The 55,924-nt window shown below is 66.4% G+C and carries 58 protein-coding genes (2 of these 58 only partly in view); 26 read left to right on the top strand and 32 right to left on the bottom strand.

All coding sequences use genetic code 11. The features are described from left to right. The 7 genes in view from RMCN_RS22780 to echA20 are tightly spaced (at most 57 nt apart) and all read right to left on the bottom strand, a layout consistent with a single transcriptional unit that may run on beyond the window. A protein-coding gene (locus RMCN_RS22780) for an NDMA-dependent alcohol dehydrogenase (RefSeq protein ID WP_067393935.1) crosses the window boundary here: on the bottom strand, window positions 1-820 show its 5' portion. 296 nt of this gene lie to the left of the window's left edge; 820 of the gene's 1,116 nt are visible here — the first part of the coding sequence; its start codon is at window positions 818-820; its stop codon lies beyond the left edge, outside the window. Window positions 821-877: 57 nt separating this feature from the next. Next, window positions 878-1,603 (bottom strand): hypothetical protein, encoded by a 726-nt coding sequence (locus RMCN_RS22775; protein WP_067393934.1) that lies wholly within the window; start codon window positions 1,601-1,603, stop codon window positions 878-880. After that, window positions 1,600-2,253 carry a SatD family protein gene (locus RMCN_RS22770; protein ID WP_110765916.1) on the bottom strand — a complete coding sequence of 218 codons (654 nt, stop codon included), beginning with the start codon at window positions 2,251-2,253 and terminating at the stop codon, window positions 1,600-1,602. The genes RMCN_RS22775 and RMCN_RS22770 overlap by 4 nt, the downstream gene beginning before the upstream one ends. Window positions 2,254-2,296: 43 nt before the next feature. Next, the gene (gene ipdC, locus RMCN_RS22765; protein WP_234787753.1) at window positions 2,297-3,373 is read right to left on the bottom strand and encodes a (3aS,4S,5R,7aS)-5-hydroxy-7a-methyl-1-oxo-octahydro-1H-indene-4-carboxyl-CoA dehydrogenase; all 1,077 of its coding nucleotides are present in this window, start codon (window positions 3,371-3,373) and stop codon (window positions 2,297-2,299) included. Beyond that, window positions 3,370-4,116 (bottom strand): cholesterol ring-cleaving hydrolase subunit IpdB, encoded by a 747-nt coding sequence (gene ipdB / locus RMCN_RS22760; RefSeq protein WP_067393932.1) that lies wholly within the window; start codon window positions 4,114-4,116, stop codon window positions 3,370-3,372. Before ipdB ends, ipdC begins: the two co-directional genes overlap by 4 nt. Next, a complete protein-coding gene (gene ipdA, locus RMCN_RS22755) occupies window positions 4,113-4,988 on the bottom strand; it encodes a cholesterol ring-cleaving hydrolase subunit IpdA (protein WP_067393929.1) in 876 nt (291 codons plus the stop codon). Before ipdA ends, ipdB begins: the two co-directional genes overlap by 4 nt. Beyond that, window positions 4,985-5,746, bottom strand: coding sequence for a (7aS)-7a-methyl-1,5-dioxo-2,3,5,6,7,7a-hexahydro-1H-indene-carboxyl-CoA hydrolase (gene echA20, locus RMCN_RS22750; RefSeq protein ID WP_067393927.1), 762 nt, complete (start codon window positions 5,744-5,746; stop codon window positions 4,985-4,987). Before echA20 ends, ipdA begins: the two co-directional genes overlap by 4 nt. A gap of 82 nt (window positions 5,747-5,828) precedes the next feature. On the opposite strand from echA20, the gene RMCN_RS22745 reads away from it, so the two are divergent. Both RMCN_RS22745 and RMCN_RS22740 read left to right on the top strand, forming a co-directional pair. Then, window positions 5,829-6,584 (top strand): SDR family oxidoreductase, encoded by a 756-nt coding sequence (locus RMCN_RS22745; RefSeq protein WP_201028925.1) that lies wholly within the window; start codon window positions 5,829-5,831, stop codon window positions 6,582-6,584. A gap of 30 nt (window positions 6,585-6,614) precedes the next feature. Continuing rightward, entirely contained in the window at window positions 6,615-7,520 is a 906-nt protein-coding gene (locus RMCN_RS22740) for an SDR family oxidoreductase (protein ID WP_067393922.1), read from the top strand. Between the two features lie 16 nt (window positions 7,521-7,536). On the opposite strand, the gene RMCN_RS22735 is transcribed toward RMCN_RS22740, so the two are convergent. Continuing rightward, window positions 7,537-7,992, bottom strand: coding sequence for a nitroreductase family deazaflavin-dependent oxidoreductase (locus tag RMCN_RS22735; protein WP_067394286.1), 456 nt, complete (start codon window positions 7,990-7,992; stop codon window positions 7,537-7,539). 23 nt (window positions 7,993-8,015) lie between these two features. Between RMCN_RS22735 and RMCN_RS22730 the strand changes: the two genes are divergently transcribed. Next, window positions 8,016-8,396: a DUF8021 domain-containing protein gene (locus RMCN_RS22730; protein ID WP_067393919.1), complete on the top strand. Its 381-nt coding sequence runs from the start codon at window positions 8,016-8,018 to the stop codon at window positions 8,394-8,396. Window positions 8,397-8,438: 42 nt separating this feature from the next. Here RMCN_RS22730 and RMCN_RS22725 read toward each other — a convergent pair whose 3' ends face one another. Further along, window positions 8,439-9,602: a steroid 3-ketoacyl-CoA thiolase gene (locus RMCN_RS22725; protein WP_064347939.1), complete on the bottom strand. Its 1,164-nt coding sequence runs from the start codon at window positions 9,600-9,602 to the stop codon at window positions 8,439-8,441. Window positions 9,603-9,731: 129 nt separating this feature from the next. Here RMCN_RS22725 and RMCN_RS22720 point away from each other — a divergent pair, with 129 nt between their 5' ends. The 7 genes from RMCN_RS22720 (at window position 9,732) to RMCN_RS22690 (ending at window position 16,591) form a co-directional block, all read left to right on the top strand. After that, window positions 9,732-10,985, top strand: a complete 1,254-nt coding sequence (locus RMCN_RS22720) for a cytochrome P450 (RefSeq protein WP_067393916.1) — start codon at window positions 9,732-9,734, stop codon at window positions 10,983-10,985. Window positions 10,986-11,036: 51 nt separating this feature from the next. Further along, the gene (locus RMCN_RS22715) at window positions 11,037-12,062 is read left to right on the top strand and encodes an acyl-CoA dehydrogenase family protein (RefSeq protein ID WP_067393914.1); all 1,026 of its coding nucleotides are present in this window, start codon (window positions 11,037-11,039) and stop codon (window positions 12,060-12,062) included. A 2-nt stretch (window positions 12,063-12,064) separates the two neighbouring features. Beyond that, window positions 12,065-13,228: an acyl-CoA dehydrogenase FadE29 gene (gene fadE29, locus RMCN_RS22710; protein ID WP_067393911.1), complete on the top strand. Its 1,164-nt coding sequence runs from the start codon at window positions 12,065-12,067 to the stop codon at window positions 13,226-13,228. After that, window positions 13,225-14,205 carry a bifunctional MaoC family dehydratase N-terminal/OB-fold nucleic acid binding domain-containing protein gene (locus RMCN_RS22705; RefSeq protein WP_064347943.1) on the top strand — a complete coding sequence of 327 codons (981 nt, stop codon included), beginning with the start codon at window positions 13,225-13,227 and terminating at the stop codon, window positions 14,203-14,205. Before fadE29 ends, RMCN_RS22705 begins: the two co-directional genes overlap by 4 nt. Continuing rightward, window positions 14,202-14,606: a MaoC family dehydratase gene (locus RMCN_RS22700; RefSeq protein WP_064347944.1), complete on the top strand. Its 405-nt coding sequence runs from the start codon at window positions 14,202-14,204 to the stop codon at window positions 14,604-14,606. Before RMCN_RS22705 ends, RMCN_RS22700 begins: the two co-directional genes overlap by 4 nt. Before the next feature lie 73 nt (window positions 14,607-14,679). Further along, a complete protein-coding gene (locus tag RMCN_RS22695; protein WP_067393908.1) occupies window positions 14,680-15,849 on the top strand; it encodes a 17-hydroxy-3-oxo-4-pregnene-20-carboxyl-CoA lyase in 1,170 nt (389 codons plus the stop codon). Window positions 15,850-15,892: 43 nt separating this feature from the next. Continuing rightward, window positions 15,893-16,591 carry a hypothetical protein gene (locus RMCN_RS22690; RefSeq protein ID WP_067393906.1) on the top strand — a complete coding sequence of 233 codons (699 nt, stop codon included), beginning with the start codon at window positions 15,893-15,895 and terminating at the stop codon, window positions 16,589-16,591. A 34-nt stretch (window positions 16,592-16,625) separates the two neighbouring features. Here RMCN_RS22690 and RMCN_RS22685 read toward each other — a convergent pair whose 3' ends face one another. Next, window positions 16,626-17,582: an MPT63 family protein gene (locus tag RMCN_RS22685; protein WP_067393903.1), complete on the bottom strand. Its 957-nt coding sequence runs from the start codon at window positions 17,580-17,582 to the stop codon at window positions 16,626-16,628. 383 nt (window positions 17,583-17,965) lie between these two features. Here RMCN_RS22685 and RMCN_RS31125 point away from each other — a divergent pair, with 383 nt between their 5' ends. Beyond that, the gene (locus RMCN_RS31125) at window positions 17,966-19,663 is read left to right on the top strand and encodes a hypothetical protein (RefSeq protein WP_067393900.1); all 1,698 of its coding nucleotides are present in this window, start codon (window positions 17,966-17,968) and stop codon (window positions 19,661-19,663) included. Here RMCN_RS31125 and RMCN_RS22665 read toward each other — a convergent pair. Continuing rightward, window positions 19,660-20,520, bottom strand: coding sequence for an enoyl-CoA hydratase ChsH3 (locus RMCN_RS22665; protein ID WP_067393897.1), 861 nt, complete (start codon window positions 20,518-20,520; stop codon window positions 19,660-19,662). The two genes, RMCN_RS31125 and RMCN_RS22665, sit on opposite strands and share 4 nt — an antisense overlap. Before the next feature lie 3 nt (window positions 20,521-20,523). Further along, window positions 20,524-22,206 (bottom strand): 3-oxosteroid 1-dehydrogenase, encoded by a 1,683-nt coding sequence (gene kstD / locus RMCN_RS22660; RefSeq protein WP_064348200.1) that lies wholly within the window; start codon window positions 22,204-22,206, stop codon window positions 20,524-20,526. Between the two features lie 73 nt (window positions 22,207-22,279). Between kstD and RMCN_RS22655 the strand changes: the two genes are divergently transcribed. From RMCN_RS22655 to dmpG, 3 genes are read left to right on the top strand one after another with little or no spacing between them, the layout of a single operon-like run. Then, window positions 22,280-23,065, top strand: coding sequence for a 2-keto-4-pentenoate hydratase (locus tag RMCN_RS22655; RefSeq protein ID WP_064347950.1), 786 nt, complete (start codon window positions 22,280-22,282; stop codon window positions 23,063-23,065). Window positions 23,066-23,072: 7 nt separating this feature from the next. After that, window positions 23,073-23,990, top strand: a complete 918-nt coding sequence (locus RMCN_RS22650) for an acetaldehyde dehydrogenase (acetylating) (protein ID WP_064347951.1) — start codon at window positions 23,073-23,075, stop codon at window positions 23,988-23,990. Further along, window positions 23,987-25,045 carry a 4-hydroxy-2-oxovalerate aldolase gene (gene dmpG, locus RMCN_RS22645; RefSeq protein WP_064347952.1) on the top strand — a complete coding sequence of 353 codons (1,059 nt, stop codon included), beginning with the start codon at window positions 23,987-23,989 and terminating at the stop codon, window positions 25,043-25,045. The genes RMCN_RS22650 and dmpG overlap by 4 nt, the downstream gene beginning before the upstream one ends. 12 nt (window positions 25,046-25,057) lie before the next feature. Here dmpG and RMCN_RS22640 read toward each other — a convergent pair whose 3' ends face one another. Together RMCN_RS22640 and fmdA are read right to left on the bottom strand one after the other, a co-directional pair. After that, window positions 25,058-25,699: a DedA family protein gene (locus RMCN_RS22640; RefSeq protein ID WP_067393896.1), complete on the bottom strand. Its 642-nt coding sequence runs from the start codon at window positions 25,697-25,699 to the stop codon at window positions 25,058-25,060. Between the two features lie 86 nt (window positions 25,700-25,785). After that, a complete protein-coding gene (fmdA, locus tag RMCN_RS22635) occupies window positions 25,786-27,039 on the bottom strand; it encodes a formamidase (RefSeq protein ID WP_067394283.1) in 1,254 nt (417 codons plus the stop codon). A gap of 406 nt (window positions 27,040-27,445) precedes the next feature. Here fmdA and RMCN_RS22625 point away from each other — a divergent pair, with 406 nt between their 5' ends. Both RMCN_RS22625 and RMCN_RS22620 read left to right on the top strand, forming a co-directional pair. Then, complete coding sequence (locus tag RMCN_RS22625; RefSeq protein WP_067393895.1) at window positions 27,446-29,524, top strand: RecQ family ATP-dependent DNA helicase; 2,079 nt, start codon at window positions 27,446-27,448, stop codon at window positions 29,522-29,524. A gap of 215 nt (window positions 29,525-29,739) precedes the next feature. Continuing rightward, entirely contained in the window at window positions 29,740-30,150 is a 411-nt protein-coding gene (locus RMCN_RS22620) for a hemophore-related protein (RefSeq protein WP_067393894.1), read from the top strand. A 277-nt stretch (window positions 30,151-30,427) separates the two neighbouring features. On the opposite strand, the gene RMCN_RS22615 is transcribed toward RMCN_RS22620, so the two are convergent. The 3 genes from RMCN_RS22615 to RMCN_RS22605 form a co-directional block, all read right to left on the bottom strand. After that, complete coding sequence (locus RMCN_RS22615; RefSeq protein WP_067393893.1) at window positions 30,428-31,198, bottom strand: AfsR/SARP family transcriptional regulator; 771 nt, start codon at window positions 31,196-31,198, stop codon at window positions 30,428-30,430. A 142-nt stretch (window positions 31,199-31,340) separates the two neighbouring features. Continuing rightward, window positions 31,341-31,772 (bottom strand): hypothetical protein, encoded by a 432-nt coding sequence (locus RMCN_RS22610; RefSeq protein ID WP_067393890.1) that lies wholly within the window; start codon window positions 31,770-31,772, stop codon window positions 31,341-31,343. 171 nt (window positions 31,773-31,943) lie between these two features. Then, window positions 31,944-32,855 carry an IclR family transcriptional regulator gene (locus RMCN_RS22605; protein WP_067393887.1) on the bottom strand — a complete coding sequence of 304 codons (912 nt, stop codon included), beginning with the start codon at window positions 32,853-32,855 and terminating at the stop codon, window positions 31,944-31,946. An 84-nt stretch (window positions 32,856-32,939) separates the two neighbouring features. Between RMCN_RS22605 and RMCN_RS22600 the strand changes: the two genes are divergently transcribed. The 3 genes from RMCN_RS22600 to RMCN_RS22590 are packed head-to-tail and all read left to right on the top strand — an operon-like array spanning window position 32,940 to window position 35,988. Beyond that, on the top strand, window positions 32,940-34,067 hold the full coding sequence (locus RMCN_RS22600) for a hypothetical protein (RefSeq protein WP_067393885.1): 1,128 nt from the start codon (window positions 32,940-32,942) through the stop codon (window positions 34,065-34,067). After that, window positions 34,067-34,849, top strand: a complete 783-nt coding sequence (locus RMCN_RS22595; RefSeq protein ID WP_064412742.1) for an SDR family oxidoreductase — start codon at window positions 34,067-34,069, stop codon at window positions 34,847-34,849. Before RMCN_RS22600 ends, RMCN_RS22595 begins: the two co-directional genes overlap by 1 nt. After that, window positions 34,846-35,988, top strand: a complete 1,143-nt coding sequence (locus RMCN_RS22590) for a sulfotransferase family protein (protein WP_067393882.1) — start codon at window positions 34,846-34,848, stop codon at window positions 35,986-35,988. Before RMCN_RS22595 ends, RMCN_RS22590 begins: the two co-directional genes overlap by 4 nt. Here RMCN_RS22590 and RMCN_RS22585 read toward each other — a convergent pair whose 3' ends face one another. The 3 genes from RMCN_RS22585 to RMCN_RS22575 form a co-directional block, all read right to left on the bottom strand. Continuing rightward, window positions 35,989-36,591, bottom strand: a complete 603-nt coding sequence (locus RMCN_RS22585; protein WP_308206372.1) for a sensor domain-containing protein — start codon at window positions 36,589-36,591, stop codon at window positions 35,989-35,991. Between the two features lie 73 nt (window positions 36,592-36,664). After that, a complete protein-coding gene (locus tag RMCN_RS22580; RefSeq protein ID WP_064412836.1) occupies window positions 36,665-37,081 on the bottom strand; it encodes a hypothetical protein in 417 nt (138 codons plus the stop codon). A 71-nt stretch (window positions 37,082-37,152) separates the two neighbouring features. Next, window positions 37,153-38,316: a 3-ketosteroid-9-alpha-monooxygenase, oxygenase component gene (locus RMCN_RS22575; RefSeq protein WP_064412739.1), complete on the bottom strand. Its 1,164-nt coding sequence runs from the start codon at window positions 38,314-38,316 to the stop codon at window positions 37,153-37,155. A 131-nt stretch (window positions 38,317-38,447) separates the two neighbouring features. Here RMCN_RS22575 and RMCN_RS22570 point away from each other — a divergent pair, with 131 nt between their 5' ends. Further along, window positions 38,448-38,978: a gamma carbonic anhydrase family protein gene (locus RMCN_RS22570; protein WP_067393879.1), complete on the top strand. Its 531-nt coding sequence runs from the start codon at window positions 38,448-38,450 to the stop codon at window positions 38,976-38,978. Here RMCN_RS22570 and RMCN_RS22565 read toward each other — a convergent pair whose 3' ends face one another. After that, window positions 38,979-39,671, bottom strand: coding sequence for a hypothetical protein (locus RMCN_RS22565; protein ID WP_407937586.1), 693 nt, complete (start codon window positions 39,669-39,671; stop codon window positions 38,979-38,981). A gap of 78 nt (window positions 39,672-39,749) precedes the next feature. Between RMCN_RS22565 and RMCN_RS22560 the strand changes: the two genes are divergently transcribed. Continuing rightward, the gene (locus RMCN_RS22560; RefSeq protein WP_174523715.1) at window positions 39,750-40,736 is read left to right on the top strand and encodes an MOSC domain-containing protein; all 987 of its coding nucleotides are present in this window, start codon (window positions 39,750-39,752) and stop codon (window positions 40,734-40,736) included. Here RMCN_RS22560 and RMCN_RS22555 read toward each other — a convergent pair. From RMCN_RS22555 to RMCN_RS22535, 5 genes are read right to left on the bottom strand one after another with little or no spacing between them, the layout of a single operon-like run. Continuing rightward, window positions 40,733-41,149, bottom strand: a complete 417-nt coding sequence (locus tag RMCN_RS22555) for a nuclear transport factor 2 family protein (protein ID WP_064412737.1) — start codon at window positions 41,147-41,149, stop codon at window positions 40,733-40,735. The genes RMCN_RS22560 and RMCN_RS22555 overlap by 4 nt on opposite strands. Continuing rightward, window positions 41,146-42,033: a TIGR03619 family F420-dependent LLM class oxidoreductase gene (locus RMCN_RS22550; RefSeq protein ID WP_409366067.1), complete on the bottom strand. Its 888-nt coding sequence runs from the start codon at window positions 42,031-42,033 to the stop codon at window positions 41,146-41,148. The genes RMCN_RS22555 and RMCN_RS22550 overlap by 4 nt, the downstream gene beginning before the upstream one ends. Beyond that, entirely contained in the window at window positions 42,030-43,208 is a 1,179-nt protein-coding gene (locus RMCN_RS22545; protein ID WP_064412736.1) for a thiolase family protein, read from the bottom strand. Before RMCN_RS22545 ends, RMCN_RS22550 begins: the two co-directional genes overlap by 4 nt. Next, a complete protein-coding gene (locus RMCN_RS22540; protein ID WP_067393878.1) occupies window positions 43,208-44,293 on the bottom strand; it encodes a thiolase family protein in 1,086 nt (361 codons plus the stop codon). Before RMCN_RS22540 ends, RMCN_RS22545 begins: the two co-directional genes overlap by 1 nt. 10 nt (window positions 44,294-44,303) lie before the next feature. Beyond that, window positions 44,304-45,308, bottom strand: coding sequence for a Zn-ribbon domain-containing OB-fold protein (locus RMCN_RS22535; protein ID WP_067393875.1), 1,005 nt, complete (start codon window positions 45,306-45,308; stop codon window positions 44,304-44,306). Between the two features lie 58 nt (window positions 45,309-45,366). On the opposite strand from RMCN_RS22535, the gene RMCN_RS22530 reads away from it, so the two are divergent. From RMCN_RS22530 to RMCN_RS22520, 3 genes are all read left to right on the top strand, one after another. Beyond that, window positions 45,367-46,398, top strand: a complete 1,032-nt coding sequence (locus RMCN_RS22530) for an LLM class F420-dependent oxidoreductase (RefSeq protein WP_064412733.1) — start codon at window positions 45,367-45,369, stop codon at window positions 46,396-46,398. A 79-nt stretch (window positions 46,399-46,477) separates the two neighbouring features. After that, window positions 46,478-47,197, top strand: a complete 720-nt coding sequence (locus RMCN_RS22525; protein WP_067393872.1) for an acetoacetate decarboxylase family protein — start codon at window positions 46,478-46,480, stop codon at window positions 47,195-47,197. Beyond that, the gene (locus tag RMCN_RS22520; RefSeq protein ID WP_067393870.1) at window positions 47,194-48,399 is read left to right on the top strand and encodes a cytochrome P450; all 1,206 of its coding nucleotides are present in this window, start codon (window positions 47,194-47,196) and stop codon (window positions 48,397-48,399) included. The genes RMCN_RS22525 and RMCN_RS22520 overlap by 4 nt, the downstream gene beginning before the upstream one ends. An 87-nt stretch (window positions 48,400-48,486) precedes the next feature. On the opposite strand, the gene RMCN_RS22515 is transcribed toward RMCN_RS22520, so the two are convergent. Beyond that, the gene (locus tag RMCN_RS22515; protein ID WP_067393867.1) at window positions 48,487-49,287 is read right to left on the bottom strand and encodes a crotonase/enoyl-CoA hydratase family protein; all 801 of its coding nucleotides are present in this window, start codon (window positions 49,285-49,287) and stop codon (window positions 48,487-48,489) included. A 69-nt stretch (window positions 49,288-49,356) separates the two neighbouring features. Between RMCN_RS22515 and RMCN_RS22510 the strand changes: the two genes are divergently transcribed. Both RMCN_RS22510 and RMCN_RS22505 read left to right on the top strand, forming a co-directional pair. Beyond that, window positions 49,357-51,009 carry a medium/long-chain-fatty-acid--CoA/3-oxocholest-4-en-26-oate--CoA ligase gene (locus RMCN_RS22510; protein ID WP_067393864.1) on the top strand — a complete coding sequence of 551 codons (1,653 nt, stop codon included), beginning with the start codon at window positions 49,357-49,359 and terminating at the stop codon, window positions 51,007-51,009. 5 nt (window positions 51,010-51,014) lie between these two features. Continuing rightward, window positions 51,015-52,136, top strand: a complete 1,122-nt coding sequence (locus RMCN_RS22505; protein WP_067394279.1) for an NAD(P)H-dependent flavin oxidoreductase — start codon at window positions 51,015-51,017, stop codon at window positions 52,134-52,136. A gap of 21 nt (window positions 52,137-52,157) precedes the next feature. Here the strand turns inward: RMCN_RS22505 and RMCN_RS22500 are convergent, their stop codons facing one another. The 5 genes in view from RMCN_RS22500 to fadD17 are tightly spaced (at most 42 nt apart) and all read right to left on the bottom strand, a layout consistent with a single transcriptional unit that may run on beyond the window. After that, on the bottom strand, window positions 52,158-52,907 hold the full coding sequence (locus RMCN_RS22500) for a succinate dehydrogenase/fumarate reductase iron-sulfur subunit (protein ID WP_067393861.1): 750 nt from the start codon (window positions 52,905-52,907) through the stop codon (window positions 52,158-52,160). Further along, window positions 52,904-54,856 carry a fumarate reductase/succinate dehydrogenase flavoprotein subunit gene (locus RMCN_RS22495; RefSeq protein WP_067393857.1) on the bottom strand — a complete coding sequence of 651 codons (1,953 nt, stop codon included), beginning with the start codon at window positions 54,854-54,856 and terminating at the stop codon, window positions 52,904-52,906. The genes RMCN_RS22500 and RMCN_RS22495 overlap by 4 nt, the downstream gene beginning before the upstream one ends. Then, the gene (locus tag RMCN_RS22490) at window positions 54,853-55,626 is read right to left on the bottom strand and encodes a succinate dehydrogenase cytochrome b subunit (RefSeq protein WP_067393854.1); all 774 of its coding nucleotides are present in this window, start codon (window positions 55,624-55,626) and stop codon (window positions 54,853-54,855) included. Before RMCN_RS22490 ends, RMCN_RS22495 begins: the two co-directional genes overlap by 4 nt. Window positions 55,627-55,663: 37 nt before the next feature. After that, the gene (locus RMCN_RS31890; protein WP_267886979.1) at window positions 55,664-55,789 is read right to left on the bottom strand and encodes a hypothetical protein; all 126 of its coding nucleotides are present in this window, start codon (window positions 55,787-55,789) and stop codon (window positions 55,664-55,666) included. Between the two features lie 42 nt (window positions 55,790-55,831). Next, a protein-coding gene (fadD17, locus tag RMCN_RS22485; protein ID WP_067393851.1) for a long-chain-fatty-acid--CoA ligase FadD17 crosses the window boundary here: on the bottom strand, window positions 55,832-55,924 show its final stretch. 1,413 nt of this gene lie beyond the right edge of the window; 93 of the gene's 1,506 nt are visible here — the last part of the coding sequence; the start codon falls outside the window, past its right edge; its stop codon occupies window positions 55,832-55,834.

Genomic DNA, 55,924 nt, shown 5'->3' with positions numbered 1-55,924 from the left:
TGAGCGCCTCGTCGATCATCCGCCCTTCGAGGACGCCCATGGTCAACAACGCGGAATCGGCCATCACGCCGCGGGTGAGCTCACCGACCAGTTCCATGGCCTCGGGCATGGACGTCACGAAGTGGGTGGCACCGAACTCGAAGGCCTTCTCCCGCTTGCTTTCTACGAGATCGACGACGACGATGTGCTCCGCGCCGGCCAGGCGCGCACCCTGAATCGCGCCGCTGCCGATACCGCCGCATCCGATGATCACGACCGTGTCTCCGGGGCTGACGTCGGCGGTGTTGACGGCCGAACCCCAACCCGTCATCACCCCGCAGCCCAACAGGCAGGCCCGCGCCAGCGGGAAGTCGTCGTCGACCTTGACCACCGATGCCTCCGACAGCGTCCCGTACTGCGAGAAACTGCCCACACCGGAGAGGATTCCGACGTCCTTGCCCTGCACCTTGCGCCGGTATGTTCCGTCGGCCTGCAGGCCGACCAGGATCAGCGCGCCGAGGTCGCACAGGTTCTGATGTCCGCTCGCGCACCAGCGGCAACGCCCGCAGGCGGGCAGGAACGACGTGACGACGTGGTCACCGACGTTGAGGTCACGCACCCCAGGACCGAGTTCGACGACGACACCCGCGCCCTCGTGGCCGCCGATGATCGGCAGCGGCACACCGGCGAAGTCACCCGTGACGACATGATGGTCCGAGTGACACAGCCCGGTCGCCTCGAAGGAGACGAGCACCTCGCCTTCTTTCGGACCATCGAGGTCGATCTCCTCGATGCTCCACGGCTCGTTGAGTCCCCACAGAACGGCGGCATTGGTCTTCATGGGCGCGAGTGTAGGAAAACCGCTTCCGGATTACGGGCGAATCGAAGGGCTTACCGTTCAGTGTGCGAGAGCCAGCCCGCCGAGTGCGACGATCCAGCTCGCGAAGCTTCCGACAAGGAAGTACTCGGTGATCTCGTCGATTCCGATGCCCCCGTTCTCGCGTGCCTTCTGCGCGTTGATCTCCGGGAACCGGATGATGCTCTTGGCGGCGACGACGGCCGTGGCGGCGGTGAGCTGGCCGGCCAGGCCGAGCCCGAGGATGAGCACCCGCTCCATGGGACCGAGCAGCCTGCCGCCCTTCAACCGGTCCGAGGCCTGGGGCTGCCCCTCCGGTTTGACCGCGCCGACCGACCCAAGCACCAAGCGCACCAACTGATTCCCGGTCACCAGTTGCATGAACATCACGCCGACGATCATCAAGAGCCGGTCGGGGGACACCTCGATGCCGACCCAGGCCGGCCACCGGGCCGCCACCCCCGCCACCTCCGAGCTGAGGCCCGAGAGCAGGATCAGCACCCCGAGCGCACCGCCGAAGACGACCAGCGGCGTCACCTGATGCCGACCGGTGCGTTCGGCGCGCGCGCTCAGCACCACCCAGCCGACGCCGCTTAGCGCCGCCACAACGAGCAGCGCGATGTCGCCCCACCGCCACAGCCCCGCCATCGCCGCGCATCCGATCACGACAACGGGTGCCGCCGCGGCGGGCAGCCACACACGATCGACGAGCCGTCGAAGGACATCGGCGGTACCGATCGCGATCAGCAGCACCGCGACCGCGCTCATGGCACGTCCCGCAGATACTGCGCCGCGAGCAGGATCAGGTCCAACCCGTCGCGACCCGCGCGTTGGGACACCGCCGACGCGCTGATGCCCTCGTCGGCGGCGATGTCCTTCTTGGTCTTGCCGGTCAACAGTCCCTTCACAATCCTCAATGAGCGGTCATCGAGCGATCCAATCAGATGGTCCCGACACAACAGTGCGGCGTTGATCGCCTCCAGATCGCGGCGGTTCTCGCCCTCGGCCCGAAACGATGTGCGCACCAAGGCCAGACCCGGTTGGCGTTGTGCGGATGCGGTCCACTCGATCGCCTCGCGGGCGGCCCACCAGCCCGGTCCGTCCTGGATTCCGGAGTCGGAGTCCAATACGGTCACGGCGCCCCAGCCGATGCCGAATCGGACGTCGATACCGGGCGCAACGGCCAGACGAATGGCGAACGCCGCTTCGATCGCGGCGCCGACCGTCCGATAGCTGCCCTGAAACTCGTCACCGACCGTGAACGCGGGTGCGTCGATCGCGTCGCCGGCGGCGTCGACAAGCGCTTTGTTGAGTGCGCGGTGCGTGGCGGTGCGATCGGCCACCCGGCGTGAGCCGATCACGTCGCCGATCAACGTGGCGCGGGCGTGCGGTGAAGGCGACCGCTTCAGTCCAGGCACATGAAGATTATAGCTTCACTACCACAAAATTAAGCAATAGCCTTCACTCGATGTATCCGCTGGCCTGTCGCAGCTGCGTAACCGCGTCGGCCACGATCGTCTCGATCAGCTCCGCGCAGGACGGCAGATCGTCCAAAATGCCCGCGACCTGGCCGGATGCCAGCACACCCGCATCCGTATTGCCCTCGACCAAACCGGCTTTCAGGAGCATCGGGGTGTTGGCGGCCATCACCACCTGCGACCACGTCAACTCCTTGCCGTGCCGCATCTCCAAGCCGTCGCGGATCATCGACCGCCACGTCATACCCGACATCTTCTTGAACTTCTGCGCGTTGCGGACGGCCGCCGAGAAACCCCGCAGTCGCGATCCGCTCTCCAGCTTCTCGACCAGGCCGGTGCGCAGCACCCGGTGCGGCATTCCGTCGACACGGGTCGACACGACGGTGCCGTCCAGTGCCGATTCGAGGTACCGACGCTTGACCGCTTCGGGAACCGTGGAGTCCGACGTCAGCAGGAATCGAGTCCCCATGGCGACGCCCGCCGCACCGTAAGACAATGCCGCCGCGAGCCCGCGGCCGTCGAAGAAGCCGCCCGCCGCAACGACCGGGATGTCGACAGCGTCGAGCACGGACGGCAACAGCAGCGTCGTCGCGATCGGCCCGGTGTGGCCGCCGCCTTCACCGCCTTGCACGATCACCGCGTCGGCGCCCCAGCCGGCCACCTTCTTGGCGTGCTTGGCCAGACCGACCGACGGAATCACCACGACGCCGGCGTCTTTGAGCTTGGCGATCAGCTCGGGTTTGGGCGCCAGTGCGAACGAGGCGACCTTGACGCCCTCGCGGATCAGCAGGTCGATCCGTTCGCCGGCGTCTCCCGCGTCGGCGCGGATGTTGATGCCGAAGGGTTTGTCCGTGGCGCTTTTGACCTTGGTGACCGCCGTCTGCAGTTCCTCGAGCGTCATGGTCGCCGACGCGAGGATTCCGAGGCCGCCGGCGTTCGACGTCGCCGAAACCAGCCGTGCGCCCGCCACCCAGCCCATGCCGGTCTGGACCACCGGGTGCTCGATACCGACGAGCTCGGTCAGCGGTGTGCGCAACGTGGGCTTACCCGGAGTGCTCACCGGATTTCCTTGTCCCGCAGTCCCTTGGGGTCGATCACCTCGCGGATCAGTTTCTGCTCGGCATCGGTGGGGAACCGGGTCTGCTCGGCGGAGTCCAGCCCGTGCACCTCGAACGAGGTGTTCTCGGCGACCTGTTCGGGTTCGATACCGGGATGCAGTGACACCGCCCGCATCTGATGGTCGGGGCCGTTGAAGTCGAATACGCCCAGGTTTGTGATCACCCGGTACACGTTGACGAACCGGTATGCGGGGTTGTCGGGATCGACTTTGTCCCAACCGATTCCGGAGACGATGTCCACGGACTCACCGAACACGCGCTTCGAGTGGTTGCCCACCCAGTAGCTGGTCGCGTGGTTGATGGTGTTGCCCGGGGCCCCGCGTACGCCGAACATCTGGCGGGTCGGATGCTGCAGCGGTCCGAACGCCGACAGGTTCTGGTTGCCGTAGCGATCGATCTGGTTGGCGCCCATGACCACATGGCGTCGGCCCCAGGCCAGCGTCTCGAAGACCCGGCCGAACGGCATCCAACCTTCGATCGCCCCTGCGGCCCCGAGCGCGGGCGTATCGGCCAGCAGTCGCGCTTCGCCGTCGGTCAGCAGGATGTCGGGGGAGAAGGTCAGGCGGGCCAGTCGGGCGCCGATCGAGACCATGGTCGTCATCGGGCTGACCATGATCTCACCGGCGTCGCGGAACAACTCGGCACACGCGACGGCGCACACTTCGGCTCGGGACACCGACATCATTGCTGCTCCTTGAATTCTCGCACCGCGGCCTGGTAGTCGGCTTCGGTGCCGGACAGATAGGTCTGCACGAACTCCTGCCACGAATCGTCGGATTTGGCCGCTTCGGCGTAGTGCCGCTGGAACTTCTCGTCACGACGGTAGTCGGGTTCGGCGGTGGTGAAGTGGGCACCGTTGGGCGCCTCGACGACGGTGTCGACCATCATCCGGTTGATCAGAAGCGCTTGTGGCGGAACCGCTTTGACCAGCTCGTCGGTCGGCACCACCCGCTCGACCGACAGGAACCGGCGCTCGGCCGCCATCAGGTACAGGTCGTCGAAGTAGGGATCGATGCCGGTGTAAGCCGCATTGCCCGCAGCATCACCGAGATTCATGTGGACGAAGGCGGCGTCCAAGGTGAGCGCGGGCATCGCGACGAGTTCTTCGTAGGACTCGCCGGTGGGGTAGGGGGACCGCACGGTCTTCAGTTCGTCTCCCCAGAACGCGCGGACGTCGCTGCCCAGCCCGGCCCGGATCGGCAGGAACGGCAGTCGCTGCGCCGCGGCCTGCAGCCCGCACCGAAGCATGCCCTCGTCCATCTCGCGGGCCTCGATCGCGCCGGTCGTGCGCGCCTTGGCGAACCACGGGTCGTAGAACGGCGGCGAGTCGAGCGAGACGAAGCCGTAGTAGACGCGTTTCACCTTGCCCGCCGAGCACAGCAGCCCGAGGTCGGGACCGCCGTAGGTGACGACGGTGAGGTCGGTGACGTCGGTGCGCAGCAACGCCCGCACGAACGCCATCGGCTTGCGCCGAGAACCCCAGCCGCCGATGCCGATGGTCATCCCACTGCGGATCTGCGAGACCGCGTCGTCGAGAGTTGTTCTCTTATCGCTCATTGCGTCCCCGCTCCCTTGTCGGTGCCCGCGAACGCGTCGCGGTGTTCGTCGGACACGCCCGCGAGGTTCAGCTCGAACGTGAAGCCCTGCTCCATGCGATAGCTGGAGTTGACCCTCTGCACATCGATGAAGTTCAGCGCCTCCTTGGCCGCGCGGATCACGCGGGTGTCCTTGGCGGCGATATCGCGCGCGACACGGAGCGCGGCCTCGTCGAGTTGATCGCGCGGGACCACTTCGTGCACCGAGCCGAAGTGGTGCAGCGTGGCCGCATCGACGGTGGCGGCGGTGAAGAACAACCGGCGCATCATGTGTTGCGGCACCAAGCGCGACAGGTGGGTCGCCGCGCCGAGCGCGCCGCGCTCGACCTCGGGCAGCCCGAACGTCGCGTCGTCCGATGCGACGATGACGTCGGCGTTGCCGACCAGGCCGATGCCGCCTCCGACGCAGAACCCGTTGACCGCGGCGACCACCGGGACCGCGCACTCGTAGACCGCCTTGAACGCCGCATAACAGCCGCGGTTGGCGTCGATCAGCGCGGTGAAGCCCTCCGTGCGCTGCATCTCCTTGATGTCGACGCCGGCGTTGAACCCACGGCCCTCCGCGCGCAGGATCACGACGTGCGTCTCGGGATCGGCGCCGGCATCGGTGATCTCGTCGGCGAGTTCGAACCAGCCGCGCGACGGAATCGCGTTGACCGGGGGGTAGTCGACGGTGACCGAGACGATTCCCGGTTCGGTGATGGTACGAGTGATGGTCATCTGAGCTCCCGAAGACTTCCTGGGTCCGGTAGGAAAGCAAGCACTTGCTTGGTACGCTAGCACAGTGACCGACCTGCAAGACATGAACCTGGCCCTCGAAGGCAGGGTGGTGCTGGTGACCGGCGGCGTGCGGGGGGTCGGTGCCGGCATCAGCGCCGTGTTCGCCGAGCAGGGCGCCACGGTCGTCACCTGCGCCCGCCGGCCTGTCGAGGGATTGCCATACGAGTTCCATGCGTGCGATGTGCGGGACGACGACGCGGTCGCCTCCCTGGTCGAGACCGTCGCCGAGCGTCACGGTCGTCTCGATGTGGTGGTCAACAACGCGGGTGGTTCACCGTATGTGCTCGCCGCCGAGTCGTCGGCCAAGTTCAGCCGCAAGATCGTCGAACTGAATCTGCTGGGCCCGCTTTCGGTGTCGACCCACGCGAATGCGGTGATGCAGAAGCAGGACCGTGGCGGGTCGATCATCAACATCGCCAGCGTGAGCGGCCGTCGGCCCACGCCGGGCACCGCACCCTACGGGGCGGCCAAGGCCGGCATGGAAAGCCTGACCTCCACGCTGGCGGTCGAGTGGGCGCCGAAGGTGCGCGTCAACTCGGTGGTCGTCGGGATGGTCGAGACCGAACAGTCCGAACTCTTCTACGGCGACGCGGATTCCATCGCGGCGATCTCGCGCAACGTTCCGCTGGGCCGGCTCGCCAAACCGGCCGACGTGGGCTGGGCCGCGGCGTTCCTGGCCTGCGACGCGGCGTCCTACATCAGCGGCGCATCGCTCGAGGTGCACGGTGGCGGTGAACCACCGCATTACCTCGCAACCACCACTGCTGACATCAAGTAGCGCGCTCAAACAACCAAGGAGACAACAGATATGGGATTGCTCGACGGTCGAGTGGTCATCGTGACGGGATCCGGCGGCGGCATCGGCCGCGCACACGCTCTTGCATTCGCCGCCGAAGGCGCCCGCGTGGTCGTCAACGACATCGGGGTCGGCCTCGACGGCTCACCCGCGGGTGGTGGCAGCGCCGCACAAAGCGTTGTTGACGAAATCACCGCCGCCGGTGGGGAAGCCGTCGCCAACGGCGCCAACGTCGCCGACTGGGCGCAGGCCGAGGGTCTGATCCAGACCGCGGTCGACACATTCGGTGGGCTCGACGTGCTGGTGAACAACGCCGGGATCGTGCGCGACCGGATGTTCGCCAACACCAGCGAAGAGGAATTCGACGCCGTCATCGCCGTGCACCTCAAGGGACACTTCGCCACCATGCGCCACGCCGCGGCGTACTGGCGGGCCCAGTCCAAGGCCGGCAATCCAGTGGACGCGCGGATCATCAACACGAGCTCGGGGGCCGGCCTGCAAGGCAGTGTGGGACAGGCGAATTACAGCGCCGCCAAGGCGGGCATCGCGGCCCTGACCCTGGTGGCCTCCGCCGAGATGGGGCGCTACGGCGTCACCGTCAACGCGATCGCCCCGTCGGCGCGGACCCGGATGACCGAGACCGTGTTCGCCGACATGATGGCCACCCAGGATCAGGACTTCGACGCGATGGCGCCCGAGAACATCTCCCCCCTGGTGGTCTGGCTGGGAAGCGTCGAATCCAAGGATGTCACCGGCCGCATGTTCGAGGTGGAAGGCGGCATCGTGCGGGTCGCCGAGGGCTGGGCACACGGGCCACAGGTCGACAAGGGCGCGCGGTGGGATCCCGCCGAACTCGGCCCGGTGGTCACCGATCTGCTCGCCAAGGCGCGTCCACCCGTGCCGGTCTACGGCGCCTGAGCGGCCGGGTCATCGGTCAGGGTTCGCAGACCACCAACGGGATCACGCGATCGGTCCAGGACTGGTAGTCCTCGTACGTCGGATACATCTGGACCAGTCGCGGCCAGTACTTCGCACGCTCCTCCTCGGTGGCGTCGCGCGCGGTCAGGTCCAGCACTTCGCTCTTGATCTGCACCTGGACGCGGGGGTCGGCCTTGAGGTTCAGGTACCACATCGGATGTTTGTCGCTGCCGCCCTTGGACGCGGCGACGATCACCTTGTCGCCGTCGCGGTGAAAGTACAACGGGCTGACCCGAGGTTCGCCGGTCTTGCGTCCGGTCGTCGTCAGCAGCGCCACCGGGATGCCCTGGAACTCGCCGCCGAGCCCTTCGCCGTTGTTGCGGCGGTACAGGAAGGTGTTGAGCCTCGACATCTGCTTGACGAAGAAGTCCGAGGCCTTCGTATCCATGAACCGTGGCCGCGACTTTGGCATGGCCGTCATCCTATGCTCGGTCGATGAGCACAGTCTCTGATACCGATCGGATCGCCGCCGCGGAGTCCTATATCGATGCGCTGGTCAGCCATCGGGGCGACGACGTTCCCTTCGCGCCGGACTGCACCAGGATCGAAAACGGCCTCAAGACCGGCTTCTCGGGTGCGCATCTGCGGCGCAGCCTGAATCGCGGACCGCAGTTCCGGATCATCTCGGCGATCGTCGACCGCGAATTCCGCGTCGACGGCGACGACGTGCACGCAACGTTCACCGTCGTCACCAAGCCGACAATCGCCGGGCGGCGCGTGGGCGCCCGCACCGAGGAGACCTTCCGCATTCCGGCCGCCGACGGGAAGATCCACCACATCCGCGCGCGCGTGCGGCCGGTATTGCTGCGCGGCTGAGCCCGTCGACGTAAAGCGCTTCGGCGCCCGACGATTTCGCGACTAGATCCGCTCGATGATCGTGCCGGTGGACAGCGCGCCGCCTGCGCACATCGTGATCAGCGCCGTGCTCTTGTCGGTGCGCTCCAACTCGTGCAGAGCGGTGGTGATCAGCCGGCTGCCGGTGCTACCGACGGGGTGGCCGAGCGCGATCGCGCCGCCGTTGACGTTGACCCGGTCCATGTCGGGTTCGTGCACCCGCGCCCACGACAGGACGACCGAGGCGAAGGCCTCGTTGATCTCGACGATGTCGATGTCGCCCATCTTCATGCCGGCCTTCTCGAGCACCTTCGCCGTCGACTGAACCGGCCCGTCGAGGTGGTAGTACGGCTCGGCACCGACCAGCGCCTGGCTCACGATGCGGGCGCGGGGCTTCAATCCGAGCGCACGGGCCTTATCCTCGTCCATCCACAGCACCGCCGCCGCGCCGTCGGAGATCTGCGACGAGGTACCCGCAGTGTGGATACCGTCCTCGAGCACCGGCTTCAGTGATGCCAAGCCCTCGAGGGTGGTGTCGCGCAGGCCCTGGTCGCGCGTCACGACGTGGCGCTCGCTGGTGGGCTGCTTCTGCTCGTCGAGCACGGGCGCCTCGATACCGCTGATCTCGCGGTCGAACCGGCCTTCGGCCCACGCCTGCTTGGCCTTGAGCTGGGACTCGAAACCGAACTGGTCGATATCCTCGCGGGTGATCCCGCGCCGTTTGGCGATCCGCTCGGCAGCGGTGAACTGGTCGGGCAGGTCGATGTCCCACGACGACGGCCGCAGGATGCTGCGGTCGGGGCCGGCGTTGGCGCCGAGGCCGACGCGGCTCATCGCCTCGATGCCGCAGGCGATGCCGATGTCGATGGCACCTGCTGCGATCAATCCCGCGACCAGCCCGTTGGCCTGCTGACCGCTGCCGCACTGGCAGTCGACGGTCATCGCGCCGACGTGCTCGGGCAGGCCGGCCACCAGCCAGCTCACCCGGGTGATGTTGTTGGACTGTTCGCCGTACTGTGTGACGCAGCCACCGATCACCTGCTCGACGTCGCCGGGGTCGATCCCGGCCCTCTCGACGACAGCTTTCTGGGTGGCACCGAGCAACTCGGTGGCGTGCAGGCCGGACAGCCAGCCGTTGCGCTTACCAATGGGGCTGCGGGTGGCTTCAACGATGACAGGGTTACCCATTCCGTCAGGCTAGAACACGTTTCATTACTCTGACAAGCGACGTTGATGACCTGCCTTTTATCTGCGCAGAAGGCATGTTTTACTGAGACTAGAACATGTTGCAATAACTGTTGCGGAGGAGCTTTCCCCATGCCTTGCCCGAATATCCCAGCCGACTTCGACTTCCTCGACGCGAGCCTGAACCTCGAGCGCCTTCCCGTCGAAGAGCTGGCCGAGTTGCGTAGGTCCGAGCCGATCCACTGGGTCGACGTGCCAGGCGGCACCGGCGGCTTCGGCGACAAGGGCTACTGGCTGGTGACCAAGCACGCCGACGTCAAAGAGGTCTCGAAGCGCAACGATGTCTTCGGCAGCTCACCCGACGGCGCGATCCCGGTCTGGCCGCAGGACATGACGCGCGATGCCATCGACCTGCAGAAGGCGGTGCTGCTGAACATGGACGCGCCCCAGCACACCCGTCTTCGCAAGATCATCTCGCGCGGCTTCACGCCCCGCGCTGTGGGGCGGCTCGAAGACGAACTGCGGGCTCGGGCACAGAAGATCGCCGAGACCGCCGCGGCCGAGGAGTCCGGCGACTTCGTCGAACAGGTCTCGTGCGAGCTTCCGCTGCAGGCCATCGCCGAACTGCTCGGCGTGCCGCAGGACGACCGCGACAAGATCTTCCGCTGGTCCAACGAGATGACCGCCGGTGAAGACCCGGAGTATGCCGATGTGGACCCTGCGGTGTCGTCGTTCGAGTTGATCCAGTACGCGATGAAGATGGCCGAGGAGCGGGCCAAGAACCCCACCGAAGACATCGTCACCAAGCTGATCGAGGCCGACATCGACGGCGAGAAGCTCTCCGATGACGAGTTCGGCTTCTTCGTCGTGATGCTCGCGGTTGCCGGTAACGAGACCACCCGCAACTCCATCACCCACGGCATGATCGCGTTCTCGCAGAACCCGGATCAGTGGGAGCTCTACAAGCGCGAACGCCCCGAGACCGCCGCCGATGAGATCGTCCGTTGGGCCACCCCGGTTTCGGCCTTCCAGCGCACCGCGTTGGAGGACGTCGAGTTGGGTGGCGTGCAGATCAAGAAGGGTCAGCGGGTCGTGATGTCCTACCGCTCGGCCAACTTCGACGAAGAGGTCTTCGAGAACCCGCACAAGTTCGACATCCTGCGCGACCCCAATCCGCACGTCGGTTTCGGCGGCACCGGCGCGCACTACTGCATCGGCGCGAACCTGGCGAAGATGACCATCAACCTGATTTTCAACGCGGTCGCCGACCACATGCCCGATCTCAAGCCGATCGGCGAGCCCGAGCGGCTCAAGTCGGGCTGGCTCAACGGCATCAAGCACTGGCAGGTGGATTACACCGGAAAGTGCCCGGTCGCCAACAGCTGACGACGTACGTTGTAGCGACTGCGAAATTTCCCGGTATCAAGGAGGATTCGGGTGGACTTCAGTCCAGACGAAGGGCAGCAGGCTGTCGCCGACGTGGTGACCTCGGTGCTGACCCGGGACAACAGTTGGGACGCACTGGTGTCCGGAGGCGTGACCGCGCTTGCGGTCCCCGAGCGTCTCGGCGGCGACGGTGTCGGCCTGCCCGAGGTGGCGACCGCGCTCACCGAGATCGGCAGACACGGAACGGTCAGCCCCGCGTTGGCCACGCTGGGTCTGGGATTGCTTCCGCTCCTGGAGTCGGCGACCGACGAGCAGCAGGACCGCTATCTGGCCGGGGTCGGCAAAGGCGCCGTGCTCTCGGCCGCGCTCAATGAACCGGGGGCACCGCTGCCGGATCGGCCGGCGGTGACGTTCGCCGACGGCCGGCTCAGCGGTACCAAGGTCGCCGTTCCCTATGCGGAACAGGCGGATTGGCTCGTCGTCACGACCAACAGCGCCGTGGTGGTGGTGTCGCCGAAGGCCGACGGCGTGGTGGTGACCAAGTCGCCGACGTCCAACCACGGCGACGAGTACTCGGTGACGTTCACCGACGCCGCAGTCGACGGCACGCTGGACGGGCTGCAGGCCCGCCGAGTCAACCAGCTTGCCCTAGCAGCCATCAGTGCGTTCGCAGCGGGACTGGTCGCCGGCGCACTGCGGCTCACCGCCGACTACGTGGCCACTCGCGAGCAGTTCGGCAAACCGCTGTCGACATTCCAGACCGTCGCCGCGCAGCTGGCCGAGGTGTACATCGCCTCGCGCACACTGACATTGGCGTCGAACTCGGTGACCTGGCGGCTGTCAGAGGGCCGCGACGCCGACGACGATATCGACATCCTCGCGTACTGGCTGGCATCGCAGGCGCCTCCGGTGATGCAGCTCTGTCATCACCTGCACGGCGGTATGGGTATGGACATCACCTATCCGATGGACCGCTACTACTCCTCGATCAAGGACCTGGCCCGCCTCGTGGGTGGTCCGTCACACCGGCTCGATTTGGTGGGAGCCGCACTGGGCGAGCGAAACGACGGGAGCTAGCAATGTTCATCGAACTGACGCCCGAACAGAAGCAGCTGCAGGCCGAACTGCGCGAGTACTTCTCCAATCTCATCTCGCCCGAAGAGGCCAAGGAGATGGAAAAGGACCGCCACGGCAAGGCGTACCGCGCGGTCATCAAGCGGATGGGCTCGGACGGCAAGCTCGGCGTCGGCTGGCCGAAGGAATTCGGCGGCCTCGGCTTCGGGCCCATCGAACAGTCGATCTTCGTCAACGAGGCGCAGCGGGCCGACGTGCCGCTGCCCGCCGTCACACTGCAGACCGTCGGGCCCACGCTGCAGCAGTACGGCACCGAAGAACAGAAGAAGAAGTTCCTGCCCGCCATCCTCGCCGGCGAGGTGCACTTCGCGATCGGCTACACCGAACCGGAAGCCGGCACCGATCTGGCGTCGCTACGCACCACCGCGGTACGGCAGGGCGACGAGTACATCGTCAACGGGCAGAAGGTGTTCACCACCGGCGGGCATGACGCGGACTACATCTGGCTGGCGTGTCGCACCGACCCGGAGGCGGTGAAGCACAAGGGGATATCGATCCTCATCGTCGACACCAAGGACCCGGGGTACTCGTGGACGCCGATGATCCTGTCCGATGGCGCTCACCACACCAACGCGACGTACTACAACGACGTTCGGGTGCCGGTCGACATGCTGGTCGGTGAGGAGAACGGCGGGTGGAAGCTGATCACCACCCAGCTGAACAATGAGCGCGTGATGCTGGGGCCCGCCGGCCGATTCGCCAGCCTCTATGACCACGTGCACGCGTGGGCCTCGAAACCCGGTGGCAACGGCGACATTCCGATCAACCACGGTGACGTCAAGCGCGCTCTCGGTGAGCTCAAGGCGATGTGGCGGATCAACGAACTACTCAACTGGCAGGTCGCTGCGGCCGGCGAGACCATCGACATCGCCGACGCCGCAGCAACCAAGGTGTTCGGCACCGAGCGGATTCAGTACGCCGGACGCCTCGCCGAGGAGATCGTCGGCAAGTACGGCGACCCGGCTGAGCCGGAGACCGCCGAACTGCTGGAATGGCTTGACTCGCAGACCAAACGAAACCTGGTGATCACGTTCGGTGGAGGTGTCAACGAGGTGATGCGGGAGATGATCGCGGCCGCGGGCCTGAAGGTGCCGAGGGTTCCGCGGTGAGCGCCGACCTGAGGGCAGACATCGAGAAGATCAAGGCGGACGGCAGAAGCGAGCCGCGCACCGGTCGAGATCCGGTCAATCAGCCCATGATTCACCACTGGGTCGACGCCATCGGGGACCGGAACCCGATCTACGTGGACGAGACGGCCGCCAAGGCCGCCGGCCACCCGGGCATCGTGGCGCCGCCGGCGATGATCCAGGTGTGGACGATGGGCGGGCTCGGACAGGGCCGCTCGGACGACGACCCCCTGACCAAGATGATGCAGCTGTTCGACGATGCCGGCTACGTCGGCGTGGTCGCCACCAACTGTGAGCAGACCTACCACCGGTATCTGCGCCCGGGTGAGGAAGTCAGCATCCACGCCGAGATCACTGACGTCGTCGGTCCCAAGCGCACAGCGCTGGGTGAGGGGTACTTCATCAACCAGCTCATCACCTGGACCGTGGCCAACGGTACCGACGGTGACGAAGCTGTCGCTGAAATGCTGTGGCGCATCATGAAGTTCAAGCCGGCAGAGAAGGACGCCGGCGCGGCGGTGCCCGACGATCTGGACGCGGACATGATGATGCGGCCGGCTTCGTCGCGCGACACGAAGTTCTTCTGGGACGGCGTCAACGCACATGAGTTGCGCATCCAGAAGCGTGACGACGGCACATTGGTGCACCCTCCGATACCCGCCATCTGGCAGGACAAGGACCAGCCGACCGATTACGTCGTCGCCAGCGGCAAGGGCACCGTGTTCAGTTTCGTCGTGCACCATGCGCCGAAGGTGCCCGGGCGGACGTTGCCGTTTGTGATCGCTCTTGTCGAGCTCGAGGAGGGTGTGCGGATGCTCGGACAGCTCCGTAACGTCGACCCGGCCACGGTGCAGATCGGAATGCCCGTCCGCGCAACATATATCGATTTCCCGGAAGGCGAATCCGGTCCCGCGTGGACGCTCTACGCGTGGGAGCCCGATGAGGAGGCCGCAGCGTGAGCGCACCCGCAGTCGACGTGGGAACGAAGCTTCCCGAACTCGCCCTCTACGGCGACCCGACCTTCATCGTGTCGACGGCCATCGCCACCCGCGATTATCAGGACGTCCATCACGACAGGGACAAGGCGCAGGCCAAGGGCAGCAAGGACATCTTCGTCAACATCCTCACCGACACCGGCCTGGTGCAGCGGTACATCACCGACTGGGCCGGTCCGACCGCGATCATCAAATCGATATCGCTGCGATTGGGTGTGCCGTGGTACGCCTATGACACCGTGACGTTCTCCGGTGAGGTGACCGCCATCGAGGACGGCCTGATCACGTTGAAGATCGTCGGCGCCAACAGCCTCGGCAACCACGTGATCGCCACTGCGACTTTGACGATCGGAGGAAAGGGCTGATGCCGCGAAGGCGACCGCGAGTGAGGATCGCAGCGAGGAACGAGCGAGGACCGGAACGAGCGGAGAGCCGAGCATGAGTGCGGGTGGACTGTCCGGGAAGGCGGCGATCGTCGGGATCGGCGCCACCGACTTCTCCAAGAACTCCGGTCGCAGCGAATTGCGACTCGCGTCCGAAGCGGTGCTCGACGCGCTCGACGATGCGGGCCTGACACCTGCCGACGTCGACGGCATGGTCACCTTCACGATGGACTCCAACACCGAGGTCGCGATCGCGCGGGCGACGGGCATCGGCGAGTTGAAGTTCTTCTCGAAGATCCACCACGGAGGCGGCGCGGCCTGCGCGACCATCCAGCAGGCGGCGATCGCGGTGGCAACCGGTGTGGCGGATTGCGTTGTGGCGTACCGGGCGTTCAACGAGAGATCGGGTGTCCGATTCGGCCAGGTGCAGATGCGTCTGGTCGAGAACGCCGACTCGACCGGCGTCGACAACTCCTTCTCCTACCCGCACGGCTTGTCGACCCCCGCTGCGCAGGTCGCGATGATCGCCCGGCGCTACATGCACCAATCCGGCGCGACCAGCAGGGACTTCGGCATGATTTCGGTCGCGGACCGCAAGCACGCCGCCAAGAACCCCAAGGCGTACTTCTACGAGAAGCCGATCACCATCGAGGATCACCAGAATTCGCGGTGGATTGCCGAACCCCTGCGGCTTCTGGACTGCTGCCAGGAAACCGACGGCGGCGTCGCGTTGGTCGTGACATCCGCCGAGCGGGCCGAAGACCTCAAGCACCGCCCAGCGGTCATCGAGGCGGCCTCGCAGGGTTCCAGCCCGGACCAGTATTCGATGACGAGCTACTACCGGCCGGAGCTCGGACTGCCCGAGATGGGGCTCGTCGGCAGGCAGTTGTGGTCGCAGTCGGGGCTGAAACCACAGGACATTCAGACCGCCATCCTCTACGACCACTTCACCCCGTTCACCCTGATCCAGTTGGAAGAGCTCGGATTCTGCGACAAGGGTGATGCCAAGGACTTCATCTCCGACGGGGCGATCGAGGTCGGCGGGCGGTTTCCGATCAACACCCACGGCGGTCAGTTGGGCGAGGCGTATATCCACGGCATGAACGGAATCGCCGAGGGTGTTCGCCAGCTGCGGGGGACTTCGGTCAACCCGGTGCCCAATGTCGAGCACGTCCTCGTCACCGCGGGCACCGGCGTGCCCACATCGGGACTGATCCTGGGCTGATCGGTGTGCCGCTGAGCTCGAGGCGCCTACTACCCTCTGAGGGGTGAACTCGCCGAGGCCGCCCGGGTGGGACGACCCTGATCCGGAATTCTCTGCCGGTCAGGGAAATTGGGCGCGCAGGTTCGATGCACCGCTGACGGTGACTCCGCGCCAGGTGCAGCCGAGGTCCAGAGGCAAGGCCCTGGCCATCGGCGCCGTCTTCGTCGTCGCGGTCGGCGGAGTGGTCTTCTGGTTGACGCGGCCGTCTGAGGACTACGCCCAACCCGCCGAATCCGAGGCACCCGCGGCGACCGGGCCGTCTCAGCCGACGACCACGTCCGAGGACGACGGGCGGCTGCTGCGGTTGCTGCCGAAGGGCTACCGCGCCGGCGCGTGCGAGCCGACGCAAGCGCCCGAAGGTGTTCTGTCGCAGGTGAAGTGCGCCCAGAACGACGATCCCGACGGCCCGGTGTCGGCGACGTTCAGCCTCGTCGGTGACAGCATCTCACTCGAAAGGGTCTTCAACGAGACGATCGGGGCCGCGAAGAGGGTCGACTGCCCGGGCAATATCCAGTCACCGGGGCCGTGGCGGCGCAACGCCACGCCGGACAGCATCAGCGGGCAGCTCTACTGCGGCCTCACAGACGGTCAACCGACCGTGGTCTGGACCGACGAGGAGAGAAAGACGGTCAGCGCCGTCCGAGCGGGGCCGAATGGCCCGACCTTTCCACGGTTGTACGCGTGGTGGTCCTCGCACTCGTGACGACGCTGACCGTATGACCTGTTAGGCGATCCGCTTACGGAGTCGGGGCCGGGGTGTAGGTGGTCGGGGTCTGCACCTGGTCGCCGGCGGGCAACGGGGTGCCCTGGCTTCCGGCGGGCTGCGGAACGCCCTCGGTGCCGGCCGGAGCCGGCGTGCCCTGTGCGGGCTGTGCCGGGGTGCCCTGCGCGGCAGGAGCGGGCGCGCCCTCGGGCTGAGCCGGGATGCCCTGCGCGGCAGGAGCGGGCGCACCCTCGGGCTGAGCCGGCGCGATCGGGGTGCCCTGGCTGCCTTCCGGAAGCGGTGTGCCCTGGCTGCCCTCGGCGATCGGCGTGCCCTGGCTGCCCTCGGGTGCCTCGGCGCCCGTTGCGGCCGGAGCGGCGGTCGTGCCCTCCGGAGCCGCGGTCGTGCCCTCGGGAGCCTCGGTAGCCGGAGCCTCCGCGGGTGCGGTGCTACCGGTGCCGTACGAGGTCGACGGCGAGGACGTGCTCGTGCTCGAGGTCGTGGCAGGCTTGGTCCACACCAGCAGATCCTGTCCGCCTGCGTTGTAGACCACCCGGTCTGGGGTTGCGCCGGTGACGTCGAAGTAGACCTTGCCGGACGTCTCCTGCCCCTGAGCCAGCGTCGAGGGGTTCACACCCTGCGGCGTGGCCACCTCGAACAGCGAGCGGCACGTCTGGCCGTCGGCGGTCCGTGCGACCAGGTTCGCCACGATAGGAGTCGCCGATCCCTGGATCGCCTGGTCTGTCGCCGTTGCCTCCCACAGCGTGCCGGTCACCGGGTAGGGGATGACGTCGCTGCTGGGCATGAGGTTGGTGATCGTCCAGCCTTGGATCACGGCCCCGTCGACCAACTTGCCCTGGGATCCGAGTGTCTGGGTCTGGACCGTCGGCCCGGGTGGCGTGGCTTCGGGCTCGGCGGAGGCGAACGGTGCTGCGATGAATCCCGCGGTCGCGGTCGCTGCCAAGACGCTGGTGATCCTGGTGATCTTCAAGATGTGCTCCTGACTCGTCCGAGAATTGGAATGGTCACCGAAGGAAAAACTATCAGGTTGCTCGGTAATGGCGGATTCTGTCCGTTGACCGCCCATTCTCGGTAGAACGCGAAGGCATCGTCTGCGTAGGCCAGTTTTCTGAACACGTCCATCGGTGACTTTTCGTGCCTGCTGATACGTCGCAAATTCGGCTGTGATTTCGGAGTGCCGTTCAAGACACGGTGGTAAAAGCTGGGCCACAGGGCAAATGCCCGCGCCGATTGATGACTTTGTACCCTCATGTATCTTTTCAGCAAACCGTACGGTCGTATCGGCCAACCGGCTGAAACAGAGGCAAGCGACCGAGGCGCCCGACGTCTCACCACCTACAGAGGAGTCACGTCATGGCCAAACATCGAAGAGACGCTCGACGGGTGGTACGGATTCGGCAGTATCTCGGGGTCGGAATCGGCGCGGCGGCGGTGGCGGGCGGTGGTGCCCTGCTGATCGCACCGCCGAGCGGTCCGGCTCCAGCGGAGACCTCTCCGGTCGTCCAGTTGGCGTCGGTGGAATCGGTGTTGGTGCCATTGGCTCCGCCGCCCGATGACTTCTGGTTGCTGTATGAAAACAGCCTGACCGGATCTGGCGGGGGCGCCCCCGCAGCCGCCAGTTTCAGCACTTTCGGGGGACGTCCGATGATCGGGCCGGGCGGCTGGCTCATCGGTAATGGTTTGAACGCTGCTGCCGATTGCGTCGGCTCGGCGTGCAACGGCGGCAATGGCGGCATCTTGTTCGGCAACGGTGGTAATGGAGCCAACGGTGGCAACGGTGGCCACGCCGGGTTGTTCGGCGGGAACGGCGGCAACGGCGGCACCGGTGTGCTCGGCGTTCGCGCCGGCGCGGGCGGCAACGGCGGCAACGTGGGCGCGTTCGCGTTGATCGGCAACGCCGGAAACGGCGGCAACGGCGCGGCGGGTGATGCCACCCGCAATGGCGGCAACGGGGGGAACGGCGGCAGCGTCGGGCTGTTCACCCTGATCGGCAACGGCGGTAGTGGCGGTCATGGCGGCTTGGGCTGGGACGGTGCAGACGGCGTCAACCCGACATGGGATGGCACTCGTGCGGCCACCGGCACGAGTTATCCGACGTCCTTGACCGGGACGGGCACGGTGATCGGAGCCAGCGGAGGGCCCGGCGCACCGGGTCAGGAAGGGGCTACCGGCGGCGGCAACGGCGGGCAGGGTCAGCTCACCACCTCTAGCGGACCCAACAACAACACCTCGATCGCGGTGAGTGGCGATGGCGGAAACGGCGGCGATACCGACATCGCGGGAGCCCCCGGGGGTAACGGCGGCAGGGGCTCCGGCGGATCGGCCCGTTATAACGGAACCGGCGGTGCCGGTGGCAATGGTGGTGACGGTGGTCCGGGTGGCGGCGCGGGTGGCAACGGTGGCAGCGGTGGGAACGAGACAGTGGTGTTGTTCTCGTCCAATCCGGAAACTTCGGGCATCGTCCAAGGCGGAATAGGCGGAGACGGCGGCGACGGCGGTGTCGGCACCGCGGGTTCCAACGGAACCAGCGGCGGTTCCGGCGGCAAAGGTGGCCGCGGAGGGCTTCTGGTCGGCAATGGCGGAGCCGGCGGGAACGGCGCCGACGGTGGTGACGGCGGTGACGGGGCGGCCGGGGGCAATGGCGGCAACGGTGGCCTCGGTGGCGCCGGTGCGGTGCAAAATCTCCAATCCAGCCCCAGCACGTCGACCTATCCAGGGAATGCGTCGGGCGGTAAAGGGGGCACCGGGGGCACCGGCGGCAAGGGCGGTGACGCCGGCACCGGCGGCAGCGGAGCCAAGGGCGGCGCCGGTGGGATCTTCGGTAAGCGCGGCAGCACTGGCAGCAACGGTGTCAACGGCACCGGCGGCACCGGCGGCACCGGCGGCAAGGGCGGCAATGGTGGCAGGGCGTACACGTCGGACGGAAATATCGGCGCGTCCGGTAATGCAGGCAACGCCGGTAATTCCGGCAATCAGGGGTCCGGCACCACGGGTGGTTCCGGCGGCGAGGGTGGCACCGGCGGAAACGGCGCGTCCGGGTCTAACCCCTAGGCGGGGGTCAACTCCACGCCGGCGAGCGCCATCGCATCGTCGCGCCCGGGTGCGGTCACGGTGGCGACGAAGCCGTCGCCGTCCTTCCACACGCTGGCCCTGAGCGTCTCCCCGGGGAACACCACTCCGGCGAAGCGCGCGCCGTAGCTTGCGACCCGCGCGGTATCGCCGTCGAGCAGGGTGTCGACCAGCGCCTTGCACGTCATGCCGTAGGTACACAACCCGTGCAGGATCGGACGCGGAAATCCCGCCGCCGCCGCGAAGTCGGGATCGGAGTGCAGCGGGTTGCGATCGCCGCACATCCGGTACAGCAGCGCCTGCTGCGGGGAAGTGGGGATCGCGATCTCGAAATCCGGTGCGCGCTGCGGAGGTTCCGAAGCTCCCGACGGTCCACGATCGCCACCGAAGCCACCTTCACCGCGCGCGAAGATCGATCGCTTCTGGGTCCACAACGGGGTGCCGTCGGGCGCCGTCACCGTGGTCTCCGACCAGATGACCGCGGCCTTGCCCTTGTCCCAGATGTCGGTGAAGCGCGTGACGGCGATCCCGGTGCCCGACGGCGGAATCGGGCCCGGAACCGACACGGCCTCGCTGGCGTGCAGCACCTTGGAAAGCTCGATGTTGATACCCGGGAACTTCACCGTCGGCGGTTCCGTCATGTGGAAGCTCTGCGCAACATTGCCGAACGTCGGTAGCACCTGCGGCGTTTCGTCGGTCAGGTAGCGCAACTCGCGCTTGTCCATCGGGTCGGCGCCTGCGCCGAGCCCGAGGTGGTAGAGCTGAATGTCGCTGCTGGTCCAGGAGAACTCGGCGGCGGGGAGTTCGGCGCCGAGCGCCTCGTCGAGATTGATGGGCATGCGTTAACTCTTTCCGGCGATGTGTAGTGCTGCAAGGTATCCGAACGTCATCGCCGGGCCGATGGTGCCGCCCGGGCCGGGGTAGGTGTGGCCCATCACCGGGGCGCTGACATTGCCCGCAGCATAGAGTCCCTCGATCACCGACCCGTCGTCGCGCAGAGCGCGCCCGTACACGTCGGTGACCACGCCGCCCTTGGTGCCCAGGTCACCGGGCACCAACTTGGCCGCGTAGTACGGCGGATGGGTGAGCTCGCCCAGGTTGGGATTGGGCTTGTTGGTCGGATCGCCGTAGTAGCGGTCGTAGGCGCTCTCGCCGCGCTTGAAGTCTTCGTCGACGCCGGAGCGCGCGAATCCGTTGAACCGCTCGACGGTGGCCTTGAAGGCCTCCACCGGCAACCCCGTCTTCTCGGCCAGTTCCTCGAGCGTGTCGGCCGTGACGATCACGCCCGATTCCAGCCACTTCTTCGGAATCCGCTGGCCCGGTTGAAGGCCGGCAAAGATGTAGCGGTCCCGGTACCGCTGGTCGAACACCAGCCAGGCCGGGATGTTCTCCCCGGGCCCCGGCCCCTGGCCGTACTGCCCGCCGTACATGTGGTGGCACGCCTCGACATAGGGCATCGACTCGTTCATGAACCGTTTGCCCGCCATGTTGACGATGATCGAGCCCGGCGAGTTGCGTTCCGACAGCGCAAACCACGGGGCGCCGACCAGCGGCACCGTCGGCCCCCACCAGGCGTCTTCCATGACGTCGAGTGCCGCGCCCAGCTTCTCGGCGGCGATGATGCCGTCACCGGTGTTGGCCTTGGCGCCGACCGTCCATTCGGTGGTGATCGGGGCACGCTGGTACTTGACCCGCATCTGCTCGTTGTGTTCGAAGCCGCCGGAGCCGAGGATGACGCCACGACGGGCCCGGATCAGTTCGGGCTCACCGGATTCCGGTGCGGTGCTGTCGCGTACGTAGATGCCGCGCACGACACCGTCCTCGACATAGAGGTCGGTCAGCGCGGTGTTCAGTCGAACTGGCACACCCGCCTCGCGCAGGCCGATGCGCAGCGGCGCGATCAACGCGCGGCCCATGCCGACCAGGTTCTTGCCGGTGACCTTGGCCCACGTGGCGCGCACGCCCACCTTGAGGCTGCGCAGCACACCGCGCGGATGGCGCTTGAGCTGGTTGAGCCGGACGTAGTCCTGCTGCATGACAACCATGTTCATCGGAACCTTGCCGTATGGCGGTTCCAGGCCCGGCAGGTCCGGGCCGAGTTTCTTGGCGTTGAACGGCTTGGGTTCGACGGACCGCCCCGACGGCTTGCCGCCCGGTGTCTCGGGGTAGTAGTCGGAGTAGCCCGGCACCCAGCACAGCCGCAGGGGTGAGTGCTTGAGCACGAAGGACAACATCTCCGGTCCGCGATCGAGATAGGTGTCGATCTTCTCGGCGGGCACGACGTCGCCGATGATGCTGTGCAGGTAGGTGCGGGCGGCGTCGGGAGTGTCCTTGACGCCGTCGCGCTTGAGGACCTCGTTGTTCGGGATCCAGACGCCACCACCTGACCGCGCAGTGGAACCACCGTAGTGCGGAGCCTTCTCGACGACTACTGTGGAAAGTCCCTGGTGGGCTGCGGTGAGCGCGGCGACCATACCGGCGGCGCCGCTCCCCACCACGACGACGTCGTACTCCTGACCAGTCATGTAGAACACGTTATAGAATTGCGCGGCCGACCCACAACCGCGCCGGTCAACAGAACAAGGGGACTTCATAAGAATGCTCAGTGATCAGGTGCGGCAGAAGCTGGCCGCCGATCTCGCCCAGGCCGAGCGCAGCAAGGTTCCCATCTCGCCGTTGACCGACGCCCATCCGGACATCGACGTCGTTGACGCCTACGAGATCCAGCTCATCAATATCCGCCAGCGCGTCGCCGAGGGTGCCAAGGTCATCGGCCACAAGGTCGGCCTGTCGTCGAAGGCCATGCAGCAGATGATGAACGTCGACGAACCCGACTACGGGCATCTGCTCGACGAGATGGCCGTCCACGAGGACACGCCCGTCAAGTCCGCCGACTACCTCTATCCCCGCGTCGAGGTGGAGGTGGGATTCGTCCTGGCCGACGACCTGCCCGGTGAAGGCTGCACCGAGGACGACGTGCTGGCTGCGACGGCCGCGTTCGCGCCCGCCATCGAGTTGATCGACACCCGCATCACGGACTGGAAGATCAAACTCTGCGACACGATCGCCGACAACGCGTCCTCGGCGGGCTGGGTGCTCGGTGAGAACCGGGTGTCGCCGAAGGACATCGACATCACCGCTATCGACGCGGTGCTGACCCGCAACGGCGAGGTGGTGGCGAAGGGCCGCAGCGATGCGGTGCTGGGTAACCCGGTGACCGCAGTGGCGTGGTTGGCCCGCAAGGTGGACAGCTTCGGCGTCCGCCTCAAGGCCGGTGACATCGTGTTACCCGGCTCGTGCACCAAGGCGTTCGACGCCACCCCGGGCGCCGAGTACGTCGCCGACTTCACCGGGCTGGGTTCGGTCCACCTGAGTTTCGAATAGGAGCGTTATGCCTAAAGCAAGCGTCGCGATCGTCGGATCCGGCAACATCAGCACCGACCTGCTGTACAAACTGCTGCGCTCGGAGTGGTTGGAACCACGCTGGATGATCGGCATCGACCCGGAGAGCGAGGGCCTGGCGCGCGCCCGCAAGCTCGGCTTGGAAACCTCGCACGAGGGCGTGGATTGGCTTCTGGCGCAGAGCGAGAAGCCCGACATGGTCTTCGAGGCCACCAGCGCCTACGTGCATCGCGACGCCGCGCCGAAGTATGCCGAGGCCGGTATCCGCGCGATCGACCTGACGCCCGCGGCCATCGGGCCGGGCGTGATCCCGCCCGCCAATCTGCGCGACCATCTCGACGCGCCCAACGTCAACATGGTCACCTGCGGCGGGCAGGCGACCATCCCGATCGTGTACGCGGTTTCTCGTGCGGTGGAGGTGCCCTACGCCGAGATCGTGGCCTCGGTCTCGTCGGCCTCGGCCGGTCCTGGCACGCGCGCCAACATCGACGAATTCACCAAGACCACCAGCGCCGGTGTGCAGAACATCGGTGGCGCCCAGCGCGGCAAGGCGATCATCATCCTCAATCCCGCCGAGCCGCCGATGATCATGCGCGACACCATCTTCTGCGCGATCCCCGAGGACGCCGACCACGATGCGGTCACCCAGTCGATCCGCGACGTCGTTGCCGAGGTGCAGACCTATGTGCCCGGCTACCGGTTGCTCAACGATCCGCAGTTCGACGAACCGTCGGTGGTCAACGGCGGCAACCACGTCGTCACCACATTCATCGAAGTGGAGGGTGCGGGCGATTACCTGCCGCCTTACGCTGGAAACCTGGACATCATGACCGCCGCGGCCACGAAGGTGGGCGAGGAGATCGCGAAGGAGTCCATGGCCACGAGCAGTGCAGGAGGCCAAGCATGAGCGGCACCGACAGCATCTATTTCAATCCGATCTGGGATGTCCGGATGACGGACACGTCGCTGCGCGACGGCAGTCACCACAAACGGCACCAGTTCACCAAGGAGGAAGTGCACGCGATCGTCGCGGCGCTGGACGCCGCCGGTGTGCCGGTCATCGAGGTGACCCACGGCGACGGCCTCGGTGGGTCGAGTTTCAACTACGGCTTCTCCAAGACCCCTGAGCAGGAGCTGATCAAGCTGGCCGCCGAGACGGCCACCGAATCCAAGATCGCCTTCCTGATGCTGCCCGGGGTGGGCACCAAGGAGGACATCAAGGAGGCGCAGAACAACGGCGGCTCGATCTGCCGGATCGCCACCCACTGCACCGAGGCCGACGTGTCCATCCAGCACTTCGGGCTGGCGCGTGAACTCGGCCTGGAGACCGTCGGCTTTTTGATGATGAGCCACACGATCCCGCCGGAGAAGCTGGCCGCCCAGGCGCGGATCATGGCCGACGCCGGCTGCCAGTGCGTGTACGTCGTCGACTCGGCGGGCGCGTTGGTGCTCGAGGGTGTTCGTGACCGGGTCGCGGCCCTGGTGGCGGAGTTGGGCGACGACGCGCAGGTCGGCTTCCACGGCCACGAGAACCTCGGCCTGGGCGTCGCGAACTCGATCGAGGCCGTGCGTGCGGGTGCCAAGCAGATCGACGGTTCGTGCCGCCGGTTCGGCGCGGGTGCGGGCAACGCACCGGTCGAGGCGCTGATCGGGGTGTTCGACAAGATCGGCGTCAAGACCGGTATCGACTTCTTCGACATCGCCGACGCGGCAGAAGAGGTCGTGGCACCCGCGATGCCGGCCGAGTGCCTGTTGGACCGCAACGCGCTGATCATGGGCTATTCGGGCGTGTACTCGAGCTTCCTCAAGCACGCGATCCGCCAATCCGAGCGTTACGGCGTGCCGGCGCACCAGCTGCTGCACCGCGCCGGCCAGCGCAAGCTCATCGGCGGCCAGGAGGACCAGTTGATCGACATCGCGCTGGAGATCAAGCGCGAGCAAGACAGCGCCAAGGCCGGCTAGCGGCGGCTTGATCTAGCCGGCTCGGCTACGCACCTTCCGTGCCAGCCACACCGCGAGCAGGACGGCCGCTACGGCCAGGACCGCGTACTGGTAGCGCGATGTCCACGTCGACACGGCTTCCCAGTTGTTGCCCAACTTGAAGCCGGCCACCACCAGCAGGCTGTTCCATACCGCGCTGCCCGCCGTCGTGAGTGCGATGAAACGGACGAATGGCATGCGGTAGATCCCGGCGGGAACCGAGACCAGGCTGCGGACGACAGGGATCATCCGCCCGATCAACACCGCCGCGGATCCGTAGCGACGAAACCATGCCTCGCTCTTCGCAAGGTCGTCGGCGGAGAAGAACGGTAGTCGCGCGACCATCCGGTGCACGCGGTCGCGTCCGAGGCGGGCACCCACCAGATACAGCACGATCGCGCCCACCACGGAACCCACCGTCGTCCCCACGATGGCTTCTGCCAGCGACATCTCACCGCGCGCCGCAGATAGACCTGCCAGCGGCAGGATGATCTCGCTGGGCAGTGGGGGGAAGATGTTCTCCGCTGCGATGACTGCGCCTGCGCCGACGCCACCGAGGCGGTCCATCAACGACACAGCCCACCCCGTCACACCTTCGACGCTTGGTGCTGCGTCGGCGGCCACGGTCGCGGTCAAGGTGCCGCCCCCCGGTTGGCGCGAACGTGGGTTACCCGCACGTCTGATCGCGATTTGGCGTGCGGGTAACCCACGTTCGGCGAGTCCTACGCCGCAGCGCGCGGGGCGCCGATTCCGGGGTCGATCTGCGCCGGCTTGCCCGCAGTCGGGGCGATCGGAATGTCGAAGATCGCCGTCGGGAGGTACACCGTCGCACAGGAATTCGGGATGTCCACGACGCCGGAGAACCTTCCTTCGATGGGGGCGGCACCGAGCAGCAGGTACGCCTGCTCGGGGCTGTAGCCGAACTTCGTCAGGTAGTGGATCGCGTGTAGGCAGGCGCGTTGGTAGGCGAGCTGCGAATCGAGATACCGTTGTTCGCCGTCGAGGGTGACCGAGGTGCCCGAGAACGTCAGCCATTCGGAGTACTGCGGCTGGGTGTTGCCGGGGATGAAGATCGGATGCTCGTTGACCCCGTAGGTCTCCATCCCGCCGGAGATCACGTCGACGTGCAGGTCGATGAAACCGCCCATCTCGATGGCTCCGCAGAAGGTGATCTCGCCGTCGCCCTGGGAGAAGTGCAGGTCGCCCACCGACAGGTTGGCGCCGTCGACGAACACCGGGTAGAAGACCCGGCTGCCCCTGGTCAGGTTCTTGATGTCCATGTTGCCGCCGTTCTCGCGTGGCGGCGCGGTGCGAGCCCCCTCGGCGGCGACCTTGTCGAACGCGTCGCCGGTGAGGGTGCCGAGGATGGCGTCTTTGGGCTCCGGCGGCAGCGCGAGCGGCGGCTCGCGATCCGGGTCGGTTGCGATCAGCGCGGCCTCGCGAGAGTTCCAGTTGCCGAGCAGTTCCGTCGACGGCGCGGTCCCCATCAGCCCGGGGTGGGTGATGCCGGTGAACTCGACCCCGGGAATGTGGCGGGAGGTCGCCTTCTCGCCGGAGAAGTCCCAGACCGCCTTGTAGGCGTCGGGGAACTGGTCGACCAGGAAGCTGCCGCCGTTGCTCTTGGCGAAGATTCCGGTGTATCCCCAGCCTTGCCCGGCCAGGGGTCCGGAGTCTTCTTGCGGGAGGGGTCCGACGTCGAGGATGTCCACGATGAGCAGGTCGCCGGGGCGGACGCCTTCCACCGCGATCGGTCCCGACAACGCATGCACCTTGGACATCGGAGCGTTGAGGATGTCTTCCGCGGAGTCGTCGTTGTGGATGTCGCCGTCGAACCATTCCCGGCAGTGCACCCGGAACGAGTCGCCCGGCTTGACCGTGACCGCCGCGGGGATGTCGGGATGCCAGCGGTTGTGCCCGACTATCTGCTGGTCGGGGAACCTCTTGGTGGAGTCGAGCGGAAAGATCAGTTCGGGCATGGGATCACCTTCAGGGTCGGGGCAGCGCACGGTGTCGCGGGTCGGTGCTCGTTGGTCGGCGACGGGTCGCAGGTGGCGGCGGCGCGGTGACGACGTCGGGTCGGTCGGCCGTGGCGCGCGTCGCATCCTGTAGGTCCATCGCGGCGCCGCTACGGCCCAAGTGCGGGGACGAGATCATCTTGTGAGCCTCGCCGCGACATTCAGGGCATTCGACGACGTCCGGACAGCGGTGCATTGGATACGCTTCTTGCGTTGTGCCGCAACCATGTTCGCAGCGGTACCTATACAGGACCATCGTCACACCCGTTCTCGATTCATGCACACGTCAGTCGCGTACCCTTTAAAGCCCGATGTAACCCTGCTCACACGTTCGGGCGTTGTCGGAGTCGCGGGGCACGATGAAGCGGTGACCAACCGCGCGCAGGCCCAGAAGATCCTCGAGCAGTTGGCCGGTCCGCAGGCCTTGTTGCGTGACGACCAGTGGAGCGCGATCGAAGCGTTGGTGGTGCACCGTCGCCGTGCGCTCGTCGTGCAGCGCACAGGGTGGGGAAAGTCGGCGGTCTACTTCATCGCGGCCAAGCTGTTGCGCGCCGAAGGGCAGGGACCGACGGTGATCGTGTCGCCGTTGTTGGCGCTGATGCGCAACCAGGTGGCCGCCGCCGACCGGGCCGGTGTGCACGCCGCGACCATCAACTCCAGCAACGTCGCCGAGTGGGACGACATCCACGAGCGGGTACGGACCGGTGAACTCGACGTGCTTTTGGTCAGCCCAGAGCGGTTGAACAACCCCGACTTTCGCGACTCCGTGCTGCCCGCACTGGCGCACGACGCCGGTTTGGTGGTCGTCGACGAGGCGCACTGTGTGTCCGATTGGGGCCACGACTTCCGGCCCGACTACCGACGGATTCGCACGCTGATCGCCGAACTCGGCGCCGATATCCCGGTGCTGGCAACCACCGCCACAGCCAACGACCGAGTGGTCGACGACGTGGCCGCGCAGTTGGGCGTCGGCGGCGGCGACACCCTGGTGCTGCGGGGCGGACTGGACCGCGAGTCGTTGCGGCTCTCGGTGGTCAAGGCCGGCAATCCCGCGCAACGCGCGGCTTGGCTTGCCGCGCAGTTGAATTCGTTGCCCGGCTCGGGGATCGTGTACACGTTGACCGTCGCGCAGGCGCACGACATCGCGACGCTGCTGCGCGAACAGGGGCATCCGGTGGCGGCGTACACCGGTTCGACCGAAGCCGCCGAACGCGAACAACTGGAGGCCGACCTGCTGGCCAACCGGGTCAAGGCGCTGATCGCGACCTCGGCGCTCGGTATGGGATTCGACAAGCCCGACCTCGGGTTCGTCGTGCACGTCGGCGCACCGTCTTCGCCGATCGCGTACTACCAGCAGGTGGGCCGCGCCGGCCGGTCGACGCCCAGCGCGGAGGTGATCCTGCTGCCGGGCCGCGAGGATCAGGATGTCTGGCGTTACTTTTCATCGGTGGCGTTCCCGTCGGAGGCGATGGTGCGCAATGTGATTCGTGCTCTGGATTCGGAACGACCGCAGTCGACGGCCGCGTTGGAGCCGATGGTCGACCTCAACCGGACGCGACTGGAGATGGTGCTGAAGGTGCTCGATGTCGATGGCGCGGTGCGGCGGGTGAAGGGCGGCTGGATCGGAACGGGTCGAGAGTGGGTGTACGACGAGGCCCGCTATCGCAATCTCGACGAGGCGCGCAAACGTGAGCAGCAGGCGATGCTCGACTATCAAGCGACCGACCGCTGCCGGATGGCGTTCCTGCGCGCGCAGCTCGACGACCCCGAACTGGCCGAGGGGGATCGGTGCGGACGTTGCGACAACTGCACGGGTTCGCGCTATGACGCCACCGTCGATGCCGCCGCCGTTGAGGACACCCGCACGCGGCTCATGCGGCCCGGGGTCGAACTGACACCGCGCAAACAGTGGCCGTCGGGGCTGAGCGTTCTCGGGTTGGACCTCAAGGGCAAGATCACCGACGGTCCAGAACCCGGTCGAGCGATCGGACGGTTGACCGATCTTGGCTGGGGCGCTCGGCTGCGGCGGCTGCTCGACGAACCGGATGCGGAGGCGTCCGACGACGTGGTGCAGGCCGCCGTGCAGGTGCTGGCGGCGTGGAATTGGGAGACACGCCCCACCGCGGTGATGGCGCTCGACTCGGACACGCATCCGCTGTTGATCACGTCGCTGGCGCGGGCACTCGCCCGGCTCGGTCGACTGACCGACCTGGGTGTGCTTCGGTACGCGCCTGGGCGCAGGTCGGTGACCGCCGCGAATTCGGCGTACCGCGTGGCCGCGCTAAACGGTGCGTGGGAAATCCCGGATTTGTCGGCGGCGGCCGGACCGGTGTTGCTCGTCGACGACGTCACCGATACGGGGTGGACGTTGACGATGGCGTCGCGGCTGGTCAGGGCGGCGGGCGCGCCGGCGGTACTGCCGTTTGCGCTGGCCAGCGTGAGCTGACGGGTTCTTTGCGCACGACCATCGGCTCGTGTGGCGGCTCCGGGTGCTTGAGAGGTTGATTTCACGCACCACCTGCGTGCGATCAACCCGTTAGCGAGCGCTGGGCTTGCCGACACCCGAAAAACGGGGTTTGTACTGGCGCTGTTTAGCCCGCCCCCCGGGCCGGTTACGCCTTACGGAGCGGCCACCGGGTCGCAGACCAAAGGAGTGATTTGATGAACCTGTCCGCAACGACCGTTCGACGCGGCCTGTACGGAATGTTCGCCGGCGGCCTGCTTGCTTTCGGTTCCGCCGCGATCGTGGCACCGGTTGCCAACGCGCAGCCGGCTCCGGCGCCGACGCAGGACAACACCTGCAGCGTGAGCGCGATCGCCAACACCTCGAGCACGGTGTCGGCATCGACGAGCACCTATCTCGCTTCGAACCCCGAGGCCAACGAGGCGCTGACGGAGATCGCCACGAAGCCGCAGGACCAGGCCACGCAGGACTTCCGCGCCTACTTCGCGCAGAACCCGCAGGTTGAGTCCGAGCTGAAGGCGATCAACCAACCGGTCACCGAGATTTCGAGCCAGTGTGGTGTCGAAGTGACTCCGACGCCGATCTCGGCTGCGTTGACTGACGCGTAACCCCTGAACGACCTTGTGGCGCCGGCCTATGAGCCGGCGCCACAAGTGCGTCTACGGGTTGTAGAGGACGGGTCCGCCCGGGCCGATCGGTACCGCTTCGAACGTGCCGCCACCGGTGCGCTCGGGATTCTGGCCCGGATCGGCCGTTCCAGCGCTCGGCGCCTGGACGACTTCGCCGGGACTCTTGGGCGCGGTCTGGGCCGTGGGTGCGGTGCGGCGCAGTGGGCTCCGTTCGCATCGCTCGACCAGACCCCGCCGGACATGTCGCAGCAGAATCTCAATTCCTCGCTAGCTTGCTTATCGTCGATCTGCTTGCTCTTGATCCTGTCCTGTATGGCCTTCGTGCACCGGGGTCGACGCCGAGTTCGTCGGCCAGGCGCCCACGCACCGACGGGCCGACCGCGAGCGCGTCGGCCTGCCTTCCCGACCGGTACAGTGCGAGCATGAGCATGCAGTGCAACTGTTCTCGATAGGGATGGGCAGCCGTCAACCGTTCGAGTTCGGTGATGACGGCATGGTGCCTGCCGAGCATGAGATCGGCGTCGATGCGGTGTTCCGTTGCAATCAACCGAAGTTCATCAAGGCGCGCCGTTTCGACGGTGGCGAATTCGGGTTCCTCAAGGTCCTCGAGCACGTCTCCGCGCCACAGGCTCAGCGCCTCGCCCAGAATTCCCGCGGCGCGTTCAGCGTCACCGGCTCGCAATGCTTCGTGTCCCAGGGCCAGCATGTCCTCGAACCGGACGCTGTCGATCTGGTTGCGGCTCAGGAAGATTCCATAGCCTGCCCTCTGAGTGACCAGCACATCGTGGGCTCCCGCCGCCACCAGGTGCGATCGAAGGCGCGACACGTGAGCCCGCAACGTGCCGTTCGCGCTCGCAGGAGGTGCGCCACACCAGATTGCGTCGGCGATGCGGTCCGCCGGGAGGCACCGATTTGGGTGCAGCAACAGCATGGCGAGCAGTTCCCGCTGCTTCGGACCGCCGAGATCAACCGGTTGTCCGCCGTCGACAGTGACAACGAGCGGACCCAGGATGCCGAATTCCGGCATCCCGGTCACGAGGTCGCTCCGCCGACTTTCACCAGGTCAGCGTAGCGTTCAAGAGGTATTCCGGAAGTGCCCCTGAAGTCACCGAATCAGCACAGCCGCCCTGCCATCGGGCAGGGCGGCTGCGGTGTGGAGGTTCAACGCGTCATCGGTAAGCGATGAACACGCCGTTTTCCAACGTCACGCCGAATGCGTTCGCCTCAGCGTTCCACTCGACCTTGAGGGGCTCAAGGTCGGGAAAATCCGGCCGCAATTCAGGATCAGGCAGCCAGAACTCCGGGATCCCGAGACGTGCCGGGTCATCCCAGTGGCCCGGGGGAACGCCGTAGAACGGGTTCGGAACCACGCCTATCGTGGGGTCCTTCTTCACCTGTCCGGGCGGGCCGAACGGATTGTGCCCCGGGGGATCGCCCGGTACCCAGTTCGAGACGACCGGCCCGGGCGGATTCGGCGGACCAGGGATGTTCGGCCACTTCGGCCCCGGGTCGGCTTGCGCGAGCCCGCTACCCAATGCGAATGCCGACAAACCGAGCGCACCCGCCATTGCGGTAGTAGCTGCAAGTTTCTTGATCTCCACGGTTGAACTCCTTGTTCGGTGATGGCGCCGAAGTCACGGCGCTACATCGACTTGTTGTTCGTAACCGCCCCGACCGGTGCGACCGGTGCGGCTTGAAGACCCCCAGACGGAATCTGGGTACCCCCGGCTCGGGTGGCAAAACACGTGAACTCAAAAAGTATGTTTGCTGTTCTAAGTGGTACCGCGACGCTTCACGCCACCTAGCTGCTGGGTTACCGTGTCGGCGGTCGCGACCAATGCCCGCGCGCGTTCGGTGATCTCGTTGTCGGTCAACGCTTTCCCGATGTGCATCGAGGCAACCATGATCTGTCGCTGGTAGTGGTCATACACCGGCGCCGAGATCACGCTGATGTCATGACGTTTGCGGCCACTGTCGTTCTCGTCGCGCAGGTAAACCCGTTCGCCGATGTCGGAGACCAGTTCCCCGAGCAGTGCGCGCAACTCGTCGGGCAATTGTGTCGACATCCCCGCCATCAACGAATACAGCCGTCGCCCGCCGGGCGTCAGCCTCTCGACCAGGTACCCATCGGCCCGGCATTCGGCGATCACCCGGTGCAACCGCTCGGTGTCGGCGCGCAGTGGAAGCGTCGGCTCCTTGGCCAACCAATCGCGCTCGGCCTCGTCGTCCCAGAGCACGAACATCAGGCCCACCGGAGGGGCGAACGGATAGCTCTGGCCGACCTCGACGCCGGGCCGCGCGCCGGCGGGCGCCACGAGGTCCAGCACCGTGATCCGGTCGTCGACCACGCCCGAGAGCGCCGCGGTGACACCGAACCGCGTCGAGAGCCGACGCAGTTCCTCCCTGACGGCCGGGCTGACGCGCAACGCCTCCTGGGCCCGGTGCCCGAGCGTGATCAGCGACGGGCCCAGCCGGTAGGTCTTGTCGGTCGGATCGCGCACCAGATATCCCGCATCGCACAGCGAGGTGACGATGCCCAGGCAGGTCGGCTTGCTCAGTGCCACGCGGCGGGCCAGCTCCGATACACCGAAACGCTCGGCGGGACGGTCCGCGAGGTAGTCCAGGACGCGCACCACGCGATCGGTCGGGGGTGATGCGCGGCCGGAAGGCTCGGTGCTGGGCACGTCAGCAGCCTACTTGACGTTCCATATATGTACCGTACCGGTCGATATATTGACTACCGGTAGAACGCGTTCTAGTTTCGCAGTGTGTACTCACAGCCACTGATCGACGCGATCGCCGAAGCCGAGCACCTCGTGTCCACCGCGCCGTTCATCGAGTCCGAAGCCGACCTGCTCGAGGGTCTGCAGTACCTCGCCGGATGCGTCGCCGCCTGCACTCACCTGGCGTTCGACTACGACCGCGACCATCCGTTCATGCAGTCCGGGACCGGGCCGTTCACGAAGATGGGCCTCGACAATCCGGACGCCCTCTACTTCGGCACCCGCGTTCAGGCCGGTCACGAGTACGTCGTCACCGGTAAGCGAGGAACCACGACGGACCTGGCTTTCCAGATGCTCGGCGGCGAGTACACCGACGACAACGTCCCACCGAGCCAGGCCGCGTTCGACGACCGCGAACTCGACATCGCCGAAGACGGCACCTACGAGTGGCGCTTCACCCCGGACAGCCCGGCGCAGTTGGTGGTTCGCGAGGTCTACAACGACTGGTCGGCACAGCGCGGCTACATCAGCATCGCGCGCACCGACACCGCAGGCACCGCACCGCCGCCGCTGACCAAGGAGCTCATCGAGAAGCGCTATGCGGTGGCCGGAAAGCAACTGGTGCAACGGGTCAAGACGTGGCTGCAGTTCCCGCAGTGGTTCTACAACACCCTGCCGGTCAACACGCTGACCGCGCCGAGGCTCACACCGGGCGGACTGGCAACGCAGTACTCGTCGGTCGGCCACTTCGACCTGGCACCGGATCAGGCCATGATCATCACAGTGCCGGTCAGCGACGCGCCGTATCTCGGGTTCCAGCTCGGCAGCCTCTGGTACATCTCGCTGGATTACATCAACCACCAGACGTCGCTGAACGGGACACAGGCACAGGCGGATCCGGACAACAAGATCCGCATCGTCGTCTCCGACGCCAACCCCGGTGTCACGAACTGGTGCGAGACGCTCGGCCATCGCAAGGGATATCTGCAGTTCCGCTGGCAGCGCCTGTCGCGTGCGCTCACCGAGGCCGACGGTCCGACGGTCGAGGTCCTCGACGTGGACAAGGTCGCCGCCGCGCTGCCGTACCACGACAGCAACAAGATCTCCGACGACGACTGGCGTGCCAGAATCGCACTGCGGCAACGGCAGATTCAGAACAGGATGGTGGGCTGATGTCGGGTCTTCTGCAGGACAAGGTGGTCGTGATCAGCGGCGTCGGGCCCGCGCTGGGCACCACGCTCGCGCGCCGGTGTGCCCAGGAGGGCGCCGACCTCGTGCTGGCGGCCCGCACCGTAGAACGGCTGGAGGACGTCGCCAAGCAGGTCACCGATCTGGGCAGGCGGGCGCTGTCGGTGGGCACCGACATCACCGACGAGGCGCAGGTGAACAATCTCGTCGACGAGACGATGAAGGCGTACGGCAAAGTCGACGTGCTCATCAACAACGCGTTTCGGGTGCCGTCGATGAAGCCGTTGGCCAACACCACTTTCGAGCACATGCGCGATGCGATCGAGTTGACCGTCTTCGGCGCGTTGCGGCTGATTCAGGGATTCACGCCTGCGCTGGCCGAGGCCAACGGATCCGTCGTGAACGTGAATTCGATGGTGGTGCGTCACTCGCAGGCCAAGTACGGTGCCTACAAGATGGCGAAGTCGGCGCTGCTGGCGATGTCGCAGTCGTTGGCCACCGAACTGGGTGAACAGGGTATCCGGGTGAATTCGATTCTGCCCGGCTATATCTGGGGTGGCACGCTGGAGAGCTACTTCAACCATCAGGCCGGCAAGTACGGGACCACCGTCGACGAGATCTACAAGGCGACCGCCGCCGCGTCCGATCTCAAACGGCTGCCCACCGAGGACGAGGTGGCCTCGGCGATCCTGTTCATGGCCAGCGACCTGTCCAGCGGAATCACCGGCCAGGCGCTGGATGTCAACTGTGGGGAGTACAAGGCGTGACGCGCACCGATGTCGGTACGGTCGAGGATCTGCACGCGTCGGCGACCAAGGCCTGCGGCCTCGACGACTTCGGCAGCGACGACGACAACTACCGCGAAGCACTCGGAGTGCTGCTCGCCTCCTACCGCCGCGACGCCGATCTCACCGAATTCGGCAGCAAGATGCAACGGTTCTTCGTGCGCAACGCGCTGGTCGCGCGGCTGGTGTCCGAAGCGGCTTTCAAGCAGCACCCGCAGCACGGCGACGTCGTGATCGAAAAGCCGATCTTCGTGACGGGCCTGCCCCGTACCGGCACCACCGCCATTCATCGGCTCCTGGCCGCCGACCCTCGCCACCAGGGGCTCGAGTTGTGGCTGGCCGAGTTTCCCCAGCCTCGGCCGCCCCGCGAAACCTGGTCCGACAACCCGGTTTTCGCTCAACTCGATGCCCAGTTCAGCAAGGCGCACGCGGAGAATCCCGACTACACCGGGCTGCACTACATGACTCCCGACGAGGTCGAGGAATGCTGGCAGCTGCTCCGCCAGTCGCTGCATTCGGTGTCCTACGAGACGTTGGCCCACATCCCGACGTATTCGCAGTGGCTGGCGAAGCAGGACTGGACGAAGCCCTATCAGCGGCATCGCAAGAACCTTCAGCTGATCGGGCTCAACGAACCCGAGAAGCGGTGGGTCCTGAAGAATCCGAGCCACCTGTTCGCGCTCGACGCGCTGTTCAAAACCTATCCGGATGCGCTGGTCATCCAGTGTCACCGGCCAGCGGAGACAATAATGGCGTCGATGTGCTCGCTGGCCCAGCACACCACGGAGGGCTGGTCCAACACGTTCGTCGGGCAGACCATCGGACGCGATTCGCTGGAGACCTGGTCGCGGGGACTGCAACTGTTCAACGCCGAACGGGCCAAACATGATCCGGCCCAGTTCTACGATCTCGACTACTTCGATCTGGTCAAGGATCCCGTCGGCGCCGTCGCCGACATCTACCGCGCGTTCGGGATCGAGTTCACCGATGCCGCGCGTGAAGCGGCGACCGCGACCCACGAAGAGAGCAAGAAGGGTCCGCGGGCACCCAAGCACACCTACTCGCTGGCCGACTACGGCCTCACCGACGACGAGGTCAAGGAGCGCTTCAAGGGGCTGTAGTCAGGCGGTGGTGTTGGCCAACTTCTCGATGCGTTCGAGCGCGTCCTCGGCCAGCGACCGCACGTCGTATCCGTTCGCGGGACCGCACGTCGAAATCTCGATCGCGGCGTTGTGCGCGGCCACGAAAGCGCTGTCGCAAGCCCAGGTGTCACCTTTGAACGACCACAGCAGGATCTCGGCGGAACCGGAATCGACTTGCGGCAGAAGCTCGAAGACATACTCGCGTTCGGCCATGCTGGTGACCCGAAAGGTCATGCCCTGACAGGCGTCGATGGTGTGCTTGGCCTGTGCGAGCGCGTCTTTGGCGTCGAAATCGGCGCGGTAGACGCCGACCATCTCCTCGACGTACACGTCGAGAGCGCCGTTGACGGTCATCCAGTGCCCGCCGTCGTACGCCGCGGGATCGTGATCGACGATGAACGGCGGGTCCACCTCACGCGCCACACCCGCGCATTCGGCAGGGTCGACGGTCACGAACAGGTTGCCGTCGCCCTTCGTCACGTCGGGGCTCAGCAGGTCGCCGACCTGTCCGGCGGTGATCGGGGCGACCGGCGGTTCGGGCGCCGGCTGCGGACTGTCCACCACGCGCGTGCAGGCAGTCACCGCGAACAGACAGAAAGTGACCGCAACGCAGCGCATATCAGAGCACTTTACGACGGCCTCGCGCTCGGGATATCTAGCCGTCGCCGGGAGAGGGGGCCGAGGAGATCTCTTCCAGGCATCCCTCGGCCACGGCGTGCTTGATGCTGTCGGCCAGCCGGGGGCAGGCCTTGGCGCGCGCGGGGTCGCCGCCGGATTCCCGGATCTCGGTGAAGTACGCACACCGCCGCGATGCCTCGGTGTTCCACTGCACCGAGGTGTGAGCCGGTCCCAGCTTCTTGACGTCCACCGAGACATGGCAGAAGCGGCAGTCGACGGATACCAGGCCCGACCTCAGATACCGTTCGCGGTCCCGCTGGGTGGCCTCCCGCAGTGCCGCCGCGCGCTCACCACCGAAAGAGGGTGCCTTGGAGGTGATTTCGGGCCCCAACCCGCCGTGGCCGTGACCATGGCCGTCGTCGTCGTCATCATGCGCACCGTGCAGCAGCAGCATCGCCCGGGCCAGCCGGTCGACGTCGGCGGGGCCGACAATCTGGTCGACGTCGGGTGCCTTACGGTCTTCGGTCACGACTTCTGCTCGGCTCTTTCCTTCTCGTCCTTCTCTTCTGCCTGACGCTTGAGGTTCTCCTCGACCTCGACATGCCACTTCTCGTTGGCCGCCGTGGTGTCGACCTCGATCTCGAAGCGGTCGGTCATGTCCGGGGTGATGTCGGCGACGTCGACGTAGAACTGCTGATACCACCGGCGCATCTGGTACACCGCGCCGTCCTCCTCGACGAGCAGCGGGTTGTCGATGCGGGTCTTGTGCTTCCAGATCTCCACGTCCTGAAGGAAGCCCTTGCTGACACCCTCGGTGAACGTGTTGGCGAGCTTCTCCGTCATCTTCTCGTCGAGGCCCTTGGGCTTCTCGACGATGACGCCCCACTGCAACATGAACGAGTTCTGCGTGACGGGGTAGTGGCAGTTGATCAGGATCGACTCGGCTTTGTAGCCGCCGTAGTTGTTGTGCAGCCAGTTGATCATGAACGACGGGCCGAAATACGACGCCTCCGAGTCGAGGTGCGCCTCACCGTAGGTGGTGCCCATGTCGTTGATGTCGGGCCGGCCCACGTTGTGCAGATACTGCGACGCGATATGGCCTTCGAAGACGTTCTTGAAGTACGTCGGCAAGCCGTAGTGGATGTAGAAGAAGTGCGCCATGTCGGTGACGTTGTCGATGATCTCCCGGCAGTTGGCGTTCTCGATCAGGATCGAGTTCCACTTCCAGTCGGTCCACTCGTCGCTCTCGAACTCCGGGATGTCGGGGATCCGGACCTCGGGCTGGGGCGGGTTGCCCTCGTGGTCGTGCCAGACGAACAACAGCCCGCCGCGAACGTCGGTCTCCCAGGCACGGGTGCGGGCCAATCGCGGTGTCCGCTTGGCGTAGGGCACCAGCTTGCACTTGCCGTCGCCGCCCCAGCGCCAGTCGTGGAACGGGCAGGCGACCTCGTCGCCCTTGATCGTGCCCTGGGCGAGGTTCCCGCCCATGTGCCGGCAGTAGCCGTCGAGCACTTTCAGATCGCCGTGTGAATCGGCGAAGACCACCAGCATGGTGCCGAAGATCTCGATGCCGTGCGGCTTGCCGTCCCGGTAGTTCTCCACCGGGCCCAGGCAATGCCAACCCCGGGCGTACCGGTCGGGCAGGGCGCCGGTGTCGATCTCACGAATTCCCGCACTGTTGGTAGTCACGGTGGGCCTCCCGCTTCTGTGTCTCTAACTAGAACACGTTACAGTTTTTCCCGCTCTCCACGCAATCTATGCAGGTAATTCGCCTCCCCGTGAAGCGCTCATCGGGGGTCAACTAGGGGTATAACCAAACGATGCCGTTGTACTCGTTCGAGGGGCGCGCACCGACGATCGATCCGGACGCGTTCATCGCGCCGACGGCCACGCTGGTGGGTGACGTGCACGTCGAGGCGGGGGCGTCGGTGTGGTTCAACGCGGTCCTGCGGGCCGACTTCGCCCCGATCGTGATCCGCGAGGGCGCCAACGTGCAGGACTGCTGCGTGCTGCACGCCCCGCCCGGCATTCCGGTGGACGTCGGACCCGGCGCCACGGTCGCCCACGCGTGCGTCGTGCACGGTGCGCACATCGGCGCGGAGGCGGTGCTGGCCAACCACTGCACGGTGCTCGACGGCGCGGTCATCGGTGCGCGCACCCTGATCGCGGCGCATTCGCTCGTCGTCGGCGGCACGAAGATTCCCGACGAAGTGCTGGTGACCGGTGCGCCCGCGAAGGTGCGTGGCCCGATCGCGGGCACCGGCGCGGAGATGTGGGTGAACACCAATCCCGGCGCGTACCAGGAGTTGGCCCGCCGCTACTCGACGGGTCTGCAGCCCGTCGAAGAGTGACTACTGCGGTTCCGGCAGTCCGACGCGAAGGGCGACGTTCTGCATCTTGCCGATGTTGATCACGAATTCTTCGGTGGGGGCGTCCCCTTGAGCGCTCTGGAATTCCAGGCGTACCAGCGCCGGCCCCTGCGTGAACAGCACCAGCGTGACCGCCTTGCTGCGATCGACGGACTCGCCGACGGCGATGGTGCCGTCGGTGCCGACCGGGACCGGCCGCGGTGTCGCGTTGACGACCACCTGGTCGAGTTTGGGTATGGCCTCGCGCAGCGTTCTGGTTGCGGTTTCGGCGTCCGGGTAGATCACGACCGTGTTGGAGATCGCACGGGTGTCGTCCTGGTTGACGAACAGGGCGCTCGAACCAGGTAACCCTCCCGGCGCCGGGTTCGTCGACGCAACGGTGAAGGTGTCCTCGGCGTCGCTGAGATCGGACGCCTGCAGCAGGAGGCGGCTGTAATCGAAGGCCGCGTCCGGCTGGTCGGTGCCGGTGGTCGTGGTGGCAGGCGCCGGAGAGGCGGTAGGCGAGGTGGTCGGGCTTGCGGTGCCCGTGTTCGGGACGGGGCCGGTCGTGGCGTCACAGCCGACAGTGGCGGCGCAGATGGCAGCCGCCACCGCCGCGGCGGACATCGACTTCGTGATGGTGAGTCGGCCGCGTTCAATCAACGCATCCGGACGTCGCATTCGTGTCGAGAGCACGACAACGAACGTACTGAATTCGCCGTATGCGCTGGATGCAGGTCTGCGACCGAACCGGTTGGCGGTAGCCTGGCGCCCATGATGATCGGCGAGGTTGCCGAACTGTGGCGCTACCCGGTGAAGTCGCTGGGCGGCGAACGCGTCGACAGTGTCGATATCGGACAACGCGGAGTTCTCGGCGATCGGCTCTGGGCGGTTCGCGATCTGGAGCGCGACGTGACCGCCTCGGCGCGCCGCATCCCCGCGCTGCTGAACGCGACGGCACGGTACGCCGCTCCGCTGCCGCCGGATGCGGGTCCGGGCAAGGTGCCCGATGTGGTGATCACCTTTCCGGACGGAAGTGAACTGTCCAGCAGCGACGACGCGGTGAACGCGAAGCTGTCGGAGTTGGCCGGACGTGACATGCGGCTGACCGCACTGCCGCCGGCCGAGGACACCAGCCTGCACCGATTGAGCAAGCACGAACGAGACAACGCGTCGATCGCCTCGCTGCGCACCGATTTCGGGGTCGGTGACGGTGAAAGGTTGCCTGATGTCTCGATGTTCCGGATCGCCGACCTCGCCATGTTCGCCCGGTTCTCGACGCCGCCGGGGATGTTCGTCGACCTGGCGCCGGTCCACGTGCTGAGCGTCACGAGTCTGTCGACAGTCGGTGCAGAGGTCGACGGGGATCCGCTCGACGTGCGCCGGTTTCGGCCGAATGTGCTTCTCGCATTACGGGATCCGGACGACGGCCTACCCGAAGCGCAGTGGATCGGCGGCCATCTCACCGTCGGCGGTGCGGTGCTCGAGGTGACGATGCCGACCATCCGCTGCGTCGTCCCGAGCCGTGCGCAACCGGGCCTCGAGGTCGACCGCCGCATCACCAAGGCCGTCGCCGAACGGGCGCAGCGATGCCTGGGCAGCTACTGCTGGGTGGATACCGCGGGCGCCGCGCGCGTGGGTGACGCGGTCGAGCTCCGTGCCGCGGCAGCACCCAAACGCGCCCTCACCGACGCGGTCAGGCGAGCGAAGCGGTTCACCTTCAGCCTGGCCACCTCGGCTGCGGACCGCTTCGGCCGCTAGATCTTTCGCGCGCTCGCGGTGGCGCGGTCCAGCTCCCAGTATGCGCGCAGCGCGACGAGCTTGCCCTCGTCGTTGACGCGGTAGGTGAACACGCCCTCGGCGGTCACCTCGTAGCCGGCGGACCGGATCACGATCGAGCCGACGTTGGCTTCCTCGTTACCGCACTGGAACGTCTCGACGAAGTTGAACTGCAGTTCGCTGGGCGCGATCGCGGTGTCGTAGAACTTGGCGATCGCTTCCTTGCCGCGGTGGCCTTTGCCCTCCGGGTCGAAGTGTGACGGTCCGATCGGATCCTCGACGACCGCGTCGTCGGCGAAGTTGTCCAGCCAGGCCTGCTTGTCGTGGGCGATTGCCGCCTCGCGGGATCGCTTGCCCGCCAGGTGAACCGGTGCATCGGGATTGGTGACGCTCACTTCTGCCAACCCGAGTGGATGTAGGTCTCGGCAAAACGCTTCATCGAGTCGAGCTTGGGTTGCAGTGGGGCGTCGAAGCCCAGTCCCTCGAACACCCACGGCATCACGATGTTGTCGGTGACACCGGATTCGGCGAGTTCGCGGTGGCCGTCGACGCCGAACTTGTCGATGCAGACCGCCTGGAACTCGAATGGGTCGTCGGCGCGGCCGTATTCGGCGAGCAGCGCCTTCAGTTTGGCGATCGTCTCGGCCAACTGTTCGCCGGTCATCATCGCGCTGGTCCACCCGTCACCGACACGTGCCGCGCGCCTGAGCGCGACGTCGGTGTGGCCGCCGACGTAGAACGGAACCGGCTCGGTGGGCGCCGGGCTCATCTGCAGCTTGTCGAAGTCGTAGAACTCGCCGTGGAACTCGACCATGCCGCCGGCCAGCACGAGCTTGATCACCTCGATCATCTCGTCGACCCGCTTGCCGCGTTTGGCATAGGGCTGGCCACACCATTCGAACTCCTCCGGTGCCCAGCCGATTCCGACGCCGAAACCGAACCGGTTGTTGGTCAGGTTGGCCACCGAGCCGACCTGACGCGCCAGCAGCAGCGGGTTGCGCGAGCCCAACTTCATCACGTTGGTGTAGAAGCGCAGCTTCGACGTCACCGCACCCATCGCGCCGGCGGCGATCAGCGGGTCCACCCACGGGGTGTTCTCGTCCCACATCCGGGAGCCGTCCGGGGTGTACGGGTAGTCCGCCGACTGCTTCTCCATGTAGAAGATGGAGTCCGGCAACGCGATCGAGGTGAAGCCGACTTCCTCAGCGGTCCTGGCGATGTCGATGAGTTGGTCGATCTGGCACATCGGCACCGCGCAGGTGTACTGCATTGTGGTCATCGGTGCTCGGGCTTGTCGCTGGCGACCACCCACATCGAGTAGTACTGCGAGCCGCCGCCGTACGCGTGGCCCAGCGCCTTGCGCGCGTTGGGCACCTGGTGTTCGCCGGCCTTGCCCATCACCTGGATCGCCGCCTCGGCGAACCGGATCATGCCGGACGCCCCAATCGGATTGCTCGACAGCACGCCGCCGGACGGGTTGAGCGGGATGCGACCGCCGATCGCCGTCTCACCGGCCTCGGTCAGCTTCCAGCCCTCACCCTCCGGCGCGAATCCGAGGTTCTCCAGCCACATCGGCTCGAACCACGAGAACGGCACGTAGACCTCGGCGGCGTCAATCTCGTCGATGGGGCTCTTGATCCCGGCCGCCTTCCACAACGCCGCGGCGGCGTCGCGGCCGGCCTGCGGATTGACCTGGTCGCGACCCGCGTAGGCCAGCGGTTCGGTCCGCAGCGCGGTCGCATGGATCCACGCGACCGGATTGCCTTCCTGGACACGGCGATCCGCGATCTCTTCGTTGCCGATCACCAGAGCGCAGGCGCCGTCGGAGGACGGGCATGTCTCGTCGAACCGGATGGGGTCCCACAGCATTTGTGACGCCATCACCTTCTCCAGCGTGATGTCGGGCTGATGCAGGTGCGCCAACGGGTTCTTGGCGCCGTTGAGCCGGTCCTTGACCGCCACCATCGCACCGATGTGGTCGGGCGCCCCGGAACGGCGGATGTAGGCACGCACATGCGGGGCGAAGTAGCCGCCGGCGCCGGCGCCGACCGGCTTGGTGAACGGCACCGGAATGCTCAACGCCCACATGGCGTTCGACTCGGACTGCTTCTCCCATGCCATGGCCAGCACCCGCCGGTACTTACCGGACTGCACCAGGCTGGCGGCCACCACCGCGGTCGACCCGCCGACCGAACCGGCGGTGTGCACTCGGATCAACGGCTTGTTCGTCGCGCCCACGGCATCGGCCATGAACAGTTCGGGCATCATCACGCCCTCGAAGAAGTCGGGCGCCTTGCCGACCACCACCGCGTCGATGTCATCCATCGTCGCGCCGGAGTCGGCCAGCGCCTTGTCGATGGCCTCTCGTACCAGGCCGTTCATCGAGACGTCCTGACGCTTGGCGACGTACTTCGTCTGCCCGGTACCCAGGACCGCAGCGAGATTCTTCGACATCAGGCGTGTCCTTCCAGAACGGCCACCAGGTTCTGTTGCAGCGCAGGCCCGCTCGTCGCGTGCGCCAGGACCCGCTGCGCCGAACCGTTGAAGATGTGTTGTGCGGCGAACCCGATGCGCTCGAGGCCCGCCGAGAACATCGGGTTGGCGGACAACGCACCGCCCGAAGGGTTCACCTTCGTCGACGAGGGCAGCCCGATCGCCTCGGTGAGGATCAGTTGCTGGTGGGTGAACGGTGCGTGGATCTCGGCCACGTCGATGGATCCCGTGTCGCCGCCGGTGGCCGCCCGGGCGGACGCCGCCGTCGACGGCGACGTGGTCAGATCGCGGGCGCCCAGTATCGGTGTCTCGATGCGATGTTCGATCCCGGTGATCCACGCCGGGTTCTCACGCAGCTCACGCGCCCGGTCGCCGGCGGCGAGCACGATCGCCGAGGCTCCGTCGGTGATCGGCGCGATGTCGTGGCGGCGCAACGGATCTGCGAAGTACGGCCGCTCGAGGAGTTCGGAGATCGCCTTCGCCTCGTCTGAGGCAGTCGGAGCCTTCTCGCTGTCGGTGCGGCCGGCGGCCGTCATCGAGTCCAGTGCGACCTGAGCCATCTGCTCTGCGGTCCACTTGCCGGCGTCGAGTCCGAAGCGGGCCTGCAGACCCGCCATCGACACCGCGTCCGGCCACAGCGGGGCGACGCTGTAGGGATCGGTCTGCAGCGCCAGCACGCGGCGCAGCACACCCGCGCTGGACTTGCCGAAGCCGTACACCAGCGCGGTGTCCACCTCGCCGGTGAGGATCTTGATGTAGGCCTCGTAGAGCGCCCACGCCGCGTCCATCTCGACGTGCGACTCGTTGATCGGCGGCACCGCACCGATGGAGTCGATCGCGGAGATGAACGAGAACGCCCGGCCCGCAAGGTAATCCGAGGACCCCGAACACCAGAAGCCGATGTCGGTCTGCTTCAGGCCGAGCTCGTCGTAGAGCTGGTGGAAACACGGCATCAACATCTCGACGCCGTTGGTGGTCCCGTCGGTGCGGCGCACGTGCGGTGCGTGCGCGAACCCGACGACTGCTACATCTCTTGAATCGGTCACGTCCAGCCCTTTACAGGTGGTGCTTGTAGGAGTCGTAGTCGGCGTCGGGCTCACCCGTCGGCCGGAAGTGGTCGATGTTGTCGATACCCAGACCCCACTCTTCGCGGGGTTTCCAGACCGCTTCGACGCGCATGCCCATGCGGACCTCGCTCGCCTCGATCTCGGTCACCAGATGCAGGAAGGGGATGTCGGCGCCGTCTAGCAGAACGTAGGCAGCCACATAGGGCGGCTTGATGCGTTGTCCCGCAAAGGGGATGTTGATGACGGCGAACGTCGTGACGGTGCCCTTGTCCGGCAACTCGATGAACTCGTCGAGTTCCAGGCCCGTGGCCGGATCGGCCTCCTTGGGCGGGAAGTACACCTTGCCGGGCTTGCCGTCGCGGCCGCTCTTGGTTCGCGCCCCGAGCAGCTTGCCCTCCTCCAGTGCGCGCAGGAAGGTGCTCTCGGGCAGCGACGCGGTGTGCTGGATCTCGATCGACGACGGCGTCACCTGGACGGTGACCGGGTCGCGGTCGTCGGGCTGACCCTCCGGTTCGGCGTCCTCGCCGAGTGCGAAGTAGGCGATGTCGGTGATGGCCCCGACCGGCTCGTCCACCCAGTGCGCGTGCACCCGCGCGCCGGTGCTGATGGAGTCTGCGGAACCCGCGTCGACCGCGTGCAGCAGCGGTGTGTCCGCGCCGTCCAGCTTGATCAGCGCCCACGCGAACGGCCGGTCCAGAGGCTGACCCTCGAGGGGGGCCGGCTGCCACGTCCACGACACCACGGTGCCGACGGCGGCCACCGGTACGATTTCCGTCAATCGCTCGTAGGTCACGGGATCGAACTCGGCCGGCGGCACGTGCACCCGCCCATCCGAACCGCGCACTCCGACGATGCGTCGCTCGCGCAGGGCGGTGAAGAACTGGGACAGGAGTGGTCCGACTGAACGGGTGTAGTCGAATGAGAGCTTCAGCGGCGCTGAAAGCGGCGGCTCATGCGGATCGATCTGCACCGGGCTGCTTTGGCTGGTGGTCACGGCATCGAGTAGAACAGGTTCTAACAATGGTTTCAAGACACCGTTATGAGGTCTGCCGATGAAGCTCGGACTGCAGTTGGGGTATTGGGGCGCGCAACCGCCCGAGAATCACGCCGAACTGGTCGCCGCCGCCGAGCAGGCCGGCTTCGACACGGTGTTCACCGCCGAGGCCTGGGGCTCGGACGCCTACACGCCGCTGGCGTGGTGGGGCCGCGAGACCACGCGCATGCGGCTGGGCACGTCGGTGATCCAGTTGTCGGCGCGCACCCCGACCGCGTGCGCGATGGCGGCGCTGACACTCGACCATCTCTCCGGGGGTCGGCACATCCTCGGGCTCGGGGTGTCCGGACCGCAGGTCGTGGAGGGTTGGTACGGCCAGAAGTTCCCCAAGCCGCTCGCCCGCACCCGGGAGTACATCGACATCCTGCGTCAGGTGTGGGCGCGCGAGGCGCCGGTGCGCAGCGACGGCCCGCACTATCCGCTGCCGTTGACCGGCGAGGGCACCACGGGTCTGGGCAAGAACCTCAAACCGATCACCCATCCGCTGCGCGCCGACATCCCGGTGATGCTCGGCGCCGAAGGGCCCAAGAACGTCGCGCTGGCCGCCGAGATCTGCGACGGCTGGTTGCCGATCTTCTACTCGCCGCGCATCGCCGACATGTACAACGAGTGGCTCGACGAAGGCTTCGCCCGCCCGGGCGCGCGCCGCAGCCGCGCCGACTTCGAGATCTGCGCGACGGCTCAAGTGGTCGTCACCGACGACCGCGCCGAGATCATGGAGCTGATGAAGCCGCATCTGGCGCTGTACATGGGCGGCATGGGCGCCGAGGACACCAACTTCCACGCTGACGTCTACCGCCGGATGGGTTATGCGGAAGTCGTCGAGGACGTGACGAAGCTGTTTCGCTCGGACCGCAAAGACGAAGCCGCGAAGATCATTCCCGACGAGTTGGTCGACGATTCGGCGATCGTCGGCGACCTCGGTTATGTGCAGGAACAGATCAAGGCGTGGGAGGCCGCAGGCGTCACGATGATGGTCGTCGGGGCGCGTTCGCCCGAGCAGATCAGGGATCTCGCCGCGCTGGTCTGACCCCGGGCGGCGAGCCGCCCATCCAGCCTGGGTAGACACTTCCTTGCTAGTTGTCTACTCGGCGTTCTAGATTGACGCGATGACCCAGCACACCATCGCAGGCACGGTGCTCACCATGCCGGTGAAGATCCGCAAGGCGCACCAGCACATGGCGATGTTCTCCGTCGACGCCGAAGCCGCCCAGCGCATGATCGACTACAGCGGTCTGAAGGTCTGCCGGTTCCTGCCGGGCCGCGCGATCGCGGTGCTGATGCTGATGCGCTACGAGGACGGCGACCTCGGCCAGTACTACGAATACGGCACCAACGTGATGGTGAACCCGCCCGGGTCGGATGCGACGGGGCCGCGGGCCCTGCAGTCGGCCGGCGCGTTCATCCACCATCTACCGGTCGACCAGGCGTTCACGCTGGAGGCGGGGACCAAGATTTGGGGTTATCCGAAGGTGATGTCGGAGTTCACGATTCGTGACGGGCACACCTACTCGTTCGACGTCACCATCGACGGCCAGTTCGCGGTCGGCATGGATTTTCGTCGCGGTCTTCGGGTCCCTGCCACGTTCACCGCCAAGCCGCAGGCCCACCCCACCTACTCGTGTCGCGACGGTGTCGTGCGCCGCACCGTCGGCGAGATGAAGCTGAGCGATGTGCGGTATCGGCCGGGCGGGGCCAGGGTCCGGCTCGGCGAACATCCCTATGCGAAGGAGCTTGCGTCGCTAGGCTTTCCCAAACGTGCTTTGTTCTCCGGTTCGGCCGGGAACGTGGAGATGTCGTTCGCGGATGCAGAGGAGCTTGGATCGTGACCGTTACGGCACCGCAGACCAAACCCGACGTCGACCTGACCGACGGCGCCTTCTACGCCGGCGACTCGCGATCGGTCTACAAGTGGATGCGCGAGAACGAACCGGTATTCCGCGACCGCAACGGATTGGCCGCGGCCGCAACGTATGCCGCCGTCATCGAGGCGGAGCGCAACCCGGAGCTGTTCTCCAACGCCGGTGGCATCCGACCCGACCAGCCGGGCGTCGAGATGATGATCGAGATGGACGATCCGCAGCATCTGCTGCGGCGCAAGCTCGTCAACTCCGGCTTCACACGTAAGCGGGTCAAAGACCTCGAGGGCTCGATCGAGAACCTGTGCGACACGCTGATCGACAACGTGTGCGAGCGCGGTGAATGCGACTTCGTCTGGGACATCGCGGCGCCGCTGCCGATGGCCGTCATCGGCGACATGCTCGGGGTGCGTCCCGACGAACGCGAGATGTTCCTGAAGTGGTCCGACGACCTGGTGGGTGCCCTCAGCAGCACCGCGGACCCGGAGGAATTCCAGGTCACCATGGACGCGTTCGCGGCCTACAGCGAGTACATGATGGGCATGATCGCGGTCCGCAAGGATGAGCCGACCGACGATCTGGTCAGCGTGCTGGTGCACGCCGAGGTCGAGGGCAGCAAGCTCGAAGACCATCAGATCGTCACCGAGGTGCTGCTGCTGTTGATCGGCGGCGACGAGACCACCCGGCACACCCTGTCCGGCGGCACCCGGCAGTTGCTGTTGCACCCCGATCAGCATCGGCGCCTCGCGTCCGATCTGTCGTTGCTGCCCAACGCGATCGAGGAGATGCTGCGCTGGACGGCACCGGTGAAGAACATGGCGCGGACGATCACCGCCGACACCGAATTCCACGGAACGGCCCTCAAAGAGGGCGAGAAGATGATCCTGCTGTTCGAGTCGGCCAACTTCGACGAGAAGGTGTTCGACGACCCCGAGTCTTTCGATATCGAGCGCTATCCGAACAACCACCTGGCGTTCGGCTTCGGCACGCATTTCTGCCTGGGCAACCAGCTGGCGCGGCTCGAGCTGTCGATCATGCAGACCAAACTGCTGCAGCGGCTGCCCGATCTGCGGTTGGCCTCCGGAGACGAGTTGCCGTTGCGGCCCGCCAATTTCGTGAGCGGTCTGGAGAAGATGCCGGTGGTGTTCACGCCGACGGCGAAGGTGCTCTAGTCCCGCCTGTGAAACGCGCGACGGAAATCGGACCGAAACCGTCGCAGGTTTCACAACCGAGCGAGGGCGCGGGGCGACGCCGCGGGCCTACTTCATCTGGAAGTTCGGGGCCCGCTTCTCCTTGAACGCCCGCGGGCCCTCCTTGGCGTCCTCGCTCAGGAACACCGGGATGCCGTTGGCGGTGTCGGGCTTGAACGCCTCGTTCTCGTGCATGCCCTCGGTCTCGCGGATGGTCTTCAGGATCGCCTGCACGGCCAGCGGTCCGTTGTTGTTGATCACCTCGGCGATCTCCAGCGCCTTGTCCAGCGCGGTCCCGTCGGGCACCACGTAGCCGATCAGCCCGTATTCCTTGGCCTCGGCGGCGGTGATGTGTCGTCCGGTCAACAGCAGATCGCAGGCGATGGTGTACGGGATCTGGCGCACCAGGCGCACCGCCGAGCCGCCCATCGGATACAGGCTCCACTTGGCCTCGGAGATACCGAACTTGGCGCTCTCACCCGCGATACGGATGTCGGTGCCCTGCAGGATCTCGGTACCGCCGGCAATGGCCGGGCCCTCGACCGCGGCGATCAGCGGTTTGGTCAGCCGGCGGCCCTTCAGCAGCGCGTCGATGCGCGACGGGTCGTAGCTGCCGTCCTTGAACGAGTCGCCCGGCGGTTTGGCCGTCGCCGCCTTGAGGTCCATCCCCGCACAGAAGTAGCCGCCGGCGCCGGTGAGGATGCAGGTGCGGATCTCGGGATCGTTGTCGACGCGGTCCCAGGCCTCCACCATGATCGAGAGCATCTCGGTCGAGAGCGCATTGCGCGCCTCGGGCCGGTTCAGCGTCAGGATCAACGTGTGTCCGCGCTGCTCAATGAGGGCGTCGGGGCCCTTCTGGGGATCACTCACGAGGGTTCGCCTTCCAGCGTCGATGCCACAGACTTGTCTGGAAATGTAACACGTTCTAGTTTAGGTCTCGTGGCCCTGAACATCGCTGATCTCGCCGAGCACGCCATCGACGCCGTGCCAGACCGTGTCGCCCTCATCTGCGGCGACGACCAGCTCACGTACGCCCAGTTGGAGGAGCAGGCCAACCGGTTGGCCCACTACCTCATCGATCAGGGCGTCAAGAAGGACGACAAGGTCGGCCTCTACTGCCGCAACCGCAACGAGATCGTCGTCGCGATGCTGGGCATCGTCAAAGCCGGCGCCATCCTGGTCAACGTCAACTTCCGCTACGTCGAGGGCGAGCTGAAGTACCTCTTCGAGAACTCCGACATGGTTGCCCTGGTGCACGAGCGCCGCTACGCCGACCGCGTCGCGAACGTGCTCCCCGAGACCCCGGCCGTCAAGACCGTTCTGGTGGTCGAGGACGGTTCGGATGACGAGTTCGAGCGCTACGGCGGCGTCGAGTTCTACTCCGCTCTCGAACAGGCCTCGCCCGAGCGCGATTTCGGACCGCGCAGCCCCGACGACATCTACCTGCTCTACACCGGCGGCACCACCGGTTTCCCCAAGGGCGTGATGTGGCGCCACGAGGACATCTACCGGGTGCTCTTCGGCGGCACCGATTTCGCCACCGGCGAGTTCGTCAAGGACGAGTACGACCTGGCGAAGGCGGCCGCGGAGAACCCGCCGATGGTCCGCTACCCGATCCCGCCGATGATCCACGGCGCCACCCAGTCGGCGACCTGGATGTCGCTGTTCTCCGGTCAGACCACGGTGCTGGCACCGGAGTTCGATGCCGACGAGGTGTGGCAGACCATCGAGAAGCACAAGGTGAACCTGTTGTTCTTCACCGGCGACGCGATGGGCCGCCCCTTGCTCGATGCGCTGGTAAAGCTGCACGAGTCCGGTCGCGAGCCCGACCTCTCCAACCTGTTCCTGCTGGCGAGCACCGCCGCACTGTTCTCCACCAGCATCAAGGAGAAGTTCCTCGAACTGCTGCCCAACCGGGTGATCACCGACTCGATCGGGTCCTCGGAGACGGGTTTCGGCGGCACGAGCATCGTGGCCAAGGGGCAGTCGCACACCGGCGGCCCGCGGGTGACGATCGATCACCGCACCGTCGTGCTCGACGAGAACGGCAACGAGGTCAAGCCCGGATCGGGTGTGCGCGGGCTGATCGCGAAGAAGGGCAACATCCCGGTCGGCTATTACAAGGACGAGAAAAAGACCGCCGAGACGTTCAAGACATTCAACGGAATTCGCTACGCCATCCCCGGTGACTACGCGGAGGTCGAGGCCGACGGCACGGTCACGATGCTGGGCCGCGGTTCGCAGTCGATCAACAGCGGCGGCGAGAAGATCTACCCCGAAGAGGTCGAGGCCGCGCTCAAGGGGCATCCCGACGTGTTCGACGCGCTCGTGGTCGGGGTGCCCGACGAGCGCTACGGTCAGTGCGTGGCGGCCGTCGTGCACCGCCGGCCGGGCACCAACCCGACGCTGGCCGATCTCGACACGTTCGTGCGGCGCGAGATCGCGGGTTACAAAGTGCCGCGCAAGGTTTGGTGGGTCGACGAGATCCACCGCACCCCGGCGGGTAAGCCGGACTACCGGTGGGCCAAGGACACCACCGAGGAGCGGCCTGCCGACGATGTGCATGCCAACCATGTGGGGTCGGCGTCGTGACCGGGATGCGCACTGAACTCTGCGATCGGTTCGGCATCGAGTACCCGATCTTCGTGTTCACGCCGTCGGAGAAGGTCGCCGCCGCGGTCAGCAAGGCCGGCGGGCTGGGTGTGCTGGGCTGCGTGCGGTTCAACTCGGCCGACGATCTCGAAGACGTGCTGTGCTGGATGGACGAGAACACCGACGGCAAGCCCTACGGCGTCGACGTGGTGATGCCCGCCAAGGTGCCGCAGGAGGGCACCGCGGTCGACATCGACAAGCTGATCCCGCAAAGCCATCGCGACTTCGTCGACAAGACGCTCGCCGATCTCGGGGTTCCGCCGCTGCCCGAGGACGGGGCGCGCAACGAGGGTGTGCTCGGCTGGCTGCACAGCGTGGCACGCTCACACGTGGAGGTCGCGCTCAAGCATCCGATCAAGCTGATCGCCAACGCCCTCGGGTCACCACCGAAGGACGTCATCGACCAGGTGCACGCCGCCGGAGTTCCGGTCGCCGCCCTGGCCGGCAGCGCCAAACACGCTCAGCGCCATGTGGACAACGGCGTCGACATCGTGGTCGCGCAGGGCCACGAGGCCGGTGGGCACACCGGTGAGATCGGCTCGATGGTGTTGTGGCCGGAAATCGTTGACGCCCTCGACGGGAAGGCGCCGGTGTTGGCGGCCGGCGGTATCGGCACCGGCCGGCAGGTCGCCGCCGCGTTGGCCCTCGGTGCGCAGGGAGTGTGGATGGGTTCGGCGTTCCTGACGTCGGCCGAGTACGACCTCGGGCACCGCAAGCCCGGCGGCGTCTCGACGATCCAGGAGGGGCTGCTGCGGGCGACGTCGGCCGACACCGTACGCCGGCGGATCTACACCGGTAAGCCCGCTCGTCTGCTGAAGACGAAATGGACCGATGCGTGGGATGCGCCCGACGCGCCGGAGCCGTTGCCGATGCCGCTGCAGAACATCCTGGTCAGCGAGGCGCATCAGCGCATGAACGAGTCGGACAACCCCGACACCGTCGCGATGCCGGTGGGTCAGATCGTGGGCCGGATGAACGAGATCCGCCCGGTCGCCGACATCATCGCCGAGTTGGTGGCCGGTTTCGAGGAGGCCACGCGCCGCCTCGACGGCATCCGCGGCGACTAGTGCCAGCTGGGACTCCTCGACTCAGCGCTTGACGCCACGCAGGCGCGCCCGCACTACCTCGCGGTTGACGGCCGCCACCGCTGTCAGCGGGATGCTCTCGGGACACACCATGGAGCATTCGCCATAGCTGGAGCACGGTCCGAAGTCCTGCTCCATCTGCGCCACCACATCGCGCGCGCGGCGGCTACGCTCCTGACGACCGCGGGTGACGGTGGCCAAGTGCAGCAGCTTGGCCCCGGCGTACAGGTGCGCGGACCCGTTCGGGCAGGCCGCCACACAGGCGCCGCATCCGATACACGCCGCGAAATCCAGCGCGTACTCGGCCTCATCGTGTGGCAGTGGTTCGGCGTCGGCGTCGCCCGCGGTGCCGGCGTCGACGGCGACGGATCCCCCGGCAGCGATCATCCGGTCCAGTGCCGAACGATCCACCACCAAGTCGCGCACCACCGGAAAGGCCGCCGACCGGAACGGTTCGAACCGAATCCGCGCGCCGTCGGCGAACGAACGCACGTGCTGGCGACACGAAGGCGTGTTCGGCAGAGGGCCGTGCGGGCGGCCGTCGACGGTGATTCCGCATGACCCGCACACCCCTTCGCGGCAGTCCGAGTCGAAGGCGACCGGCTCTCGGCCCTCGGCGACCAGCGCGTCGTTGAGGCGATCCAGCAATTCCAGCAGCGACATCTCCGGCGTGGCGTCGTCGACGGTGTAGTCCTCGTATCGTCCTGGCGCCGCGGAGTCGGCCTGCCGCCAGATCTGCAACGTCAGCCTCATACATAGTCCCTGGGTTGTAGCGGAACGGCAGTGAACGTCAGCGCTTCGTGGTGGCGAATTTGCGGCCCGTCGGCGCGGTACTCCCAAGCCGAGACGAAGCACCAGTTGGCGTCGTCGCGTTGCGCTTCGCCGTCTACTGTCTGGTGCTCGACGCGAAAGTGCGCGCCACAGGACTCGTCCCGATCCAGCGCGTCGATGCACATCAGCCGGGCCAGACCGAGGAAATCGGCCACCCGGCCGGCCTTTTCGAGTTCCTGGTTTAACTGCGCGCCGGTGCCCGCCACCCGCAGGTCGGACCAGAACGCCGCGGTCAGCTCGTCGATGGCGGCGATGGTGTCGGCCAGCCCCTGCGCAGATCGGGAGACGCCGCACCCGGTGTAGAGCAGGTCACCGAGCCGGCGGTGGAAACGGTCGGGCCCCTGGCTGCCGCCGATCGACAGCAGCTCCTCGACCCGCCGCGTCACGTCGGTCAGCGTGCTCACCACCGCGGGATGGTCGGGGGCCAGCGGCGCGGTGCCCAGCATGCCGGCGAGATAGTTCGGTATCGAATACGGCAGCGTGAACCAGCCGTCGACGCACGCCGACAGCAGCGAGTTGGCGCCGAGCCGGTTGGCGCCGTGGTAGCCCCATCCCGCCTCGCCGGCGACGAAAAGCCCTGGGATGGAGGTCATCTGGTCAAAATCACTCCACAGCCCGCCCATCGAGAAATGGGCACCGGGCGCGATCCGCATTGGTACCCGGTACGGGTCCTCGCCGGTTACGTCGTGGTACATCGAGAACAGATTGCCGTAGCGCTCGGCGATCTTTTTGGGGCCCAGTCGGCTCAGCGCGTCCCGAAAGTCAAGGTAGACGCTGTTTTTCAGCGGCCCCACCCCGCGCCCGGACTCGATCTGGGTGCGGGCAGCGCGCGACGAGACGTCACGCGGAGACAGGTTCCCGTACGACGGGTACATGCGCTCGAGGTAGTAGTCGCGCTCGTTCTCGGGGATGTCATTGGGGTGCCGGTCGTCGCCGGCCCGCTTCGGCACCCAGATTCGGCCGTCGTTTCTCAGCGATTCGCTCATCAGGATTGTCTTGGACTGCCACTCCGAGTTCACCGGTAACGCGGTCGGGTGGAATTGGATGAACGCCGGCGATGCGAACAACGCACCCCGCATGTGCGCGCGCCAGGTCGCCGTGGCGTTGGAGTTGTGTGCCAGCGTGGACCGGAAGAACACGTTGCCGTAGCCGCCCGTCGCGAGCACCACCGCGTGGCCGGTGGTGGCCCGCACTTCACCGGTCACCAGGTCGCGGGTGACGATGCCGCACGCGCGGCCGTCGGCGACGATCACGTCGAGCATTTCGGTACGGATGTGCAGGTTCACCGTGCCGGCGTGCACCTGGCGAAACAACGCCTGGCTGGACGCGATCTGCAATTGCTGGCCGGTCTGGCCGCGGGTGTAGTACGTGCGCGAGACCTGCACCCCGCCGAACGACCGGGTGGCCAGGCTGCCGCCGTACTCGCGGGCGAAGGGCGCCCCGATCGCGTTCATATGGTCGATGACGCGTGCGGACTCGTGTGCGAGTCGGTAGCAGTCGGCCTCCCGGCAGCGGAAGTCTGCGCCCTTGACGGTGTCCTTGACGAACCGGTCGATGCTGTCGTTGTCGACCTTACGTGCCCGGGCAGCGTTGATGCCGCCCTGGGCGGCGACACTGTGCGCCCGCCGTGGCGCATCGTGGAACGTGAAACACTCGACGTGATAACCCAACTCACCCAGCGCGGCCGCACAGCCGGCGCCCGCCAATCCCGTGCCGACGACGATAACGGTGAATTTGCGCCGATTCAGCGGACTCACCAGCCGGTAGTCCAACGTGCGGCGTTGCCAGGCTTCGGCCGGATCACCGGCGGGGACGCCGCCCACGATCGGATCGCCCACCGCTCGTAGGGATGCCAGGAAGTCCGGTGTCATGACAGCAGCCCGGTCCACACCGCGATCGGGATGGTCATGTTGCCGACCATCACCGTCAGTGCGAGCGAACCTCCTATCGCCACACCCACTTGGCGTGCGCGTTGTCCGGTTACCCCGAGATCGTTGACCAGCGTCCACAATCCGTGCGCCATATGGGCGCCGAGCGCCGCCATGGCCAACAGGTAGAACGCCGCGACACCGGGCCGCTCGAAGCTGGCGATGAGGTTGTCGTAGGCGTGGCTGGTGGTCACGGTGGTGCCGGTGAACGACGAACTCGCGAACGGCCGCGTGCCGGTAGTCAGGTCCATGATGTGGAATACGACGAACCCCAGCAGCGCCAGCCCGGTCACCAGCATCGTGCGCGCGGTGAATGACCGCAGACCGAGCCCGGTGCGCCGGAACCGGCCCCGGGCCCGATGGGCACGGCGCGTGAGCAGGACCGCGGCCCCGACATGGCCGATCAGACAAGCCGACAGCACGACACGAAAGATCCACAATGCACCCTCATACGGCAACAGGGGTTCGAGCAGAGTGCGCAGCCAGTGTGCGTAGGCATCGAAGTGCTCGGCGCCCGTGTAGACCTTGAGATTCCCGATCATATGGACGAAGACGTACGCCGCGAACACGATTCCGGTGACGGCCATGACGAGCTTGAGCGTCACCGAGGACGGCTGAACCCGCCAGTCCCAGTGCGGACGGGCAACAGTGGGACCGCGTGGTACTTCATGGCCGCCATCAGCGGCGTCGACCGCCTCAGCCGTATCTCTCATCGCACGCACGCCACGTCGTTGTCGTCGTCGTACATCGTCAGGATGCCAGCACCCCGGCGATGTGGTACGGGCCGTCTGCCTCGTCGTCGGTGCTCACCATCCCGTTCCTCAGTGCAATCTCTGCGCCCAGGTCCGCGCTGCGGTATGCGGACCGGTCTATCACGCTACGGTAACGCCGGCGCGTAGCCATCGCCGATCGGCGCCACTAGTACTGGAACGGGTACACCGGATCGGCGCATTTTGTGCCCTCGGCCGCCAGCTGCCGCTTGATCACCTTGAACGTCTCGGTGCGCGGCAA

The organism is Mycolicibacterium novocastrense (genome assembly GCF_001570485.1).
GTDB classification, from domain to species: Bacteria; Actinomycetota; Actinomycetes; order Mycobacteriales; family Mycobacteriaceae; genus Mycobacterium; species Mycobacterium novocastrense.
This window is presented reverse-complemented; position numbering and strand designations above follow the sequence as displayed.

Excerpts from the sequence above, each read along its gene's own strand:
- RMCN_RS22775 (WP_067393934.1), bottom strand. The coding sequence starts at position 1,603 with ATGAGCGCGGTCGCGGTGCTGCTGATCGCGATCGGTACCGCCGATGTC.
- ipdB (WP_067393932.1), bottom strand. The coding sequence starts at position 4,116 with ATGATGTCGGTGTCCCGAGCCGAAGTGTGCGCCGTCGCGTGTGCCGAG.
- ipdA (WP_067393929.1), bottom strand. The coding sequence starts at position 4,988 with ATGAGCGATAAGAGAACAACTCTCGACGACGCGGTCTCGCAGATCCGC.
- echA20 (WP_067393927.1), bottom strand. The coding sequence starts at position 5,746 with ATGACCATCACTCGTACCATCACCGAACCGGGAATCGTCTCGGTCACC.
- RMCN_RS22745 (WP_201028925.1), top strand. The coding sequence starts at position 5,829 with ATGAACCTGGCCCTCGAAGGCAGGGTGGTGCTGGTGACCGGCGGCGTG.
- RMCN_RS22740 (WP_067393922.1), top strand. The coding sequence starts at position 6,615 with ATGGGATTGCTCGACGGTCGAGTGGTCATCGTGACGGGATCCGGCGGC.
- RMCN_RS22735 (WP_067394286.1), bottom strand. The coding sequence starts at position 7,992 with ATGCCAAAGTCGCGGCCACGGTTCATGGATACGAAGGCCTCGGACTTC.
- RMCN_RS22730 (WP_067393919.1), top strand. The coding sequence starts at position 8,016 with ATGAGCACAGTCTCTGATACCGATCGGATCGCCGCCGCGGAGTCCTAT.
- RMCN_RS22725 (WP_064347939.1), bottom strand. The coding sequence starts at position 9,602 with ATGGGTAACCCTGTCATCGTTGAAGCCACCCGCAGCCCCATTGGTAAG.
- RMCN_RS22720 (WP_067393916.1), top strand. The coding sequence starts at position 9,732 with ATGCCTTGCCCGAATATCCCAGCCGACTTCGACTTCCTCGACGCGAGC.
- fadE29 (WP_067393911.1), top strand. The coding sequence starts at position 12,065 with ATGTTCATCGAACTGACGCCCGAACAGAAGCAGCTGCAGGCCGAACTG.
- RMCN_RS22695 (WP_067393908.1), top strand. The coding sequence starts at position 14,680 with ATGAGTGCGGGTGGACTGTCCGGGAAGGCGGCGATCGTCGGGATCGGC.
- RMCN_RS31125 (WP_067393900.1), top strand. The coding sequence starts at position 17,966 with ATGGCCAAACATCGAAGAGACGCTCGACGGGTGGTACGGATTCGGCAG.
- RMCN_RS22665 (WP_067393897.1), bottom strand. The coding sequence starts at position 20,520 with ATGCCCATCAATCTCGACGAGGCGCTCGGCGCCGAACTCCCCGCCGCC.
- kstD (WP_064348200.1), bottom strand. The coding sequence starts at position 22,206 with ATGACTGGTCAGGAGTACGACGTCGTCGTGGTGGGGAGCGGCGCCGCC.
- RMCN_RS22655 (WP_064347950.1), top strand. The coding sequence starts at position 22,280 with ATGCTCAGTGATCAGGTGCGGCAGAAGCTGGCCGCCGATCTCGCCCAG.
- RMCN_RS22650 (WP_064347951.1), top strand. The coding sequence starts at position 23,073 with ATGCCTAAAGCAAGCGTCGCGATCGTCGGATCCGGCAACATCAGCACC.
- dmpG (WP_064347952.1), top strand. The coding sequence starts at position 23,987 with ATGAGCGGCACCGACAGCATCTATTTCAATCCGATCTGGGATGTCCGG.
- fmdA (WP_067394283.1), bottom strand. The coding sequence starts at position 27,039 with ATGCCCGAACTGATCTTTCCGCTCGACTCCACCAAGAGGTTCCCCGAC.
- RMCN_RS22620 (WP_067393894.1), top strand. The coding sequence starts at position 29,740 with ATGAACCTGTCCGCAACGACCGTTCGACGCGGCCTGTACGGAATGTTC.
- RMCN_RS22615 (WP_067393893.1), bottom strand. The coding sequence starts at position 31,198 with ATGCCGGAATTCGGCATCCTGGGTCCGCTCGTTGTCACTGTCGACGGC.
- RMCN_RS22595 (WP_064412742.1), top strand. The coding sequence starts at position 34,067 with ATGTCGGGTCTTCTGCAGGACAAGGTGGTCGTGATCAGCGGCGTCGGG.
- RMCN_RS22580 (WP_064412836.1), bottom strand. The coding sequence starts at position 37,081 with ATGCTGCTGCTGCACGGTGCGCATGATGACGACGACGACGGCCATGGT.
- RMCN_RS22570 (WP_067393879.1), top strand. The coding sequence starts at position 38,448 with ATGCCGTTGTACTCGTTCGAGGGGCGCGCACCGACGATCGATCCGGAC.
- RMCN_RS22560 (WP_174523715.1), top strand. The coding sequence starts at position 39,750 with ATGATGATCGGCGAGGTTGCCGAACTGTGGCGCTACCCGGTGAAGTCG.
- RMCN_RS22550 (WP_409366067.1), bottom strand. The coding sequence starts at position 42,033 with ATGACCACAATGCAGTACACCTGCGCGGTGCCGATGTGCCAGATCGAC.
- RMCN_RS22545 (WP_064412736.1), bottom strand. The coding sequence starts at position 43,208 with ATGTCGAAGAATCTCGCTGCGGTCCTGGGTACCGGGCAGACGAAGTAC.
- RMCN_RS22530 (WP_064412733.1), top strand. The coding sequence starts at position 45,367 with ATGAAGCTCGGACTGCAGTTGGGGTATTGGGGCGCGCAACCGCCCGAG.
- RMCN_RS22525 (WP_067393872.1), top strand. The coding sequence starts at position 46,478 with ATGACCCAGCACACCATCGCAGGCACGGTGCTCACCATGCCGGTGAAG.
- RMCN_RS22505 (WP_067394279.1), top strand. The coding sequence starts at position 51,015 with ATGCGCACTGAACTCTGCGATCGGTTCGGCATCGAGTACCCGATCTTC.
- RMCN_RS22500 (WP_067393861.1), bottom strand. The coding sequence starts at position 52,907 with ATGAGGCTGACGTTGCAGATCTGGCGGCAGGCCGACTCCGCGGCGCCA.
- RMCN_RS22495 (WP_067393857.1), bottom strand. The coding sequence starts at position 54,856 with ATGACACCGGACTTCCTGGCATCCCTACGAGCGGTGGGCGATCCGATC.
- RMCN_RS22490 (WP_067393854.1), bottom strand. The coding sequence starts at position 55,626 with ATGAGAGATACGGCTGAGGCGGTCGACGCCGCTGATGGCGGCCATGAA.